At 74.4% G+C, this 56,104-nt stretch carries 54 protein-coding genes (1 of these 54 running past the window's edge); 31 read left to right on the top strand and 23 right to left on the bottom strand.

What is annotated here, in order from left to right; genetic code table 11:
• Together BLU55_RS09750 and BLU55_RS09745 are read left to right on the top strand one after the other, a co-directional pair.
• Positions 1 to 401, top strand: partial view of an esterase/lipase family protein gene (locus BLU55_RS09750; protein WP_231916813.1) — the end only. Its footprint begins 415 nt before the window's first position; 401 of the gene's 816 nt are visible here — the last part of the coding sequence; its start codon lies off the left edge, out of view; the stop codon is at positions 399 to 401.
• A 121-nt stretch (positions 402 to 522) separates the two neighbouring features.
• Entirely contained in the window at positions 523 to 2,139 is a 1,617-nt protein-coding gene (locus BLU55_RS09745) for a prealbumin-like fold domain-containing protein (RefSeq protein ID WP_091728983.1), read from the top strand.
• On the opposite strand, the gene BLU55_RS09740 is transcribed toward BLU55_RS09745, so the two are convergent.
• Positions 2,136 to 3,158: a GNAT family N-acetyltransferase gene (locus BLU55_RS09740; protein ID WP_157682814.1), complete on the bottom strand. Its 1,023-nt coding sequence runs from the start codon at positions 3,156 to 3,158 to the stop codon at positions 2,136 to 2,138. The two genes, BLU55_RS09745 and BLU55_RS09740, sit on opposite strands and share 4 nt — an antisense overlap.
• 61 nt (positions 3,159 to 3,219) lie before the next feature.
• On the opposite strand from BLU55_RS09740, the gene fdxA reads away from it, so the two are divergent.
• The 5 genes from fdxA to BLU55_RS09715 are packed head-to-tail and all read left to right on the top strand — an operon-like array spanning position 3,220 to position 6,297.
• Positions 3,220 to 3,543: a ferredoxin gene (fdxA, locus tag BLU55_RS09735; protein ID WP_091728978.1), complete on the top strand. Its 324-nt coding sequence runs from the start codon at positions 3,220 to 3,222 to the stop codon at positions 3,541 to 3,543.
• Positions 3,540 to 4,640, top strand: a complete 1,101-nt coding sequence (gene dapC / locus BLU55_RS09730) for a succinyldiaminopimelate transaminase (protein ID WP_091728975.1) — start codon at positions 3,540 to 3,542, stop codon at positions 4,638 to 4,640. Before fdxA ends, dapC begins: the two co-directional genes overlap by 4 nt.
• A gap of 10 nt (positions 4,641 to 4,650) precedes the next feature.
• Entirely contained in the window at positions 4,651 to 5,400 is a 750-nt protein-coding gene (locus tag BLU55_RS09725; RefSeq protein WP_091728972.1) for a GNAT family N-acetyltransferase, read from the top strand.
• A gap of 49 nt (positions 5,401 to 5,449) precedes the next feature.
• Positions 5,450 to 5,791 carry a PadR family transcriptional regulator gene (locus BLU55_RS09720; RefSeq protein ID WP_197680949.1) on the top strand — a complete coding sequence of 114 codons (342 nt, stop codon included), beginning with the start codon at positions 5,450 to 5,452 and terminating at the stop codon, positions 5,789 to 5,791.
• On the top strand, positions 5,788 to 6,297 hold the full coding sequence (locus BLU55_RS09715) for an HAAS signaling domain-containing protein (protein ID WP_091728965.1): 510 nt from the start codon (positions 5,788 to 5,790) through the stop codon (positions 6,295 to 6,297). Before BLU55_RS09720 ends, BLU55_RS09715 begins: the two co-directional genes overlap by 4 nt.
• 45 nt (positions 6,298 to 6,342) lie before the next feature.
• Here BLU55_RS09715 and BLU55_RS09710 read toward each other — a convergent pair whose 3' ends face one another.
• Positions 6,343 to 7,185, bottom strand: coding sequence for a hypothetical protein (locus BLU55_RS09710; RefSeq protein ID WP_091728962.1), 843 nt, complete (start codon positions 7,183 to 7,185; stop codon positions 6,343 to 6,345).
• Positions 7,186 to 7,200: 15 nt separating this feature from the next.
• Positions 7,201 to 8,199: a 2,3,4,5-tetrahydropyridine-2,6-dicarboxylate N-succinyltransferase gene (gene dapD / locus BLU55_RS09705; protein WP_091728960.1), complete on the bottom strand. Its 999-nt coding sequence runs from the start codon at positions 8,197 to 8,199 to the stop codon at positions 7,201 to 7,203.
• 104 nt (positions 8,200 to 8,303) lie between these two features.
• Between dapD and BLU55_RS09700 the strand changes: the two genes are divergently transcribed.
• The 8 genes from BLU55_RS09700 to BLU55_RS09665 are packed head-to-tail and all read left to right on the top strand — an operon-like array spanning position 8,304 to position 15,932.
• Positions 8,304 to 8,774, top strand: coding sequence for a (2Fe-2S)-binding protein (locus BLU55_RS09700; RefSeq protein ID WP_091728956.1), 471 nt, complete (start codon positions 8,304 to 8,306; stop codon positions 8,772 to 8,774).
• Position 8,775: 1 nt separating this feature from the next.
• On the top strand, positions 8,776 to 11,280 hold the full coding sequence (locus BLU55_RS09695; protein ID WP_091728953.1) for a xanthine dehydrogenase family protein molybdopterin-binding subunit: 2,505 nt from the start codon (positions 8,776 to 8,778) through the stop codon (positions 11,278 to 11,280).
• Positions 11,277 to 12,131: an FAD binding domain-containing protein gene (locus BLU55_RS09690; RefSeq protein WP_091728950.1), complete on the top strand. Its 855-nt coding sequence runs from the start codon at positions 11,277 to 11,279 to the stop codon at positions 12,129 to 12,131. Before BLU55_RS09695 ends, BLU55_RS09690 begins: the two co-directional genes overlap by 4 nt.
• A complete protein-coding gene (locus BLU55_RS09685; protein ID WP_091728948.1) occupies positions 12,131 to 12,868 on the top strand; it encodes an SRPBCC family protein in 738 nt (245 codons plus the stop codon). Before BLU55_RS09690 ends, BLU55_RS09685 begins: the two co-directional genes overlap by 1 nt.
• A 58-nt stretch (positions 12,869 to 12,926) precedes the next feature.
• Positions 12,927 to 13,283: a lycopene cyclase domain-containing protein gene (locus BLU55_RS09680; protein ID WP_091728945.1), complete on the top strand. Its 357-nt coding sequence runs from the start codon at positions 12,927 to 12,929 to the stop codon at positions 13,281 to 13,283.
• Positions 13,283 to 13,633 (top strand): lycopene cyclase domain-containing protein, encoded by a 351-nt coding sequence (locus tag BLU55_RS09675; protein ID WP_091728944.1) that lies wholly within the window; start codon positions 13,283 to 13,285, stop codon positions 13,631 to 13,633. The genes BLU55_RS09680 and BLU55_RS09675 overlap by 1 nt, the downstream gene beginning before the upstream one ends.
• On the top strand, positions 13,630 to 14,394 hold the full coding sequence (locus BLU55_RS09670) for a class I SAM-dependent methyltransferase (RefSeq protein ID WP_091728941.1): 765 nt from the start codon (positions 13,630 to 13,632) through the stop codon (positions 14,392 to 14,394). The genes BLU55_RS09675 and BLU55_RS09670 overlap by 4 nt, the downstream gene beginning before the upstream one ends.
• Entirely contained in the window at positions 14,391 to 15,932 is a 1,542-nt protein-coding gene (locus BLU55_RS09665; protein ID WP_091728938.1) for an FAD-dependent oxidoreductase, read from the top strand. Before BLU55_RS09670 ends, BLU55_RS09665 begins: the two co-directional genes overlap by 4 nt.
• 330 nt (positions 15,933 to 16,262) lie before the next feature.
• Here the strand turns inward: BLU55_RS09665 and BLU55_RS19745 are convergent, their stop codons facing one another.
• From BLU55_RS19745 to idi, 4 genes are read right to left on the bottom strand one after another with little or no spacing between them, the layout of a single operon-like run.
• Entirely contained in the window at positions 16,263 to 18,134 is a 1,872-nt protein-coding gene (locus tag BLU55_RS19745) for a DUF5914 domain-containing protein (protein ID WP_197681150.1), read from the bottom strand.
• A complete protein-coding gene (locus tag BLU55_RS09655) occupies positions 18,131 to 19,627 on the bottom strand; it encodes a phytoene desaturase family protein (protein ID WP_091728936.1) in 1,497 nt (498 codons plus the stop codon). Before BLU55_RS09655 ends, BLU55_RS19745 begins: the two co-directional genes overlap by 4 nt.
• Before the next feature lie 52 nt (positions 19,628 to 19,679).
• Complete coding sequence (locus BLU55_RS09650; protein ID WP_091728933.1) at positions 19,680 to 20,798, bottom strand: polyprenyl synthetase family protein; 1,119 nt, start codon at positions 20,796 to 20,798, stop codon at positions 19,680 to 19,682.
• The gene (gene idi / locus BLU55_RS09645) at positions 20,795 to 21,394 is read right to left on the bottom strand and encodes an isopentenyl-diphosphate Delta-isomerase (RefSeq protein ID WP_091728931.1); all 600 of its coding nucleotides are present in this window, start codon (positions 21,392 to 21,394) and stop codon (positions 20,795 to 20,797) included. Before idi ends, BLU55_RS09650 begins: the two co-directional genes overlap by 4 nt.
• A 117-nt stretch (positions 21,395 to 21,511) precedes the next feature.
• Between idi and BLU55_RS09640 the strand changes: the two genes are divergently transcribed.
• The 3 genes from BLU55_RS09640 to BLU55_RS20035 all read left to right on the top strand — a co-directional run bounded on the left by BLU55_RS09640 (position 21,512) and on the right by BLU55_RS20035 (position 25,658).
• Complete coding sequence (locus BLU55_RS09640; RefSeq protein WP_091728928.1) at positions 21,512 to 22,264, top strand: ABC transporter ATP-binding protein; 753 nt, start codon at positions 21,512 to 21,514, stop codon at positions 22,262 to 22,264.
• 1 nt (position 22,265) lies between these two features.
• Positions 22,266 to 24,803, top strand: coding sequence for an ABC transporter permease (locus BLU55_RS09635; RefSeq protein WP_091728925.1), 2,538 nt, complete (start codon positions 22,266 to 22,268; stop codon positions 24,801 to 24,803).
• A gap of 114 nt (positions 24,804 to 24,917) precedes the next feature.
• Entirely contained in the window at positions 24,918 to 25,658 is a 741-nt protein-coding gene (locus BLU55_RS20035) for a GntR family transcriptional regulator (RefSeq protein WP_269457947.1), read from the top strand.
• Positions 25,659 to 25,683: 25 nt separating this feature from the next.
• Here BLU55_RS20035 and BLU55_RS09625 read toward each other — a convergent pair whose 3' ends face one another.
• Positions 25,684 to 26,058, bottom strand: coding sequence for a hypothetical protein (locus BLU55_RS09625; RefSeq protein ID WP_231917134.1), 375 nt, complete (start codon positions 26,056 to 26,058; stop codon positions 25,684 to 25,686).
• Between the two features lie 9 nt (positions 26,059 to 26,067).
• Here BLU55_RS09625 and BLU55_RS09620 point away from each other — a divergent pair, with 9 nt between their 5' ends.
• A complete protein-coding gene (locus tag BLU55_RS09620; protein ID WP_091728920.1) occupies positions 26,068 to 26,778 on the top strand; it encodes a copper homeostasis protein CutC in 711 nt (236 codons plus the stop codon).
• A 131-nt stretch (positions 26,779 to 26,909) separates the two neighbouring features.
• Here the strand turns inward: BLU55_RS09620 and BLU55_RS09615 are convergent, their stop codons facing one another.
• The 5 genes from BLU55_RS09615 to BLU55_RS09595 all read right to left on the bottom strand — a co-directional run bounded on the left by BLU55_RS09615 (position 26,910) and on the right by BLU55_RS09595 (position 33,563).
• A complete protein-coding gene (locus tag BLU55_RS09615; protein WP_091728918.1) occupies positions 26,910 to 27,434 on the bottom strand; it encodes a hypothetical protein in 525 nt (174 codons plus the stop codon).
• Between the two features lie 186 nt (positions 27,435 to 27,620).
• On the bottom strand, positions 27,621 to 28,829 hold the full coding sequence (serA, locus tag BLU55_RS09610) for a phosphoglycerate dehydrogenase (protein ID WP_091728916.1): 1,209 nt from the start codon (positions 28,827 to 28,829) through the stop codon (positions 27,621 to 27,623).
• 220 nt (positions 28,830 to 29,049) lie between these two features.
• A complete protein-coding gene (locus tag BLU55_RS09605) occupies positions 29,050 to 30,684 on the bottom strand; it encodes a DNA repair helicase XPB (RefSeq protein ID WP_091728913.1) in 1,635 nt (544 codons plus the stop codon).
• Positions 30,681 to 31,268 carry a TIGR03086 family metal-binding protein gene (locus BLU55_RS09600; protein ID WP_091728911.1) on the bottom strand — a complete coding sequence of 196 codons (588 nt, stop codon included), beginning with the start codon at positions 31,266 to 31,268 and terminating at the stop codon, positions 30,681 to 30,683. The genes BLU55_RS09605 and BLU55_RS09600 overlap by 4 nt, the downstream gene beginning before the upstream one ends.
• 129 nt (positions 31,269 to 31,397) lie before the next feature.
• A complete protein-coding gene (locus BLU55_RS09595) occupies positions 31,398 to 33,563 on the bottom strand; it encodes a helicase-associated domain-containing protein (protein ID WP_091733705.1) in 2,166 nt (721 codons plus the stop codon).
• A 39-nt stretch (positions 33,564 to 33,602) separates the two neighbouring features.
• Between BLU55_RS09595 and BLU55_RS19455 the strand changes: the two genes are divergently transcribed.
• The 3 genes from BLU55_RS19455 to BLU55_RS09575 all read left to right on the top strand — a co-directional run bounded on the left by BLU55_RS19455 (position 33,603) and on the right by BLU55_RS09575 (position 37,793).
• On the top strand, positions 33,603 to 35,477 hold the full coding sequence (locus tag BLU55_RS19455) for a helix-turn-helix domain-containing protein (protein ID WP_172833895.1): 1,875 nt from the start codon (positions 33,603 to 33,605) through the stop codon (positions 35,475 to 35,477).
• Between the two features lie 89 nt (positions 35,478 to 35,566).
• Entirely contained in the window at positions 35,567 to 36,361 is a 795-nt protein-coding gene (locus BLU55_RS09580) for a 3-hydroxybutyrate dehydrogenase (protein ID WP_091728908.1), read from the top strand.
• Between the two features lie 64 nt (positions 36,362 to 36,425).
• Positions 36,426 to 37,793: an MFS transporter gene (locus BLU55_RS09575; protein ID WP_091728905.1), complete on the top strand. Its 1,368-nt coding sequence runs from the start codon at positions 36,426 to 36,428 to the stop codon at positions 37,791 to 37,793.
• 131 nt (positions 37,794 to 37,924) lie between these two features.
• Here BLU55_RS09575 and BLU55_RS09570 read toward each other — a convergent pair whose 3' ends face one another.
• Complete coding sequence (locus BLU55_RS09570) at positions 37,925 to 38,497, bottom strand: YdeI/OmpD-associated family protein (RefSeq protein ID WP_091728903.1); 573 nt, start codon at positions 38,495 to 38,497, stop codon at positions 37,925 to 37,927.
• Positions 38,498 to 38,522: 25 nt separating this feature from the next.
• Here BLU55_RS09570 and BLU55_RS09565 point away from each other — a divergent pair, with 25 nt between their 5' ends.
• Entirely contained in the window at positions 38,523 to 39,128 is a 606-nt protein-coding gene (locus BLU55_RS09565) for a histone deacetylase (protein WP_091728900.1), read from the top strand.
• Positions 39,129 to 39,257: 129 nt separating this feature from the next.
• On the opposite strand, the gene BLU55_RS09560 is transcribed toward BLU55_RS09565, so the two are convergent.
• The 5 genes from BLU55_RS09560 to BLU55_RS09540 all read right to left on the bottom strand — a co-directional run bounded on the left by BLU55_RS09560 (position 39,258) and on the right by BLU55_RS09540 (position 42,648).
• On the bottom strand, positions 39,258 to 39,926 hold the full coding sequence (locus BLU55_RS09560) for an anti-sigma factor family protein (RefSeq protein ID WP_091728897.1): 669 nt from the start codon (positions 39,924 to 39,926) through the stop codon (positions 39,258 to 39,260).
• The gene (locus tag BLU55_RS09555) at positions 39,923 to 40,477 is read right to left on the bottom strand and encodes a sigma-70 family RNA polymerase sigma factor (protein WP_091728894.1); all 555 of its coding nucleotides are present in this window, start codon (positions 40,475 to 40,477) and stop codon (positions 39,923 to 39,925) included. The genes BLU55_RS09560 and BLU55_RS09555 overlap by 4 nt, the downstream gene beginning before the upstream one ends.
• A 22-nt stretch (positions 40,478 to 40,499) precedes the next feature.
• A complete protein-coding gene (locus tag BLU55_RS09550; protein WP_091728891.1) occupies positions 40,500 to 41,321 on the bottom strand; it encodes a DUF4394 domain-containing protein in 822 nt (273 codons plus the stop codon).
• A gap of 137 nt (positions 41,322 to 41,458) precedes the next feature.
• Positions 41,459 to 42,139: a hypothetical protein gene (locus BLU55_RS09545; protein ID WP_091728888.1), complete on the bottom strand. Its 681-nt coding sequence runs from the start codon at positions 42,137 to 42,139 to the stop codon at positions 41,459 to 41,461.
• Positions 42,136 to 42,648 carry a SigE family RNA polymerase sigma factor gene (locus tag BLU55_RS09540; RefSeq protein ID WP_231917133.1) on the bottom strand — a complete coding sequence of 171 codons (513 nt, stop codon included), beginning with the start codon at positions 42,646 to 42,648 and terminating at the stop codon, positions 42,136 to 42,138. The genes BLU55_RS09545 and BLU55_RS09540 overlap by 4 nt, the downstream gene beginning before the upstream one ends.
• 116 nt (positions 42,649 to 42,764) lie before the next feature.
• On the opposite strand from BLU55_RS09540, the gene BLU55_RS09535 reads away from it, so the two are divergent.
• From BLU55_RS09535 to BLU55_RS09520, 4 genes are read left to right on the top strand one after another with little or no spacing between them, the layout of a single operon-like run.
• Positions 42,765 to 44,042, top strand: coding sequence for a NupC/NupG family nucleoside CNT transporter (locus BLU55_RS09535; protein ID WP_091728882.1), 1,278 nt, complete (start codon positions 42,765 to 42,767; stop codon positions 44,040 to 44,042).
• Positions 44,043 to 44,091: 49 nt separating this feature from the next.
• Positions 44,092 to 45,747, top strand: a complete 1,656-nt coding sequence (locus BLU55_RS09530) for an AMP-binding protein (RefSeq protein WP_091728880.1) — start codon at positions 44,092 to 44,094, stop codon at positions 45,745 to 45,747.
• Positions 45,748 to 45,763: 16 nt separating this feature from the next.
• The gene (locus tag BLU55_RS09525; RefSeq protein WP_091728877.1) at positions 45,764 to 47,416 is read left to right on the top strand and encodes a DUF885 domain-containing protein; all 1,653 of its coding nucleotides are present in this window, start codon (positions 45,764 to 45,766) and stop codon (positions 47,414 to 47,416) included.
• 42 nt (positions 47,417 to 47,458) lie between these two features.
• Positions 47,459 to 48,694, top strand: coding sequence for an AGE family epimerase/isomerase (locus BLU55_RS09520; protein WP_091733700.1), 1,236 nt, complete (start codon positions 47,459 to 47,461; stop codon positions 48,692 to 48,694).
• Here the strand turns inward: BLU55_RS09520 and BLU55_RS09515 are convergent.
• Positions 48,645 to 49,103: a hypothetical protein gene (locus tag BLU55_RS09515; protein ID WP_091728874.1), complete on the bottom strand. Its 459-nt coding sequence runs from the start codon at positions 49,101 to 49,103 to the stop codon at positions 48,645 to 48,647. The genes BLU55_RS09520 and BLU55_RS09515 overlap by 50 nt on opposite strands.
• Positions 49,104 to 49,268: 165 nt before the next feature.
• Here BLU55_RS09515 and larE point away from each other — a divergent pair, with 165 nt between their 5' ends.
• The gene (larE, locus tag BLU55_RS09510; RefSeq protein WP_197681149.1) at positions 49,269 to 50,699 is read left to right on the top strand and encodes an ATP-dependent sacrificial sulfur transferase LarE; all 1,431 of its coding nucleotides are present in this window, start codon (positions 49,269 to 49,271) and stop codon (positions 50,697 to 50,699) included.
• A 94-nt stretch (positions 50,700 to 50,793) separates the two neighbouring features.
• Entirely contained in the window at positions 50,794 to 51,189 is a 396-nt protein-coding gene (locus BLU55_RS09505; RefSeq protein ID WP_091728871.1) for a cold-shock protein, read from the top strand.
• Here the strand turns inward: BLU55_RS09505 and BLU55_RS09500 are convergent.
• A complete protein-coding gene (locus BLU55_RS09500) occupies positions 51,186 to 52,526 on the bottom strand; it encodes an MFS transporter (RefSeq protein WP_231917132.1) in 1,341 nt (446 codons plus the stop codon). The two genes, BLU55_RS09505 and BLU55_RS09500, sit on opposite strands and share 4 nt — an antisense overlap.
• Positions 52,527 to 52,616: 90 nt before the next feature.
• On the opposite strand from BLU55_RS09500, the gene BLU55_RS09495 reads away from it, so the two are divergent.
• Entirely contained in the window at positions 52,617 to 53,366 is a 750-nt protein-coding gene (locus BLU55_RS09495; RefSeq protein WP_231917131.1) for a DUF3027 domain-containing protein, read from the top strand.
• A 15-nt stretch (positions 53,367 to 53,381) separates the two neighbouring features.
• On the opposite strand, the gene BLU55_RS09490 is transcribed toward BLU55_RS09495, so the two are convergent.
• Positions 53,382 to 53,927, bottom strand: coding sequence for a dihydrofolate reductase family protein (locus BLU55_RS09490; RefSeq protein WP_091728866.1), 546 nt, complete (start codon positions 53,925 to 53,927; stop codon positions 53,382 to 53,384).
• A 7-nt stretch (positions 53,928 to 53,934) separates the two neighbouring features.
• Positions 53,935 to 54,228: a DUF2530 domain-containing protein gene (locus tag BLU55_RS09485; RefSeq protein WP_091728863.1), complete on the bottom strand. Its 294-nt coding sequence runs from the start codon at positions 54,226 to 54,228 to the stop codon at positions 53,935 to 53,937.
• 75 nt (positions 54,229 to 54,303) lie between these two features.
• On the opposite strand from BLU55_RS09485, the gene BLU55_RS09480 reads away from it, so the two are divergent.
• Complete coding sequence (locus BLU55_RS09480) at positions 54,304 to 55,734, top strand: NCS2 family permease (RefSeq protein ID WP_331713809.1); 1,431 nt, start codon at positions 54,304 to 54,306, stop codon at positions 55,732 to 55,734.
• Positions 55,735 to 56,104 lie beyond the last annotated feature (370 nt).

Raw genomic sequence — 56,104 nt, 5'->3', positions numbered from 1 at the left:
TTGGTGGTGCCGCCCGGGTGGACGACCTCGTGGGGCTGGCGCCGTCGAACCACGGCACCGCCAACCCGCTGCTGCTGACCCCGGGCCTGAGCGTGCTGTGCCCCGCCTGCCTGCAGCAGGCCCGCGGGTCGGCCTTCCTGTCCGTCCTCAACGCCGGCGACGAGACCTCGGGGGCGGTCAGCCACACCACGGTCGTGACCCGGCTCGACGAGGTCGTGCTGCCCGCGAGCTCGGGCTTCCTCGACGGCGCCACCAACCTGGTGCTGCAGCGGCTGTGCCCGCTGCACCTGCCGGGCCACCTGCTGCTGCCGAGCGACGGCGCCGCGATCCGGGTGGTGCTGCACGCGCTGGGTCGCCCGGGGCCGGCCGACCCGGCGTACCGCCCGTCGTGCGCGCCCTGAGGCCGTGGGCGTCTCCCTGGACTAGACCAAAGGCCGTTAAACGGACAAGTCGCACCTTTGGCCGTATTTTGTGTCCTGACAGTCGTGCGTGCGGCTGCGAAAGGACGCAGGGGAGGGGCCGATGCGCCGTCGCGCCGTCCGCGGCCTGCTCGCTGCGACCCTCCTGGCCGCCGTGCCCGTGACCGTCGGGTCGGGACCGGCGAGCGCCACCGCGCCCCCGCCCGCCCCCCGGGGAGCCCCCTCGGCCGCCCGCACCGTGGCCCCCGGTGACGTCGCCGACGCTGGACCCCTCACCGGCGCACCCGGCGGACCTGGTGGCCTCGTGGCCCGCACCGTGCTGCCGGGCCTCGGCGGGGGTGGCGTGATGCTCGGCAGCGACGCCGCGACCGCGGCGGTCGTGCCCTCCGTGGCGCCACCCGGCACGCAGGCACCCACCGGCTGGTCGGCCGGCAGCCCGCCCGGCCTGCTCTTCGGGTCGAGCCGGGGCCACACGACCCTGCGCCTGGGGGCGGGGGCCGATGGCGAGCCGTCGACCACCTCCTGGCACCCCGACCGGGCGGCGCCCGGCTGGTCGCTCGTCCTCGGCAGCGTCGGCGAGGGCACGCTGCGGCTCACCGCCCTGGACGAGGACCTCGACGAGCTGCCCGTGCGTGCCCTGGGCTTCGCCGGCACCTTCGCCCCGGACCTCGCGCCGGGCGCGCTCCTGCCCGTGTGGGACCCGAGCACGGGCACGCTGGCCCCGGCCCCGGCCGGCGCGACCGCCGCGGACGCCTCGGGTGCGAGCGCGTGGCTGCGGCCGCGCGCCGACGTCCGCGCGGTCGTGGCGACCTTCGACCCGGCCTCCGCCGACGACACGTACGACGCCTGGGTGGCCGCGCCCCTGCGCCCGGTCACGGGCCGCCTCACCACGCTCGCCGGCGACTGCGACCCGACGACAGCCGTGCTCGCCCTGGCTGACGGCCCGGGGCCGTCGGCCGACGTGCTCGCCACGACCGTGCCCGGGCCGCGCGGTGCCTTCGCCTTCGCCCGCGTCTCGCCCCGGCCGGGCCTGTCGGTGCGGCTCGCGCGGGCCCCTCGGGGCTGCCGCGGCGCGACCTCCTCGGTCCCGCTGACCTTCACCTCGACCGGGGCCGTCGCCACCCTCGGGGTGCGGCAGGTGCGCGGCTCCCTCGGCATCGACGTGACCGAGCGGCGGAGCGGCAAGGCCCTCCGGGGCGTCACCCTCACCCTCAGCGGTCCCGCGTCGTACGCCGCCCGACGGACCTCGGACGAGCAGGGACGGATCCGGTTCGCCGGGCTGGTGCCGGGGCGCTACTCCCTCCGGCTGCTGCCCCTGGCCGGCTACGCCGTGGTCGGCGAGGACACCTTCCCGGTCGTCGTGCCCGGCTCCGGCGAGGGGGTGTCCATGCGCCTGCTCCTGGCGGTCCGGGGCACCCCGGGCGGCGCCGGCGGCCCGGCGGTCCCGCTCGTGCCGGGCGCCGTGGCCACGACCACCACCGGCGCGGCGGCCGCGCCGTCCGTCGCCGGTGCCGTCACCACGACCACGACCGCCACCTCCACGACCGGCACGTCCACCTCGGCGACGACCGGCCGGGTCGCGACCACGACCGGGTCGGGCTCGGGGCTGCCGGACACCGGCGGCCCCGCGGGGTCGCTGCCCTGGCTGGGCGGTGGCCTGCTGCTGCTCGGTGCGGCGCTGCTGCGCGGGTCGCGGTCGCCCGCGACGCCGACCCGCTAGTCGCTCGCCCGCCGCCGGGGGGCCTCGAGGTAGTCGTAGCGGTGGTGCTCGCTCCAGCCGAGCCGCTCGTAGAGCCGCTGCGCCCCGGTGTTGGCCGCCACGACCTGCAGGTAGGTCGTGGTCGCCCCGCGCTCGGCCCCGCGCTCCAGCAGGGCGCCGACCACCGCCCGTGACAGGCCGCGCCCGCGGTGGTCCTCGCGGGTCCACAGCCCCGAGACGCCGCACCAGTCGCCGTGGACCGTGCCGCGACCCCGGGCGACCACCGCGCCCGTCCCGTCGCGCACCGTCGCGAAGGTGACCTCGCCGGCCTCGAGCACCGCCCGGGCGGCCTCCCCGAAGCTCCGGGAGCGCTCGTCGGTGGCCAGCCAGGCGGCGTCGACCACGTCGGTCTCCACGACCTCGACCCGGGGGGCGTCGAGGCGGCGCACGACGCGGGCCAGCGAGGCCAGCATCAGCAGTGTCGTCTCGTACGCCGACCAGCCGGCCGCCTCGAGGGCGCCCGCGGCCGGGCTGCCGGGCAGCACGTGGGCGCGCGCCGGCAGCGAGCGGGCGGCGTACCACTGCTCGACGCGGGTGACCGCCTCGTCGAGCGGCACCCCGGGGTCGCCCAGGGCCAGCACCGAGCAGCCCCGGGAGGAGAAGCCGGCCGAGGCCCGCAGCAGCCACCCGCCGAGGCGTTCCTGCTCCAGCGGCGACCACCCGGGGGCCGCGAGCCGGTCGGCCTCCTCGGCGGGCAGGCGGTGGTGCACCGAGGGGCGCGGGGGCACGGGCTTGCCGGCCACGACGTCGGCGAGCGCGATCTCGACCAGCTCGCCGTCCTCGCGGCGCACGGCCAGCGAGGTGTCCGTCCACGACTCGCAGGTGCCCAGGACATCGGTCTGGGCCGGCCCACCGCTGGGTCCGGTCTCGCCGGCCACGACGCGGCGCACGACGACGCGCTGGCCCACCACGTGGGGTCCGAGGTGGGGCGCGCCGGAGGGCGGGCGTCCGTCGTGCGTGGGTCGATCGGCGGGCGGCACCAGGGGATACTAGGCTGAGCGTCGTCCGCTCCCGGACCACATCTTCTGTAGGAGGAGCCAGGTGACCTACGTCATCGCCCAGCCCTGTGTCGACCTCAAGGACCGTGCGTGCGTCGACGAGTGTCCTGTCGACTGCATCTACGAGGGCAAGCGGATGCTCTACATCCACCCCGACGAGTGCGTCGACTGCGGTGCGTGCGAGCCGGTCTGCCCGGTCGAGGCCATCTACTACGAGGACGACACGCCGGAGGAGTGGAAGGAGTACTACGACGCCAACGTCCACTTCTTCGACGACCTCGGCTCGCCCGGTGGCGCGGCCAAGATGGGTGAGATCGACAAGGACCACCCGACCATCGCCGCGCTTCCTCCCCAGAACCAGGAGTGACCCGCACCCCGGTCTCCCGCCGGCTCCCGGACTTCCCGTGGGACCGGCTCGTGCCGTACGCCGAGCAGGCGCGCGCGCACCGCGACGGGGTCGTGGACCTCTCGATCGGCACGCCGGTCGACCCCACGCCCGAGGTGGTGCAGCGCGCCCTGGCGGCGGCCACGGACTCCCCGGGGTACCCCCAGACGATCGGCCTCCCGCAGACGCGGCAGGCGGTCGTCGACTGGCTCGCCCGACGCCACGGCGTGACGGGCCTGGGCCTGGACGGCGTGCTGCCGGTGATCGGCTCCAAGGAGCTGATCGCCTCCCTGCCGCAGCAGCTCGGGCTCGGCCCGGGCGACCTCGTGGTGTTCCCGGAGGTGGCCTACCCGACGTACGAGGTGGGGGCCCGGCTCGTGGGCGCCGACGTCATGGCGACCGACTCGCTGACCGCCGTCGGCCCGCGCACGCCCGCGCTGCTGTGGCTCAACTCGCCCTCGAACCCCACCGGCCGCGTGCTGCCGCCCGACCACCTGCGCAAGGTCGTCGACTGGTGCCGTGAGCGCGGCGTGCTGCTGGTCAGCGACGAGTGCTACGTCGAGTGCACCTGGGAGGGCGAGGCGCTCTCGGTGCTGCACCCCGACGTCTGCGGTGGCTCCCACGAGGGCCTGCTCGCCGTGCACTCGCTGTCCAAGCGCTCCAACCTCGCGGGCTACCGCTGCGCCTTCGTCGCGGGCGACCCCGCGGTGGTGGCCGAGCTGCTGGCCGTGCGCAAGAACCTCGGCCTCATCATGCCGGGCCCCCAGCAGCGCGCGATGGCCGCGGCGCTCGACGACGACGCCCACGCCGACGAGCAGCACGCCCGCTACGCCGCCCGCCGGGCCCGGCTGCGCGCCGCCCTCGAGGGGGCGGGCTTCGGCGTCACCCACTCCGAGGCCTCGCTCTACCTGTGGGCCACCCGTGGCGAGCCCTGCTGGGACACCGTCGCGTGGCTGGCCGAGCGGGGCGTCCTGGTGGCCCCCGGCGAGTTCTACGGCCGCGCCGGCGCCCAGCACGTCCGGGTGGCCTTCACGGCCATCGACGAGCGCGTCGCCGCCGCCGTCGAGCGGCTCGCCTGAGGCCGCCGTCGTGGACGTCGCCGTCGTCGCCGAGCGCACCGCGCTGGGCCGGCTGCTGTGCCAGGCGGACCTGCCCGGCACCGAGGTCCGCGGGGGCGAGGGCTGGGTCGCGGTCCGCACCGGCCTCGGCTCCAACGACCTCAACGGGGTGGTCAGCCAGGGTGCCGAGGGCGTGAGCGCCGCCGACGTCGCCGACCTCGTCGCCTGGTTCGACGGCGTCCCGGCGTCCTGGCTCACCTCGCGCGCCGACCCGCTGCTCACCGAGCTGCTGGTGGCCGCCGGTGCCCGCCCCGAGCGCACCGGCCACTGGGTCGGGCGCGACCTCGTCGTCGCCGAGCCCTCGCTGCCCGGGGTCGTGCTGCCCCTGGGCGACCCGTCCGACCACCTCGACGTCGCCCAGGCCTGCGGCTGGTTCGGTCCCGACGAGCGCGCGGCCCGCCGCGAGCAGCTGCTGCCCCACCCGCTCCTCGTGCACCGCGTGGTGCGGCGCGACGGCGCTCCGGTCGCGATGGCGACCGGCTTCGTCGGCACCGCCCTCGAGGTGGTGGCGGTCGCCGTGCGGCCCGAGCACCGCCGCCAGGGCCTCGCCCGGGCGCTGGTGGAGGACCTGGTCGCGGTGGGCCACGACCGCGGGCTCGGCCAGGTGGTCGCCGCCCCCACCCCGGACGGCGCCCGGCTGTTCGCCGCCCTCGGGTTCACCAGCGCTCCCGTGACCCCGGACGTCTGCTTCTACCTGCCGACACGGGGCGCGCCGGACTGACGAAGCCGAGTACTTGACGATGTCAGGTACTCGGCATCATGATCATGCGGTGGACCTCGACCCGCAGATGCTCAAGGGCGTGCTCGGCATGCTGCTGCTGCGGCTGCTCGACGCCGAGGAGGGCTACGGGTACGCCGTGGTGGTCCGCCTGCGCGAGGCCGGGGTCGTGGGCCTCGCCGAGGGCACGGTCTACCCGGCGCTGACCCGCCTCGAGGCCGCCGGGCACCTCAGCTCTCGGCTGGTCCGCTCGTCGTCGGGCCCGGCCCGCAAGTACTACCGCACCACCCCGGCCGGCCGGGAGGCCCTCGCGACCCGCGAGGCGTCCTGGCAGCTGCTCCGCGACGCCGTCGAGCGCGTCGGCACCCGTCCCGACCAGGAGGTCCCCGCATGAACACCCTCGACCGGGCCCGGCTGGGCCTCTACGTGCTGCGCCACGACTTCTGGCTCGACCTCCACGACGTGCCGCGACGACGTCGCCGCGAGCTGCGCGAGGAGCTGCGCGCCAACGTCGCCGACGCGTCGCACGACGTGGGGACCGAGGCCGCGCTCGCCGGGCTCGGCTCACCGCGGACGCTGGCCCGGGAGAACGCCGCGGGCACCGTCGGCACCCGCGGGGCGCGGGCGCGGTGGACGGCCGGCCTGCAGTGGGGCGTGGCGGCCTTCGTGGTGATGATGCTGCTCTGGACGCTGTCGGTGCTCGCGTTCGTCGATGGCGTCACCGCCGCCGGCGCGACCGGTCGGGTGACCGGCTCGGTGTTCCCATGGGGCGGCTCGGTCACCGCCGAGGTCGGCTCCGGGCTCCAGGTCTGGGGCACGGTCCCGCCGTCGATCTGGGTGCTCACGCTCGTCGCTGCCGTCCTCGGCGCCCGGCCCTGGTTGCTCGCCCGGCGAGGGTGAGACCTGCGCGGGGAGACCGCCGGGAAGTGGTCCGGGGGAGGGGCCTCAGCCGAGGCGGACGACCACCGTGGTGGGGTCGGAGGAGCGGGCCTCGGTCCAGCCGTCCTCGGAGTCGGAGCCGGGGCGCCAGCGCTTGCCGGCGTAGGTCACCTCGGAGACCGCGAGCCGGCCCGCGTGGGCGGTCGTGAACTGCGCGACGGCCCAGCCGAGGCGGCGGCCGGCCTCGTCGTCGCCGACGCGGACGTCGAGGGCGCGACGCGAGCCGATGGGGGCGGCGTCGAGCGGGCCGAAGCCGCGCTGCAGGGCGCGGGCCGTGCGGGTGACCGAGCCGGGCTCCTCGGGCTCGCGCACCACGCAGCTGAACAGGCCGCCGGGGCTGTAGCCGGTGAGCACCGAGGCGAGGGCGCGTGCGTCGGCGGCGTGGTCCTCGTAGGCCTCGGGGAAGCCGGAGCGCTGCACGAGCTGGGCGGCCTCGGTGATGCGCATCGTCTGGTAGCCGTCGATCTTCTCCAGCGCGTCGTAGAACCGGTCGATCGCGTAGTACTCGTCGAGGATCTGCTCCCGCGTGCCCCACCCCTGCGACGGCCGCTGCTGGAACAGGCCGAGGGAGTCGCGGTCGCCGTAGTCGATGTTGACGATCTTGCTCTCCTGGTACGCCGTGGCCAGGGCGATCGAGACGGCCCGGGCCGGGAGCCCCCGGCGCACGCCGAGAGCGGCGATCAGCGTCGCGTTGCGGGCCTGCTCGGGGGAGAGGTCGACGGTGCGCCCCGCCAGGGTCGCCGAGCAGCCCTCGGGGTCCGGGAGCGGACCCGAGCCGCGCCACGTGGCCACGCCGACGCCCGCCACGACGGCGAGCACGACGAGGACGGCGAGCGTGGGCCAGCGCACGGGAGCAGGGGTGGGTCAGTTGCTGTGCAGCGCGGCGTTGAGCGTGATCCCGTGGCCCTGGCGTGGGACGGCCTCGACGGCGCCGGACACGGAGTTGCGGCGGAACAGCACGCCGTCGGTGCCGGAGAGCTCCAGCGCCTTCACGACGGTGGTCTCCTCGCCGGGGCGCACGACGCTCACCTTGGTGCCGGCGGTGACGTAGCAGCCGGCCTCGACCACGCAGTCGTCGCCGAGCGAGATGCCGATGCCGGAGTTGGCGCCGAGCAGGCAGCGCTCGCCGAGCGAGATCACCTGGGTGCCGCCGCCCGAGAGGGTTCCCATGATCGAGGCGCCGCCGCCCACGTCGGAGCCGTCGCCGACCACGACGCCGGCCGAGATCCGGCCCTCGACCATCGAGGAGCCGAGGGTGCCGGCGTTGTAGTTGACGAAGCCCTCGTGCATGACGGTGGTGCCGCTGGCCAGGTGGGCGCCGAGGCGGACCCGGTCGGCGTCGGCGACGCGGACGCCCGAGGGCACGACGTAGTCGGTCATCCGGGGGAACTTGTCGACGCCGAAGACCTGGACGGCGCCGAGCGCGCGCAGCGCGAGGCGGACCTCCTCGAAGTCGGCGACGGCGCAGGGGCCGGCCGAGGTCCACACCACGTTGGCGAGCAGCCCGAACACGCCGTCCATCGACTGGCCGTGGGGCCGCACGAGCCGGTGGCTGAGCAGGTGCAGCCGGAGGTAGACGTCGGCGGCGTCGGCCGGGGCGGCGGCGAGCTCGACCGAGGTGGTGACGACCTCGGTGCGGACCCGTCGCTCGGGGTGCTCCGCGGCCAGGGCGGCGAGCCGGGCGGGCACCGTCGAGGCGGCATCGGCCGGGGCCTCGCCGAGCGCGGGGGAGGGGTACCAGGTGTCGAGCACCGTGCCGTCGGCGGCGACGGTCGCGAGGCCGTGGCCCCAGGCGTGGGTGGGGCCCTCACCGGTCGAGGAGGCGGTCGTGTCGGCCGTGTCGTCGGCAGGCGCAGCAGGCATGCGGCGAGGGTACCGGCCACCAACCTTTGTCCAACCACGCAGACCTAGCGTGGCGAGCGTCACACGACGACTGTGCTCACCTGTCCCGAGGAGTAGTTGCGAACATGACCAGGATCGAACTCACCGTCGACGGCTCGCCCGTCTCCGACGACGTCGAGCCCCGGATGCTGCTGGTGCAGTACCTCCGCGAGAAGCTCGGCAAGACCGGCACCGTGATCGGCTGCGACACCAGCAACTGCGGCGCCTGCACCGTCCACCTCGACGGGCGCAGCGTGAAGTCCTGCAACGTCCTCGCCGTGCAGGCCGACGGCCGTGAGGTGACCACCATCGAGGGCCTGGCCAAGGACGGCGAGCTGCACCCCGTGCAGGCCGCCTTCCACGAGTGCCACGCGCTCCAGTGCGGCTTCTGCACCCCCGGGATGATCATGCAGTCCGTCGACCTGCTCAACGACAACCCGAACCCCTCCGAGGAGGAGATCCGGGTCGGGATCGAGGGCAACCTGTGCCGCTGCACCGGCTACCACAACATCGTCCGGGCCGTGCAGACCGCCGCGGGCGCGAAGACGGAGGCCTGAGATGACCGCGACCCAGGACGCGCCCGCCGCGGCGCCGCAGCTCGAGATCGGCCGCGACCGCCGGCGCAAGGAGGACCAGCGCCTCATCACCGGTCGCACCAAGTGGACCGACAACATCCAGATCACCGGGATGCTGCACCTCGCCATGGTGCGCAGCCCCTTCGCCCACGCCAAGATCACCAACATCGAGGTCTCCGAGGCCAAGGCCTCGCGCAACGTCGTCGACGTCCTCACCGGGGCGGACCTCGCCGACACCCAGGGCGTGCTCATCAACGCCTGGCCGATCACCCCCGACCAGGTCACCCCGGTCCACCTGCCCGTCCCGGCCGACCGCGTCACGTTCGCCGGCGAGATCGTGGCGGTCGTGGTGGCCCGCTCGGCCGCCGAGGCCCGCGACGCCGCCGAGCTGGTCGACGTCGACTACGAGGAGCTGCCCGCGGCCCTCGACCTCAAGGAGGCCGCCGAGGACAAGGTGCTGGCGCACCCCGACCTGGGCACCAACAAGAGCGCGTTCTGGAAGTTCGACTCGGCCGAGGCCGGCACCGGCGGCAACGTCGAGGAGGCCATCGCCAAGGCCCGCGAGGACGGCATCGTCGTCGAGCGCGAGTTCCGCCAGCAGCGCCTCATCCCCGCCTTCATGGAGCCCCGCTCGACGGTGGTCGACCCGACCGGCGAGCAGCTGACGATGTGGTCGGCGACCCAGATCCCGCACATCCTGCGGTTCGCGCTGGCCGCGACCACCGGCATCCCCGAGTCGAAGATCCGCGTGATCGCCCCCGACGTCGGCGGCGGCTTCGGCGGCAAGCTGCAGACCACCCCCGAGGAGTGGATCACCGTCGCGGTGGCCCGCCGCACCGGCAAGCCGGTGAAGTACACCGAGACCCGCTCGGAGTCCCTCATGGCCGCCCACCACGGCCGCGACCAGTGGCAGAAGATCACCCTGGCCGCCGAGAAGGACGGCACCGTGACCGGCCTCAAGGTCGACCTGCTGGCCGACCTCGGCTCCTACGTCAGCCTCGTCGGCGGCGGTGTCCCGGTGCTGGGCGCGTTCATGTTCAACGCGATCTACAAGTTCCCGGCCTACCAGTTCAACTGCCAGACGGTGCTGACCAACAAGACCTGGACCGACGCCTACCGCGGCGCCGGCCGCCCCGAGGCCACCTTCGGCATCGAGCGGATCATGGACGAGCTCGCCCTCGAGCTCGGCGTCGACCCGCTCGTGGTGCGCGAGCAGAACTGGATCAAGGCCGAGGAGTTCCCCTTCACCACGGTCGCCGGCCTGGAGTACGACTCCGGCAACTACGAGGCCGCGACCGAGAAGGCCAAGGCCAGCTTCGGCTACGACGAGCTGCGGGCCGAGCAGCAGCGCCGCCGCGACAGCGGCGACAAGGTGCAGCTCGGCATCGGCGTCTCGACCTTCACCGAGATGTGCGGCCTCGCACCCAGCCGGGTGCTCGGCTCGCTCGACTACGGCGCCGGCGGCTGGGAGCACGCCAGCGTGCGGATGCTCGCGACCGGCAAGGTCGAGATCGTCACCGGTGCCAGCGCCCACGGCCAGGGCCACGAGACGGCGTTCAGCCAGATCGTCGCCGACCGGCTCGGGGTGCCCTTCGAGGACGTCGAGGTGCTGCACGGCGACACCCAGGTGGCGCCCAAGGGCCTCGACACCTACGGCTCGCGCTCGCTGGTCGTCGGCGGCGAGGCGCTGGTCAAGGCCGTCGACAAGGTCGTCGAGAAGGCCAAGCCGGTCGCGGCCCACCTGCTCGAGGCCAACATCGACGACATCGAGTTCAAGGCCGGCACCTTCGGCGTCCGCGGCACCGACCAGGGCATCTCCATCCAGGACATCGCCGGGGCGACCTTCGTGGCGCACAACCTGCCCGACGGGATGGAGCCCTCGCTGGACTCCGACGCGACCTACGACCCCATCAACTTCAACTACCCGCACGGCACCCACCTGTGCGCGATGGAGGTCGACACCGAGACCGGTCAGGTCAAGATGCGCAAGTACACCTGCGTCGACGACATCGGCAACATCATCAACCCGCTGATCGTCTCCGGCCAGGTCCACGGTGGCCTGGTGCAGGGCATCGCGCAGGCCCTGTGGGAGGAGGCGGTGTACGACGACGCCGGCACGCTGGTCAGCGCCAGCTTCGTCGACTACCTCGTGCCCACCGCGGCCGACACGATCAGCTACGACGTGGGCCACAACTCCACGCCGTCGCTGACCAACACGCTGGGGACCAAGGGCGTCGGCGAGGCCGGCACCATCGCCTCGACCCCCGCCGTGGTCAACGCCGTGCTCGACGCCATCCGCCAGTTCGGGGTCAAGGACATCCAGATGCCCTGCACCCCCGAGCGCGTGTGGAAGGCGATCCAGCAGGGCACCGCCGGTGCCACCGAGGACACCACGGGCGCGGCCGCCGCCCACTTCGACCCCGCCACCGACGGCGAGGGCCAGACCGACCGCACCGCCGGTGCCAGCAGTGAAGGAGCAGGCCAGTGATCCCGGCCCAGTTCGACTACCTCGCCCCGACCTCCGTCGAGGAGGCGCTCGCCGCGCTGACCCAGCACGGCGACGACGCCAAGATCCTGGCCGGCGGCCAGTCGCTGCTCCCGGTGCTCCGGATGCGGCTCAACGCGCCGGAGGTGATCATCGACCTCGGCAAGATCGACCGGCTCCGCGAGATCCGCGACGAGGGCGACACGATCGTCATCGGGGCGATGGCGCCGTACTACGAGATCCTGGGCAACGCCTCGGTCAAGCAGAGCCTCACCCTGCTGCACCAGGCCATCACCGAGGTCGCCGACGCCCAGATCCGCCACCGCGGCACCCTGGGCGGCGCGCTCGTGCACGCCGACCCGGCGGGCGACTGCGGGGCCCCGACCATCGCGCTCGAGGCCGACCTGGTCATCGCCGGGCCCGGCGGCGAGCGCACCGTCAGGGCCACGGAGTTCTTCGAGGACCTGTTCACCACGGCGGTGGGCGAGGACGAGCTGCTGACCGAGATCCGCTTCGCCAAGCACGACGGCTGGGGCACCCACTACGAGAAGTTCGTGCGGGTGGCCCACCAGTGGCCGATCGTCTCGATCGCCGCCGCCGTCAGGACCGACGGCGGCACCATCAGCGAGGCCCGCATCGGCCTGGTCAACATGGGCAACACCCCGCTGCGGGCGACCGCCGCGGAGCAGGCCCTGGTCGGCCAGCCGGCGACCGAGGAGGGCGTGCGCGCGGCGTGCGACCTCGTCGCGGAGGGCACCAACCCGCCCTCGGACCTCAACGGCGACTCGGCGTACCGCAAGCACCTCGCGACGGTGCTGACCCGTCGCGCCGTGCTCAAGGCGGCGGCCGGCTGATGGAGCTCAAGCACGAGTTCACGGTCCCGGCGACCCTGGACGAGACCTGGGCCGCCTTCAACGACATCGCCTCGGTCGGGGAGTGCTTCCCCGGCGCGCAGGTGACCTCGGTGGAGGGCGACACCTTCCAGGGCACCGTCAAGGTCAAGCTCGGACCGATCGCCCTCGTCTACTCCGGCACCGGCACCTTCAAGGAGAAGGACGAGCAGGCCCACCGGATGGTGATCGAGGCCAAGGGCAAGGACAAGCGCGGCAACGGCACCGCCGGCGCCGACGTGGTCGCCCAGCTCACCGACGAGGGGAGCGGCAACACCAAGGTGACGGTGGAGACCGACCTGGCCATCACCGGCAAGCCGGCGCAGTTCGGCCGCGGCGTCATCCAGGACGTGAGCGACAAGCTGCTCGGCCAGTTCACCGCCTGCCTCGAGCAGAAGGTGGGCGCCCCCGAGGCGCCTGTCGACGAGCCCGAGGCGGCCGCCGGCGCGGCTGCCGCGTCCGAGCCGGCACCGGCGACACCCGCCGGGGCCTCGGGGGCGGCCGGCACCACGACGCCGCTGCGGTCGGCACCGACCGGCGCCTCGGCGGGTGCCTCGCGGCCCTCGTCGGCCGGCAACGACGACGCGCTCGACCTGGGCGCGACGGTGCTGCCGGTGCTGATCAAGGGCTACTGGAAGCAGGGCCTCGGCGCGCTGCTCGTGGTGGTCGTGCTGCTCCGACTGCTGGGCCGGCGCTCCTAGCGGAGCCCGGACACGGGGGCGGGTGGTCGCTGACCACCCGCCTCCTAGTCTGTGCGTGGTGGACCAGTACCAGTACCTCCTGCTGATGGCCGGGTGCCTTCTGCTCACGCTGCCCCTCGAGCTCGTCCTCGGGGCACGGGTGTGGCGGGCACCCCGCCGTCTGCTGCTCGCGCTGCTGCCGGTGGTCGTCGTCTACAGCGTCTGGGACGTCGTGGCGATCGCCCGCGGCACCTGGGACTACAGCGAGCGCTGGACGACCGGGATCCTGCTGCCGTTCGCGATGCCGCTGGAGGAGCTCGTCTTCTTCGTGGTCATCCCGATCTGCGGCCTGCTGACCTACGAGGCCGTCGGCAACGTCCTGGCCCACCTGCGCGCGCGCACCAGCGACCGCGCCACCCGGCAGCAGGACGCCTGATGCCGGAGTACACCGTGTTCGCCGTCGCGTCCGTGGTGGTCGTGGTCGCCCTCGAGCTGCTGTGGCTGCGCACCGGGATCTTCCGCCAGCTGCAGTACTGGCTGGCGATGGCGATCGTGCTCGGCTTCCAGGTCCCCGTCGACGGCTGGCTGACCAAGCTGCGCGACCCGATCGTGCTCTACGCCGAGTCGGAGATGACCGGAGTCCGGGTCCCGTGGGACATCCCCGTCGAGGACTTCGCCTTCGGCTTCTCGATGGTGACGCTGACGATGCTGCTCTGGCTGCGCGCCGGACCCACCCGCACCCCCCGCACGCCCGCCCCCGACGCGTCCGCCGAGAGGACCCGATGACCACCGCCACCACCCCGCACGCCGCGAGCGTGCCCGCCGCCTTCGACGAGGTCGCGCCGACGTACGACCTGATGGTGGCTCTCAACCCCGGCTACCACTCCCAGCTGCGCGCCTCGGCCGACGTGCTGGTCTCCCAGCTGCCCCGCCCCGCCGGCCGTCCCGTGCGGGTGGCCGACCTGGGCTGCGGCTCCGGCGCCTCGACCCGGGCCCTGGAGCGGGCGCTCGTCGCCGCCGGGCTGGACTACGAGATCATCGGCGTGGACGGCTCGGCCGGCATGCTGGAGCAGGCCCGCCGCAAGTCCTGGCAGGGCCAGGTGCACTTCGCGCAGGACGACGCCGAGCAGCTCGACCCCAGCACCTGGGACCGCGCCCACCTGGCCGGCGACGGCGTGCTGGACGGCGTGTTCGCGGCGTACCTCGTGCGCAACGTGGACCGGCGCGACGAGCTGCTGGCCGGCATCGTGCGGCTGCTGGTGCCCGGCGGGGCCGTGGTCATCCACGAGTACAGCGTCAAGGAGAGCCGCGTCGGTCGCCGGGTGTGGGACGCCGTGTCGTGGGGCGTCGTGGTGCCGCTGGGCCTGCTGACCGCCCCCCGCAGCCCGATCTACCGCTACCTGTGGCGCAGCGTCGTGGACATGGACGGCACCCGCGAGCTGCGCAGCCGGATGGTGGCCGCCGGCCTGGTCGACGTGCGCAGCCGCAGCTTCGGCGGCTGGCAGCGCGGCGTGCTCCACACCTTCCTGGGCCGTACGCCGCGATGAGCGGCTCCCGCGACGGCTGGAGGCCCGGGCGCGACCGGCAGGCGGTGTGGCACCCGCCGCAGCCCGGTCGGTCCGACGACGGGGGCGCCCACCACGTCGCGGTGGTCGGCGGCGGCATCGCGGGCCTGACCGCGGCGACGGCGCTGGCCGAGCGCGGCGTGCGGGTGACCCTGCTGGAGCGCGAGACGCGCCTGGGAGGCCGGGTGTCGTCGTGGCCGGTGGGGGTCGACGGCGAGACGACCACGATGAGCCGCGGGTTCCACGCCTTCTTCCGGCAGTACTACAACCTGCGCTCGCTGCTGCGCCGCACCGACCCGGCGCTGGAGCGGCTCCGGGCGGTCGAGGACTACCCGCTCAGCCTCAAGGGCGGCCCGACCGACTCCTTCACCGGCATCGCCCGCACGCCGCCGCTCAACATCATCTCGTTCGTGCTGCGCTCGCCGACCTTCCGGCTGCGCGACCTCGCCTCCGTCGACGTGGGCGCGGCGATGGGGCTGCTCGACGTCGACTTCCCGCGGACCTTCACCGACCACGACGGCGTCAGCGCGGCCGACTTCCTCGACCGGCTGCGCTTCCCCGACCAGGCGCGCCACCTGGCGCTGGAGGTCTTCGCGCGCAGCTTCTTCGCCGACGCCCGGGAGTTCTCGGCCGGCGAGCTGGTCGCGATGTTCCACTCCTACTTCCTGGGCTCGGCCGAGGGCCTGCTGTTCGACGTGCCGGTCGACGACTACGAGACCTCGCTGTGGGGCCCGCTCGCGCGGCGGCTCGCCGAGCAGGGGGTCGACGTGCGCACCGGGACCACCGCGGAGTCGGTCGAGTCCGGCGAGGACGACCGGCTGACGGTGCTGACCGACGAGGGCCCGACCGTGGTGGACGGCGTGGTGCTCGCCACCGACCGCGGTCCGCTGCAGCGGCTGGTGGCCTCCTCGCCGTCGCTGGGCGACCACCCGTGGCGGCGCTCGGTGGCCGCCGGCCGCTCCGCCCCGCCGTTCGCGGTGTGGCGGCTGTGGCTGGACCGCGAGGTCGCCCCCGGCGCCGCCCCGTTCCGCGCCACCAGCGGCTTCGGCCCGCTCGACAACGTCTCGGTCCTCGAGGGCCTCGAGCACGGTGCCGCCGCGTGGTCGGCCCGCCACCGGGGCTCGGTCGTGGAGCTGCACGCGTACGCCGTCGACGCGGCCTCCGACCAGGCCGCCCTGCGCCGCACGCTGTGGCGCGAGCTGCTGGTCCTCCACCCCGAGCTCGCGGGGGCGCAGGTCGTGCACGACGAGTGGCTGTGGCGCGACGACTGCCCGCTCGTCGGGACCGAGCCGTGGGCCGGTCGCCCCGGCGTGGTCACCCCCGACCCGCGGGTGGTGCTCGCCGGCGACGGCGTCCGCTGCGAGCTGCCCGTCGCCCTCATGGAGCGCGCCGCGACGACCGGCTTCCAGGCCGCCGACCAGCTGCTCGCCCGGTGGGACCTCGCCGGCCACGGCGTCTGGACGGTCCCGATGCGCCACCGGCACCGGGTGGTCCCGCTGCTCCGGCGGCTCGTGGGCTGAGGAGGTCGCCCCGCCGCCGCTTCGGTCCCTGAGGAGGTCGCTCTGGCGACCGTCTCGAAGGGCTGCTCGTGCTCGGGCCCTTCGAGACAGGACTCCGTCCTTCCTCAGGGACCGACGCCGCGCTCCTCGGTCCCTGAGGAGGTCGCTCTGGCGACCGTCTCGAAGGGTTGCTCGTGCTCGGGCCCTTCGAGACAGGACTCCGTCCTTCCTCAGGGACCGACGCCGCGCTCCTCGGTCCCTGAGGAGGTCGCTCTGGCGACCGTCTCGAAGGGCTGCTCGTGCCTGGGGCCCGTCGAGACAGGACGTCGTCCTGCCTCAGGGACCGAAGCGTCAGACGCCGTAGTGCTCGCCGCGGGAGCGCAGCAGCCAGGAGCGCTCGGCGTAGGTGAGGTCGTCGACCCACAGGCGGCGGGCGACCTTGCGCATGGCCGGGCGGAGCAGCGGTGCGGCGTGGCGAGCCACGGCGAAGCCGGTGCGGTCGGAGGTGGCGATGGTGGCCTCGGTCATCAGCGTGCGGGGGCGGCCGGCGGCGTCGGGGCCGAGCGGCGTGGCGTGGGTCTCGACCACGCTGCCGGCGCCCTCGCCCTCGGTGATGGTCATGACGATGGTGCGGGCGTCGGGGCAGGCGAACTCCGCGCGCACCGGGACGCCCCAGGTGCGGCTGACGCGGAAGGTGACGTCGACGGTCAGCACGTGCTCGTCGCTGAGGTCCTCGACCACGGTGAGGTGGCTGAAGGAGTAGGGGTGGAACCACGAGCCGTGCCACGGGTCGAGCCGGTTGGCGATGATGTCGCGCGGCTCGCAGGTGCCGGGCACCTCGATCACCGCCGCGACGGAGGCCTGCGGGTCGGGGCGGCGGGTGATCCGGGGGAGCGGGGTGGACTGCTCGCCCTGGGTGGCCAGCCGGACCCAGAGCAGGACGCCGTCGTCGTGGGCGGCGTACGGCGTCCAGCCGTGGGCGCCCCCGGCGGGCAGCGCCAGGCCGTGCCACCGGCAGTGCAGCTGGTCGTGGAGGACCTCGCAGTCGTCGAGCAGCGCGCCGAGGTGGGGGCAGCTGCCGGGACCGGCGACCACGCCGGTGCTGGAGCGCCACAGGGTGACCTCCTGGCCGCCGACGGTGCGCACGATGGAGCGCTCGCCAAGGTCGCTGCTGGCGCCCACGACGTACCAGCCGCCGGGGTCCTGGGCCAGGGCGGCGTCGAGGGCCGTGCGGATCCGCCTCGGCGAGGCGGCGCGCCAGCTCGGCTCGAGCTGGTCGCGGGGCGGCATCCGGCGCAGCTGCAGCGGGATCCGGTCCGACAGCGTCACCGGGGTGCGGTCGGTGCCGGGTTCGGCCGGGCGGCGCGCGACGACCGTGCGGGCGGCCGTGCCGGCCTTGCGCCAGGTGGGGATGCGGGCGCGGCTGGAGAACACGTCGTAGTCGGCCTGCTCGATCTTGTCGAGGATGCCGGAGTAGAGCACCCGCGCGGTCCGCACGCAGCGCTCGGCGGCGCCCTGCAGGTGGGCCAGGCCGGCGTCGGCCTCGCGGTAGAGCTCGCGGTTGCGCTCGATCTCGAAGCGCATCAGCGCGCGCCAGTCGTCGGTGACCGTGCGCGCCGCGGGGTCGGCACCGAAGCGCTCGAGGTCCTCCTGGGGCAGGTAGACCCGACCGCGGTCGAGGTCCTCGGCGACGTCGCGCAGGAAGTTGGTGAGCTGGAAGGCCAGGCCGAGGGCGCGGGCGGGCGCGAACGCCTCGTGGCTCGCGGGTCGCAGCACCGGCAGCATCATCTCGCCGATGACGGCGGCCGAGCCGTCCATGTAGCCGAGCAGGTCCTCCCAGCTGCGGTAGGACACCGTGTCGAGGTCCTGGGCCATCGCGTCGAAGAACCGGTCGAAGCACGCCGGGTCGATCGCGCACTCCTCGACGGTGCGGGCCACGGCCGCGAGCACCGGGTCGACGCTGCGCCCGGTCGCGAGCGCCTGCTCGAAGTCGCTGCGGAAGGTCGAGAGCTCGGCCCGGGTCTGGGCCACGGTGGCCCGGCGCGCGGAGCTGTCGTCGACGATGTCGTCGGCCAGCCGGCACAGCGCGTAGACCGCGTGCACGTGGCGGCGCTGCGCGGCGGGCAGCAGCGCGGCACCCCAGAAGTACGTCGTGCCGTGGCGCCGCGTCAGGTCGGCGGCGCGGCGGTAGCCCTGCTCCAGGATCGGCTCGGTCAGCGTCACGACGCCACGGTCTCACGACGGGGCGAGGGCAGGAACTCCGTGACCCTCCGGGCGGCCAGCTTGCCGGAGATCAGCACCATCGGCACCCCGACGCCGGGCGTGGTGCCGGAGCCGGCGAAGAACAGGCCCGGCACCCGCTTCTCGACGTTGGCCGGGCGGAAGGGGCCGGTCTGCCGGAAGGTGTGGGCCAGCGCGAACGGCGTGCCCTGCTCCATGCCCATCCGCTCCCAGTCGAGCGGGTCGACCAGCTCCTCGGCGACGATGTCGGTCGGGTAGCCCTCACGGTCGAGGAAGGCCAGCAGCGAGTCGCGCATCGGGCCGCGCTGCTGCTTCCAGTCGATCGTGCCCGACAGGTTGGGCACCGGCTCCAGGACGTACATCGTGGTGCCGCCGGGGGCGGCCAGGGACGGGTCGGTCAGCGAGGGCACCGTCACCAGGCGCGACGGGTCGGGCATCAGCTCGTGCTTGTTGATGAGCGAGTCGAAGGCGCTGTCCCACGCGTCGGCGAAGTGGATGTTGTGGTGCTTCGTGGCCTCGCTGACGCCCCCACGGGCCCCGACGTGCCACACGACGGCCGAGGGGGAGTAGGTGCCCCGGCGCACGACGCGGCGCGGCTTGAGGTCGGGCAGCAGCCAGCGGTAGGCGACGGGCAGGTCGAGCGTGCACACGACCGCGTCGGCCGCGACCTGCTCGCCGCCGTCGATCTCGACCCCGGCGACGCCGCCGTCGAGCCGGCGCAGCAGCCGGGTCACGGTCTGGCCGTAGCGCACGTCGACGCCCGCGCGGGTGGCGGCCCGCTCGAGGGAGCGCGGCACCTCGCTCATGCCGCCCTCGGGGAAGTAGACGCCCTCGATGCAGTCCATGTAGGTGATGACGGCGTACAGGCTGAGCGCGCTGCTGGGCGGGAGGCCGGCGTACATCGCCTGGAAGGTGAACAGCCGGCGCAGCCGGTCGTCGTCGAAGCGGCGCCCGATCGCGGGGCCGAGCTTGCCGAAGCCCCCGAGCCGCACCAGCTTGGCGGCGGCGGCGGGGGAGGCGAGCAGGTCGAGCGGCGAGTCGAAGTTGTGGTCGATGAAGTGGGGCAGCTCGACGTCGTACAGCTTCTCCAGCCACGCGACGAAGCGGTCGAACGCGGCGGCGTCCTTGCTCCCGCTCGTGCGGGCGATCTCCTCGCGCATCGCCTCGTGACCGGCGCGCACCATGATCTCGCTGCCGTCGGCGAACTTCGCGCGGTACGCCGGGTCGAGCTGCTGCAGGGTGATGACGTCGGACAGGTCGCTGCCAGCAGCCCGGGTGGCGTCGCCGAGCAGGCCCGGCATCGTCATCACGGTGGGCCCGGTGTCGAAGGTGTAGCCGTCGCGCTCGACCCGACCGGCGCGGCCGCCGGGGATGGTCTCGCGCTCGACGACGACGACCTCGTGGCCGCTCCCGACCAGGTGGCAGGCGGTGGCGAGCCCGGCGAGACCGGCTCCGATGACGACGACGGTGCTCATGGGGATCTCCTGGGGACGGGCGTGGGGTGGGGCAGGGGGGTGGGCGTCGCGCTCACCAGGTCCGCCAGGCGACCTGGTCGGCCACCTCGGTCAGACCGGCGACGCCCTCGTCTGTGAGGCGGTCGTCGTCGAGCGCGGCCACGGCGGCGCGGGTGCGGGCCTCGACCATCGACTCGACCTCGTCGCGCACGCCCTCGCGCACCATGGCGTCGGCGACGCCGCCGACGTCGGACTCGTCGTGCTGCTGGCGGCGGATCCGGGCCACGGCCCGGGCGTCGGGGCCGCCCAGGCGCTGCTCGGCGAGCGCGAGGACCACGGTGGACTTGCCGAGCCGCAGGTCGTCGCCGACCGGCTTGCCGGTCTGCTCCGGGTGGCCCCACACGCCGAGCAGGTCGTCGCGCAGGGCGAAGGCCTCGCCCAGCAGGCGGCCGTAGAGCGACAGCGGTGCCAGCGCCTCGCCCGACGCGCCACCGACGGTGGCGCCGAGCTCGAGGGGTCGCTGGATCGTGTAGGCGCCGGACTTGGCACGGGCGACCTCGAGGGCGCGTCGCAGCGCCTGCTCACCGCCTCCACGGGCGGCCTCGCCGAGGTCGCGGGCCTGGCCGCGGACGAGCTCCACGCAGGTGCGGCGCCACAGCGTGCGGACCGCGCGCGGCAGGTCGGCCACCATCGCGTCGGCCTCGGCGTGGCCCAGGTCGCCCGCCAGCACGGCGATGCTGTCGCCGTAGCGGTCGGCGTCGTCGCGCCCGGCCACCTCGCGGTGCCGGGTGGCGGCCACGACGTGCAGGGCGCTCTGGCCGCGCCGGGTGCGGGAGCGGTCCATGACGTCGTCCTGGGCGAGCGCGAAGGCGTGCAGCAGCTCCAGCGCCGCCCCGAGGGTGACGAGGTCGGCGTGGCTGTCGCCGGTCGGTCCGGGGCGGCGGGCCCCGCCGACCGCGACCCAGCCCCAGTGGCACAGCAGCGGGCGGAACCGCTTCCCACCCGACTGCACGAGGCGGGTCAGCAGCTCGGGCACGTCGGTCGCGCCAAGGACGGCGTCCTCGGTCTCGCAGTCCCGCCGCCACTCCACGCCGAGCGCCTCCAGCCGGTCGGCGAGGCAGCGCTCGACGTCGTCCAGGGTCTGGGTCCGGTCGGGGACCGCGGGCGGCACCGGCATGGCGAGGGCGTTCACGATCCGGAGCCCCCGGCGGGGGGCAGCCAGTCGGGGGAGGCGCCGATCTGGAGGACCTGGAGCACCATCCACGGGCTGAAGACGACCGGGGTGCGGCGCACCGACTCGTGGAGGTCGGCCCAGGCGACCCACGCGTGCTCGCCGACCTCGTCGGGGTCGGGTCGCACGGGGACGTCGGCCTCGACGTGCGCCACGTGGACGGGGCAGACCTCGTGCTCGACGACGCCGCCGGCGTCCACGGCGCGGTAGCGGAAGTCGGGCAGCACCAGCGTGGGTGGGCCGACCTCGACGCCCAGCTCCTCGGCGACGCGGCGGCGGGCGGCCTGGGCGGGGGCCTCCCCGGGACGCGGGTGGCCGCAGCAGGAGTTGGTCCACACGCCGGGCCAGGTGCGCTTGCCCAGCGCGCGCCGGGTCAGCAGCGTGCGACCGGCCGGGTCGACGAGGTGGAGCGAGAACGCGAGGTGGAGCGGGGTGGCGTGGTCGTGGACCGACAGGCGGGGGGCGGTGCCGCGGGGGGTGCCGTCGTCGTCCAGCAGCACCACGTCGTCCGGGCTCGCCCGGACGGTCGCCGCCGGGCTCGGGCTGTGCTTGGTCACGGGCTGGGACTCCTGTGTTCGCTCGTGTCCTCCGACCCTAGCCAGCGTCGCGAAACCCCGCCCGCCCGCGACCTGCCCGGTCCGGCCACGCGAGGGACCCGGGGGCAGACTGGTCGCATGGCGGCGGTGGTGGGCGTGCGGGACCTGACCAAGGTCTACGGGACCGGGGGCGGCGAGGTCCGCGCGCTCGACGGCGTCACCCTCGACCTGGGGGAGGGCGAGTTCACGGCCGTCATGGGGCCCTCGGGCTCGGGCAAGTCGACCCTCATGCACTGCTGCGCCGCGCTGGACACCCCCACGTCGGGCCAGGTCCTGATGGGCGACGTCGACCTCGCCGCGCTCAGCGACAAGCGGCTGACCACGCTGCGCCGCGAGCAGCTCGGCTTCGTGTTCCAGTCCTTCAACCTGGTGCCGACCCTCAGCGCCGAGGAGAACATCGCGCTGCCCCTCGCCCTGGCCGGCCGCAAGCCCGACCCCGCCTGGTGGGACCTCGTCGTCGGCGCGGTGGGTCTCGGCGACCGCCTCGACCACCGGCCCCAGCAGCTCTCGGGCGGGCAGCAGCAGCGCGTCGCGGTCGCGCGGGCCCTGATGAGCCGGCCCACCGTGGTGTTCGCCGACGAGCCGACCGGCAACCTCGACTCCCGCTCGGGGGCCGAGGTGCTCGGGCTGCTGCGGCGGGCCGTCGACGAGTTCGGCCAGTCGATCGTGATGGTCACCCACGACCCGGTCGCCGCGGCGTACACCGACCGCGTGGTGTTCCTGGCCGACGGGCGCCTGGCCGGGGAGCTGCGGCACCCCACCCGCGAGGGCGTGCTGGAGCAGATGACGCTCCACGAGCCGCACCCGCCGGCCGCCGCCGCAGGGGCCTGAGGTGCTCCACGCCGCCTGGCGGAGCCTGCTGGGTCGCAAGCTGCGGCTGCTGACCAGCACCTTCGCGATCGTGCTGGGCGTCGCCTTCGTGGCCGGCACCCTGATCTTCACCGACACCCTGGACCGCAGCTTCACCTCGATCTTCGACAGCTCGGTCGGCGACGTCGTGGTGCAGCCCACCGGAGCCCAGCAGAGCGGCGCCGAGCGCACGACGCTGACGGTGCCCGCCGCGCTCGTCGACCGGCTGGCCGAGGTGCCGGGCGCCGCCCGCGCCGACGGCCAGGCGTCGGGCTCGGGCGTGTTCGTCATCGGCAAGAACGGCCGCGTCGTCGGCGGCCAGGGCTCCCCGGGCCTGTGGCGCAACGCGACCGGCGCGCTGGCGGCCGGTGGCGTGCAGCCGCTGCAGGTGGTGCGGGGGGAAGACCCGCAGGGGCAGGACGAGGTGGCGCTGGACGCGGGCACGGCCCGCCGGGCGGGCTACGGCCTGGGCGAGAAGATCCGGCTGGTGAACGTCGGGCGACGAGCGGTGCTGACGCCCCGGCTGGTGGGGATCGCCGACTTCCCCGACGGCGGCTCGCTCAACGGCGCCAGCGTCGCGATCTTCTCGACCCCCGCCGCCCAGGAGCTGTTCCTCCAGGGCCGCGACGTCTACAACTCCGTGTGGGTCACCGCCGCCGACGGCGTCTCCCAGGAGGAGCTGCGCGACCGGGTCGCCCGGGTCCTGCCACGCGGCTTCGAGGCCACCACCGGCACGAAGGCGGCGGCCGAGTCGGCCAGCGACCTGCTGCAGGCGATCTCGTTCCTCACCGTCTTCCTGCTCGTCTTCGCCGGCATCTCGCTGGTCGTGGGCAGCTTCCTCATCGTCAACACCTTCTCGATGCTGGTGGCCCAGCGCAGCCGCGAGCTGGCGCTGCTGCGCGCCCTCGGCGCCTCCCGGGGGCAGGTGACCCGCTCGGTGCTCTTCGAGGCGCTGGTCGTGGGGCTCGCCGGCAGCGCCGTGGGCCTGGGGGTCGGGGTGCTGCTCGCCCTCGGGATCCGGGCGCTGTTCGGACGCTTCGGGCTCGACCTGAGCGCCCAGTCGCTGGTCATCGCCTGGCGCACGCCGGTCGCCGCCGTCGCCGTGGGCGTCCTGGTCACGGTCGTCGCGGCGTACCTCCCGGCCCGCCGGTCGGCCCGGATCCCGCCGGTCGCCGCCCTCCGCGACGACGTGGCCATGCCCGAGTCGGCGCTGCGGCGGCGCTTCGTGGTCGGCACGCTGATGGTGCTGGCCGGGGTCGCCGCCGGGGCGACGGGGCTGTTCGCCGACGTGCCGCGGCCCGGCTACTGGGTCGGCTTCGGCGCGCTGCTGGCCATGCTGGGGGTCGCGACGGCCAGCCCGGTGATCGCGCTGCCGTTCCTCGGCGCGGTCGCCGCGGCGTACCGCCGGGTGTTCGGGACGACGGGCCGGCTGGCCGGCCAGAACGCGCTGCGCAACCCGCGTCGCACGGCGGCCACCGCCTCGGCGCTGATGATCGGCCTCACCCTGGTCACCACGATGTCGATCGCCGGCACCTCGGCCAAGGCGAGCGTCGACCAGACGGTGGCGCGCACCTTCGTGGGCGACATCGTGGTGAGCAACGCCATCGGGCAGGCCTTCAGCCCCGAGATCGCCCAGCGCGTGGAGCGCCAGCCGGGCGTCGGCTCGGTGACCCGGCTGCGCTCGGCGGAGACCCGCGTCGACGGCGAGCGTGCCTTCCTCACCGCCGCCGACCCCGCGACCCTGCCCGACGTGCTGCGCCTGGACCTCGTGGCCGGGTCGCTCGCGGACCTGCGGGGCGAGTCGGTCGTGCTGAGCCAGGACAAGGCCCAGGAGCTCGGCGTCGGGGTGGGCGACAGCATCGTGCTGCGCTTCCCCGAGGGCCGCACCCGGCTGCGGGTGGTCGGCATCCACGACGCGGCGTTCGCGAGCTACCTGACCACGCTGGGCGTCCTGGAGCGGGGCGGCTACCCCGTCGAGGACTCGGCGCTGCTGGTCTCGCTGGCCCCCGGCGCCGACGGCGGCCGGGTCAGCGACGAGATCGAGAAGGCCACCGCCGACCTGCCGATCCTCACGGTCAAGGACCAGACGGAGTACGCCGCGGAGCAGCGCGCGCCCATCGACCGGCTGGTGCTGATGATCTACGCCCTGCTCGGCCTCGCCCTGGTGATCGCGGTCCTGGGCGTGGTCAACACCCTCGGCCTGTCGGTCATCGAGCGCACCCGCGAGATCGGCCTGCTGCGGGCGATCGGCATGGACCGGCGCCGGCTGCGCCGCATGATCGGCCTGGAGTCGGTGGCGATCGCGGTGCTGGGCGCGGTCCTCGGCCTCGCGATGGGGCTGGTGTTCGGGATCGCGCTGATGGCCTCGCTGCGCGACGAGGGCCTCGAGGTGACCCGGGTGCCGTGGGGCAGCCTGGGGCTCTACCTGGTCGCCGCGGTCGTCATCGGGCTGGTGGCCGCCGTGCTCCCCGCGCGCCGGGCGGCGAGGCTGGACGTCCTGCGTGCGATCGAGCACGAGTGAGACCGGCCTCTCTGCCCTAGGATGTCGCGCAGTCGAGGCCCCCCAGCGTTGCGGGGTTGGCTACGGTGCACTGGCGGGTCGGGGCGCGGCCAGCGGACAGAGGAGCGCACAGAGGTGACTGAGGAGCGATCGTCGCGAGGCGGCGGGCGTCGGGGCCGCAAGCACGTGCTCGTCCGCGAGTACGTCCGTTCGGTCATCGTGAGCGCCGAGCCGGGCACGCCCGCGCCGTCCGAGCGTGACCTGGCCGAGCAGTTCGGCGTGGCCCGGATGACGGTGCGCCACGCCATCGACGCGCTCGTGGCCCAGGGGCTGCTGGAGCGCGTGGCCGGTCGCGGCACCTTCGTCACCAAGCCGCTCATCGACATGCAGATGCGGCTCTCGGCGTACACCGAGGAGATGGAGCGGCGCGGCAAGAAGCCCGAGTCGCGCACCCTGCTCGCCCGCCGCGAGAGCGCCGGTCCCGGCGTCGCCCGCGCGCTGGAGATCGAGGAGGGCTCCGCGATCGTGCACTGGCAGCGGCTGCGGCTGGCCGACAGCGTGCCGATGGCGATCCAGCACGTCTACCTCTCGCTCGACCTGTTCCCCAGCTTCCTCGACGAGGCGCTGCCGAGCAGCCTCTACTTCTGGCTCGCCATGCGCGACCTGATGCCGACGTGGGGCGAGGACTCCGTGCTGGCCGGCATCGCCACCGAGGAGGAGGCCGAGCACCTCGAGCTCGACCCCGGCGCCCCGGTGCTGCACATCTCGCGCCGGGCGTTCTGCCGCGAGAACGTCGTCGAGGTGACGCGCAGCGTCTACCGCGCCGACCGCTACACTCTGTGGGTGCCGGTGCTGCGCCCCGAGCACCTGCGCTAGCGGGCAGCGCCCCGCCGACGTCCCGCTAGGGGCCGGTGAGCGGGGGAGGGGTGCGGGGGAGGTCGCCCACCGCGCCGACGGCGATCTGCGACCGCTCGCAGACCCACGTCGGATCGGGGCCGCCCAGGTCGGGGTGCACGTGCACCGGGTGGGGGTCGAGGTCGTCGCACCACCGGCACAGCGGCCAGCGGCCGCGCGAGTCGAGCAGCGCGTCCTGCACGTCCTGGGCCACCAGCCCGACGACGAAGTCGCGGCCCTCCGCCCACTGCTCGAGCCACCAGCCCCGGTCGGCCAGGGCCGTCTCGAGGATGGAGACGGTCTCGGCGTCGGCGACGCCCGTGGTCTCGAGGTCGCGCAACACCAGGGCGCGTGCCGTCACGACGGGGTCGGGGGATGTCACGATGACAGTGTGACAAGCGACCCCGCACATCTCGACGTCGTCGTCACCCGGGCGCGCGACGCCGCGGGGGCGCAGGCCGGCGGCGCCGACCGGCTGCTGCTCAGCGCCGACCCCGGGGCCGGCCACGTCTCGCCCGAGCCGGCGCTGGTCTCGGCCGTCGTGCGCGAGACCGACCTGCCCGTATGGGTCGTCCTGCGACGCGACGAGCTGCCCTTCCACCGGCTGGTGCTGCTCGGCACCGACTACCTCGAGCTGGGCGCCACGGGGCTCGCGTTCGGCTTCCTCGACCGCGACCTCGAGATCGACGGGCCGGCCTGCGCCGAGGTCACCCGCGAGCTCGGCGACGTCCCCTGGCTCTACCACGGCTTCGACACCGCGCTGGAGGTCCCGCGGGCCTGGCGCGACGTGCGCCGGCTGCCGAACCTCGACGGCGTCCTGTCCGCCGGCTCCACCCGTGGCCTCGAGCACGGCGTCGAGGAGCTCATCGCCCGCCTCCGCGAGGACCCCTCGCTCGCCGACCTGCTCGTCGCCGGTGGCGGCCTCACGCCCGAGCTGGTCCCGTGGCTGGTCCGCGCCGGCGTGCGCCGCTTCGCGATCGGGTCCTCGGCCCGCGAGAGCGGCTCCTGGACCCGCGCCTCCGTCGACGCCCACCGGGTGCGCACCTGGCGGATGCTGATCGACGACGCCGTCAGCCGGGCGCTCGGGATCCCGGCGGGCTGAGGGGTCGGGGCAGTTTCCCCGGTCGACCGGTGAAACTGCCCGCCGGTGGGCGAGATGTCCGGTTCAGCGGGCAGTATTGCCTGACCTGGACGCCCGTTCCGTCCGAGTCGTACGCCGCATGGCAGCGCGTGTCAGCTCCGTGCCGCCCGGTCGCGGGACCACGCCACGTGGTTGCGCCAGTGGTGCAGCCGGATGAGGTGGGCGGTCGGGTCGGCGCCCAGCACGTGGCGGTCGATCACGACGGGGGAGCCGTGGTCGCGCTCGAGGCGGAGCAGGTGGCGTCGGCGCCACCGCGGGGCGCGGCGTACGACGTCGGCGGGGTGGTGGACGGCCACGACGACCACCCGGCCGTCGCGCCGGATCCGCGTGACCTCGTCCCAGCCGACCAGCCCGGCGGCGCCGCGGGTCCACGAGGTGCGGATGCCGCTCTCGTCGACACGGACCGCCGGAAGCCGCAGCAGCGAGCGGAGCAGGTGCGCGAGAGCAAGTCCGGCGAGGCCGGCGGCGAGCACGAGCCCGGGGGCGGTGGGCGCGAGCCAGGCGACCGCGGCGGCCGCCGCGAGCAGGACGCCGCCGCGCAGGAGGCCGACACGGACCGGGCGGGACCACCGCACCGGACCGGGCCGCTCGGAGGCACGGAAGTGGGGGCCGCTCACCGACCCCATCCTCCCGGGACCGGCGCCGGACGGTGCCGCGATCGCCCGGTCGGAGTTCTGGCGCGTGCCGCGATCGCCCGGTCGGCGCTCCGGCGCGTGCCGCAATTGCCCGGTCGGCGCTCTGGCGCGTGCCGTGATCGCCCGGTCGGCGCTCCGGCGCGTGCTGCGATCGCCCGCTCGGCGGGGTCAGGCGTGGTGGGTGCGCAGCCAGATCGTCGAGTCGGCGGAGCGGAGGCCGGTGAGGGCGTCGTCGGTGAGGGCGGTGGCGACGTCGGTGACGACGTACCCCTGCTCGCCGCGGGTGGAGAGGTACTGCGCCGTCACGTTGGCGTCCTGCTCGGCGAGCATCTGGTTGACCGAGGCGAGGACACCGGGGATGTTGTGGTGGAGCAGCGAGATCCGCGAGCCGGCGGCCAGGGCAGGGGCGGCGACCTCGGGCAGGTTGACCGAGAGCTCGGTGCTGCCGCCGCGGAGGTAGCGCGAGAGCTTGCCGGAGACGAAGTAGCCGATCTCCTCCTGCGCCTCCTGGGTCGAGCCGCCGACGTGGGGCGTGAGGATGACGTTGGGCAGGCCGCGCAGGGCCGACTCGAACTCGTCGCCCTGGGCCTTGGGCTCGACCGGGAAGACGTCGAGCGCGGCGCCCGCGATGTGCCCCGAGAGGATGTGCTCGCGCAGCGCGACGTCGTCGACGACCATGCCGCGCGAGGCGTTGATGAACAGCGAGCGCGGCTTCATCGCGGCGAACTGCGCCGCGCCGAAGAGGCCGGCGTTGCCGGGGCGGCCGTCGACGTGCAGCGAGACCACGTCGGCCTCCGCGAGCAGCTCCTCGAGGGTGCCGACGCGGCGGGCGTTGCCGTGGGCGAGGCGGTCAGCGGTGTCGAAGAAGATCACGCGCAGGCCCATCGACTCGGCCAGGTTGGACAGCTGCGTCCCGATGTTGCCGTACCCGACGATGCCGAGCGTGCGGCCGCGCACCTCGTGGCTGCCCATGGCCGACTTGTCCCAGACGCCGTCGTGCATCTTGCCGGTCTTCTCGGTGAGCCGGCGGGCGAGCGCGATGATCTCGCCGATGACGAGCTCGACCACGCTGCGGGTGTTGGAGTACGGCGCGTTGAAGGCCGCGACGCCCCGCGCGGCAGCCGCGGCGAGGTCGATCTGGTTGGTGCCGATGCAGAACGCCCCGATGGCGGTCAGGTCGGGGCAGGCGTCGAGGACGCGCTCGGTCACCTTGGTGTTGGAGCGGATCCCGACCATCGTCTTGCCCTGGAGCGCCTCGATGAGGTCGTCCTCGCCGAGCGAGCCGGGCCGGGTGTGGACCAGGACGCCGTTGCGCTCGAAGACGTCGGTCGCGACGGGGTGGATGTTCTCCAGCAGCAGGACTTCGGGCTTGGTCACCGGACGAGTTTACGAGGGCGCCCGACCACGACCACCACGCCCCGCGTGGGGCGAGACGCCCCGGGCCGTGCGCCGCCCGTGGGACCCCCGACCCGCCCCCGGACCTCGCAGACGCGCGGACACAAGTCTCGGCGTACGCCCGTCGTGCCCGAGTTCGTCCCGGTGACGGGAGAACTTGTGTCCGCGCGTCTGCGGGACGGCGGCCGGCTGAGCGGCGCCGTCAGAGGTCGGTGGCGTCCATGATCCGGTAGGCGTACCCCTGCTCGGCCAGGAACCGCTGGCGGTTCTGGGCGAAGTCGGCGTCGACGGTGTCGCGGCTGACGATGGTGTAGAACCGCGCGGTCTTGCCGTCGCTCTTGGGTCGCAGCAGCCGGCCGAGTCGCTGGGCCTCCTCCTGCCGGGAGCCGAAGGAGCCGCTGACCTGGATCGCCACCTGGGCGCCGGGCAGGTCGACGGAGAAGTTGGCGACCTTGGAGACCACGAGGAGCGGGATCTCGCCGGTCCGGAAGCCCTCGAAGAGCCGCTCGCGCTCCTTGACGCTGGTCTCGCCCTTGATGACGGGGGCGTCGAGGTGGGCGGCGAGCTCGTCGAGCTGGTCGAGGTACTGGCCGATCACCAGGGTCGGCTCGCCGGGGTGCTGGGCGACCAGCTGGGCGGCGACCTTGACCTTCTCGTGGGTCGAGCTGGCCAGGCGGTAGCGCTCCTCGGGCTCGGAGGTGGCGTACGCCAGCCGCTCGCCCTCGGGCAGGCTCACCCGCACCTCCACGCAGTCGGCCGGCGCGATCCAGCCCTGCGACTCGATGTCCTTCCAGGGCGCGTCGTAGCGCTTGGGCCCGATGAGGCTGAACACGTCGCCCTCGCGGCCGTCCTCGCGCACCAGCGTGGCTGTGAGACCGACCCGCCGGCGGGCCTGCAGGTCGGCGGTCATCCGGAAGATCGGCGCGGGCAGCAGGTGGACCTCGTCGTACACGATCAGGCCCCAGTCCTTGGCGTCGAGCAGGTCGAGGTGGGGGTAGGCGCCCTTGCGACGCATCGTGAGCACCTGGTACGTCGCGATGGTGACCGGCTTGATCTCCTTCTTGGCGCCGCTGTACTCGCCGATCTCGTCCTCGGTGAGCGACGTGCGCCGGACCAGCTCGCTCTTCCACTGCCGCGCGCTGACGGTGTTGGTGACCAGGATGAGCGTGGTCGCCTGCGCGTGGGCCATCGCGGCCGCGCCGACCAGCGTCTTGCCGGCCCCGCAGGGGAGGACCACGACGCCGGAGCCGCCGTGCCAGAACGACTCGGCGGCCTCGCGCTGGTAGGGCCGCAGGCTCCACTCGGTCTCGTCGAGGGAGATGGCGTGGGCCTCGCCGTCGACGTACCCCGCGAAGTCCTCGGCCGGCCAGCCCAGCTTGAGCAGCGCCTGCTTGAGGTTGCCGCGCTGGGAGGGGTGGACCACGGCGGTGTCGGTCTCGATGCGCTCGCCGAGCATGCCGGCGACCTTCTTGGACCGCACCACCTCCTCGAAGACCGCGTGGTCGGTCGAGGAGAGCACCAGGCCGTGGACGGGGTGCTTGTCGAGTCGCAGCCGGCCGTAGCGGTCCATGGTCTCGGCGATGTCGATGAGCAGGGCGTGCGGGACGGCGTAGCGGCTGAAGGTGAGCAGGGTGTTGACCACCTGCTCGGCGTCGTGTCCGGCGGCGCGGGCGTTCCACAGGCCGAGCGGGGTGAGGCGGTAGGTGTGGATGTGCTCGGGACTGCGCTCGAGCTCGGCGAACGGCGCGATCGCCTTGCGGCACGCGCTCGCCTGCTCGTGGTCGATCTCGAGCAGGAGGGTCTTGTCCGACTGGACGATGAGGGGGCCGTCGTTCACCGGGCAAGGGTACGGACCCAGTGGGGGTCCCTCCCCGCCAGACCGAGCACCCGGTCGAAGGGCCCGGCCCCGTCCGGCACCGCGACGACCGGCCCGAACAGCCCGCCCCGGTCGGAGCCGTCGGGCGTCTCGGGGGAGGGCGAGACGATCGGGAGCACGGCGTCGCACTCCACCCGGCTGGGCGCGTAGTCCTGGCCGGACGCGACCGCGAGGTCCCACCCGTGCAGCAGCACCTCGTCGAGGGCGACCAGCCCGGCCACCTCGCCCGGCAGGTCGACGCCCCCGGCCCTGGTCATCCCGGTCCATGCGTCGGGGGCGCGCCACGCCTCGGCCAGCTCGACCAGCCGCGCGGAGGCGAGCTCGCGCCAGCCCTCGGGCAGCGGGTCGTCGACCGGCCCGGGCGGGGTGCTGGTGGTGGGACCGTCGAGCTTGGCGGCCGCGTCGCGGAAGGCCACGGCCAGGCCCAGCACGTGCTGGACCACCTGGCGGACGCTCCCGGCGGGCGTCGGCCGGTCGAGGTCGTCGTCGCGGAGGGCGGCGACCACAGCGGCGGTGCGGTCGGTGGTGGGGGTCAGGTCGGTCATGGGGAGGCAGACCCGCGGCGTACGACGTGCTCATCGGTCCCACTGGACGTCCTTCTCGGTGACTGGACGTCTGTTGCAACAGCCGTCCAGTGACTGATCACCCGGACGTCCGGGTGATCAGCGCGCCCCTCAGCCGCTCGGCTGCCGGCTCACCGCGGTGATCCGGTGGACCGCGAAGGTGCGGTCGGCGTCGCTGCGCTCGTCGTACGCCGTGAGCTGGCCGCCCTCGACGCGCGAGGGCGTGACCACGCGCTCGGCCACGGTGCCGTCGTTGCCGACGTAGCCGATGACCAGCTCGCTGCCGGACTCCGCCGCGTCGCGCAGCAGGGCGATCACCTCGGAGGGGGTGGTCGCGCTGGCGCCGCGCTCGGCGCGCGGGCGGGTGGAGCGGTCGCCCGAGCGGATGGCCGTGACCACGGCGCTGGTGCGCACGGCGGTCCGCACCGAGACGGGGGAGCGGCGGCGGGGCACCCGGGCGCGGAAGACGTCGGGGCGGGCCACCTGCACGGTGCCGTCGACCGACTCGACCACGGGCGACTGGCCGAGCTCGCGCAGCCGGGGCAGCAGCGTCGCGAGCGGGAGGTCGGAGACCACGACGGTGGGGGCGATCCGGCGCAGCCGCAGCGACTCGGCGCCGGCGGCGTGGACCAGCTCGGTCAGCGCGGTCTCGTCGTCGCTGCGCAGGAACGACTCGGCGTGCCCGGCGCGGACCGTGCCGAAGCGGCGCGAGACGTCGTCGATGAGGTAGGTCAGCGACTGCGGGACGGGCGTGCGCGAGGTCTGGGTGACGAAGTCGTGCACCTCGGCCGAGGACCAGCCGGCGTCGAAGGCCCGGCGCACCGAGGTCGCGGCGAAGCGGTAGACGGTGGCGCCGCCGCGGCTCTCGACGTCGGCCAGCATCGCCAGCCGGCGCGCGACCTCCTGCTCGAGCGGGCCGGGCGCGACGGCGGTCAGGTCGGCCTGGATCAGGACGTGGTCGACCGGGCGGGGGAGCAGCTCCTCCAGCTCGCCGACGACGCGCGGGTCCTCGGGGTCGGCGAGCAGCCGCCGCCCGACGCCGCTGAGGCCGTCGAGCCCGGTGACGCCGAGCAGCGCGGCCTCGGAGAGCACGGAGGGCACCTGGGCCAGGCGGGACGCAGGACGCCGGGGCCGCCGCCACCGCAGCCGCTCGACCAGGGAGGCGACGCCGGTGCCGGCGGCCAGGGTGTGACCGGCGGGCAGCGCGGCCAGCTCGGCGAGCACGTCGTGGCGCAGCTCGCGCAGCCAGCTGCGGGTGAGGTCGGGGGACAGGGCGTTGACCGGCTTGTCGGCCACGCGCCCGCCGATCGAGGAGACCAGGCGCGGGTTGTCGACCCAGGCGCGGGCCAGGGCCCGCCAGCGCGAGGCGGGCGTGCCGGCGTTCCACACGTCGTAGCCGTCGGTCGGCAGCCAGGCCCCGTCGAGGTCGTCGGTCATGCCCTGCGCCAGCAGCCCGGCGGCCGACGCGGTCTCGACGACCAGCGCGGTCACGTCGTTCTCGACGTGGAGCAGCGTGGAGGTGGCCCGCAGGTCGCGCACGCCGAGACCGCCGGCCTTGAGCGCCGGCGGCGGGTGGGTGCCCCAGCGGTCGAGCAGCAGCTCGGTGCGGCGCACCGCCTCGAACGCCGCGCCCGCGGCGGCCCGGTCGACCAGGGCGGTGCCGCGCTCGGCGGTGGCCAGCACCGGGGCCTCGTCGAGCGGGCCCAGGGTATGCGACCAGAGGCAGAGCCGCACCGTCCAGGGCAGCGTGACGTGGCGCTCGTCGAGGCGCACCAGCAGGCCCGAGGACACCAGCGCCGCGGTGGGCCCGGGGCCGCCGCCCCAGCGGCCGTCGGCGCCGGTCTGGGCGAGGTGGTCGAGGATCGCCCGGGCGCGCGGCTCCAGGCCCTCGAGCAGGGAGGGGACCTCCTCGACCGGGGGGCCGTCGGGCAGGCGCAGCAGCTCGCTCACCGCCAGCACGGGGCGCGGCGGGTCACCCCACGCCAGCGCCAGCGACAGCAGCCGGTCGAGCGCCCGGTCGGCCGCCTCGCCGGACGCCGGCAGGGAGGTGGGGTCGACGTCCTGGACCAGCGCCTGGAGCACGGTCAGCTCCAGGAAGTCGAGACCGTCGAGGGCCCGCAGCACCGAGGTGCGGACCACGACGCGGGCGGCCAGCTGGGAGGAGTCGTGGGGCGCCGGGGTGGCGAGGTCGGGGCGGGCCTCCAGCAGCCGCGCCAGCCGCTCGTCGGGCCAGCCGCGCAGCTGGTCGGCGAGGGAGCGGGGGGCGGAGGAGGACATCCGTCGAATCCTACGGGCGGGCTGCGAGAGGATCAGCCCGTGGACGTGGGAGCGGAGGTGCTGGAGCTGCTGCTGGCCGGTGGGTCGCGCGAGGAGCTCGACGCCGTGCTCGCCCGCGCCCACCCCGCAGCCGGGACCGACGGCGGCCCCGGGGCGGCCGGCCCCAGCGCCACCGACCTGGCCTGGCTGCGCGAGCTGGCCCACCGGCTCCAGGCCCAGGCCGAGCGGCAGCGCTCCCGGGAGGCCGAGCTGTCGGCCCTCTACGAGACCGCGCGCGACCTGACCGCGATCCGCGACCTCGACGCCATCCTGGCCGCGATCGTGCGCCGCGCCCGGCAGCTGCTCGGCGCCGACATGACCTACCTGTCGCTCAACGACGCGCCCGACGGCGCGTCGTACATGAAGGTGACCGACGGGGCGCTGACCCCGGAGTTCCGCCGGCTGCGGCTGCCGCTCGGCACCGGCCTGCTGGGGCTGGTGGCGCAGTCGGGAGCGCCGTACTTCACCGAGGACTACCAGGCCGACGAGCGGTTCCTGCACCGCGAGTACATCGACACCGCGGTGGAGGGCGAGCAGATCCGCGCCATCCTCGGCGTCCCCCTGATGGTCGAGGGCGTGGTGATCGGCGCCCTGCTCGCGGTGCACCGGCGGGTGCGGCCGTTCCCGGCCAACGAGGTCACGCTGCTGACGTCGTTCGCCGCCCACGCGGCCGTGGCGCTGGAGAACGCCCGGCTCTTCGAGCGCGCCCGCGCCGCGGTCGCCGACGCCGACGCCGCGACCGAGGCGCTGGTCGCCCGCAACCAGGCCTCCGAGCGGGCCGCGCACGCCCACGACCTGCTCACCGACACGCTGCTGCACCAGGGCGGGGTCGGCGAGGTGGCCGAGGTGCTGGCGGAGGTGCTCGGCGGCGCCGTGGAGGTGTACGACGACGCGGGCCGCGTCCTCGCCGGTCCCGGGTCCGCACGTCCGGTCGACGTGGACGACGCCGTCGGCGAGGCCCTCGCCTCGGGTCGCTGCGTGCGCACCGAGGACGGCTCGTGGATCGCCGTGGCCGCCGCGGGCGAGGAGCACCTCGGCACCCTCGTGCTGCGCACCGACGGCCCCATGGGCCTGCCCGAGCGCCGCACCCTGGAGCGGGCGGCGCTGGTGACGGCGATGGTGCTGCTCTTCGGGCGCAGCGAGGCCGAGGCCGAGAGCCGGGTGCGCGGCGAGCTGCTCGTCGACCTGCTCGGCACCCGTCGCCTCGACCCGGTGCGGGTGCGCGAGCGGGCCCGCCAGCAGGGTGCCGACCTCGACGGCGCGCTGGCGCTCGCGGTCGCCCGGCACGCCTCGGAGCGGGCCGGCCAGCGGGTGGTCGCCGGCCTGGCCAGGGAGCGGCGCGGGCTCGGTGCGGTCCACGAGGGCCAGCTGGTGCTGCTGGCGGCGGGGGACCCCCGCGAGCTCGGCCGCGAGCTCCAGGACCGGCTCGACGGCGCGACCGTGGGCGTCGCCCGGGTCGAGGACGCCGTGGGCGGGGTGGCCTCGGCGTGGCACGAGGCCAGGCGCACGCTGACCGTGCTGTTCCGGCTGGGCCGCACCGGCGAGGTCGCCGACGCGGCGACCCTGGGCCTGGCCCGGCTGCTGCTGGGCGACAACGGCCCCGAGCAGGTCGACGAGTTCATCGAGCAGGCGCTGGGCCCGCTGCTGCGCTACGACGCCGAGCGCGAGACCCGGCTGGTCGAGACGGTGTCGGTCTGGTTCGCGGCCAGCGGCAGCCTGCGCGACGCGGCCGAGCAGCTCCACGTGCACCCCAACACGGTCACGCAGCGGCTCGACCGGGTGGGCCGGCTTCTCGGCGACGGGTGGCGCGAGGGCAGCCGCCGGCTCGAGGTGCAGCTCGCGCTCCAGACCCACCAGCTGCGCGACCTGATGTGAGACCGGTGTGGTGGCACCACATCTCGAGGGCTTGATCGTGGTGCCGCACACATGGCAGTGGCGGGGGTCACACCCGTAGCGTCCCAAGCATGACCTCGACCAGCCCCGCGGCGGACCCGTCCGCCACCGCCGGACCCCTCGCCGGCCGCACCGCCCTCGTCACCGGCGCCGCCAGCGGCATCGGCCGCGCGGTCGCCACCCGGCTCGCCGAGCAGGGCGCGTCGCTGCTGCTGCTCGACGTCAACGAGGCCGGGGCCCGCGAGGCCGCCGAGCAGGTCGGGGGCGAGGCACTGACCGCCGACCTCTCGGACCGCACCGCCATCGAGGCCCTCGGCCTCGGCGAGCGCGGCATCGACGTCCTGGTCAACAATGCGGGCATCCAGCACGTCGCCCCGATCGAGGACTTCGACCCCGAGCGCTTCGAGCTGATCCACCGGATCATGCTCCAGGCGCCGTTCCACCTGACCCGCGCGGTCCTGCCCGGCATGTACGCCGCCGGCTGGGGCCGGATCGTCCACCTGTCCTCGGTGCACGGCCACCGCGCCTCGGCGTACAAGTCGGCCTACGTCAGCGCCAAGCACGGGCTCGAGGGCCTGTCCAAGGTGATCGCCCTCGAGGGTGCGGCCAAGGGGGTCACCAGCAACACGGTCTGCCCGGGCTACGTCCGCACCCCGCTCGTGGAGGGCCAGGTCGCCGACCAGGCCCGCAGCCACGGCATCGCCGAGGACGAGGTCCTCGAGCAGGTGCTGCTCGCCCGCACGCCGGTCAAGCGGCTCGTCGAGCCCGAGGAGGTCGCGCACCTCGTCGGCTTCCTGTGCGGCCCGGGCACCGACTCGATCAACGGCCAGTCCTACCTCATGGACGGCGGCTGGACCGCGCAGTAGCGCCGTCGCCGCACCCCACCCACCCGCTTCCTCCACGACCGACCCACACCCAGGAGATCTGAGCATGTCATCGACCACCCACGGGGCCACGAGCCCCGAGACCGAGACGTCCGGACCGGGCATCGTCAAGGTCGTCTTCGCCAGCCTGATCGGCACCGCCGTCGAGTGGTACGACTTCTTCCTCTACGGCTCCGCCGCCGCGCTGGTCTTCGGCGTGCTGTTCTTCCCCGAGGGCGACGCCGTCACCGGCACCCTGCTGGCCTTCGGCACCTACGCGCTGGGCTTCCTGGCCCGCCCGCTCGGCGGCGTCGTCTTCGGGCACTTCGGTGACCGGGTCGGCCGCAAGAAGATGCTGGTCACCTCGCTGCTCATGATGGGCATCGCGACCTTCGCGATCGGCCTGCTGCCGACGTACGCCACCATCGGCATCGCCGCGCCGATCCTGCTGCTCGTGTGCCGCCTGGTGCAGGGCTTCGCGGTCGGCGGCGAGTGGGGCGGCGCGGTCCTCATGGCCGCCGAGCACGGCTCCGACGAGCGTCGCGGCTTCTGGTCGTCGTGGCCGCAGGCCGGCGTGGCGCTGGGCAACCTGATCGCCACCGGCGTGCTGTTCGTGCTGGCCGCCTTCCAGAGCGAGGCCGCGTTCGAGGCCTGGGGCTGGCGGATCCCGTTCCTGCTGTCGGCGGTGCTGGTCGTCATCGGCCTGTGGGTCCGGCTCTCGATCGAGGAGTCCCCGGTCTTCAAGGAGGCCCACGCCGAGATCGTGGAGAAGAAGCAGGAGGACAACCACATCCCGATCCTCGAGGTGTTCAAGAACTACCCCCGCGAGGTCTTCTCCGCGATGGGCATGCGGCTGGCCGAGAACACCAGCTACTACATCTTCACGATCATCGTCATCACCTTCGTCACGACGTACGACGGCCAGGAGCGCGGCCCGATCCTGCAGGCGCTGCTCGTCGGCTCGGTCGTGCACTTCGTCTGGATCCCGATCGTGGGCGCCATCTCCGACAAGGTCGGCCGCAAGCCGCTCTACCTCGCCGGCGCCGTCGGGGTGGCCGTGTGGACGCTGTTCTTCTTCTTCCCCCTCGTCGAGAGCGGCACCCAGGGCAACCTGATCCTCGCCGTCGTGGTCGGCCTCATGCTCCACGCGCTGATGTACTCCCCGCAGGCCGCCTTCTTCTCCGAGCTGTTCGGCACCTCGGTGCGCTACACCGGTGCGTCGGTCGGCTACCAGCTCGCCTCCATCGGCGCCGGCGCGATCGCGCCGATCATCGCCCTCGAGCTGCTCGGCTCGGTCGAGGAGTCCAACACCTTCGCGGTCGGCATCTACGTCTCCGTCACCTCGGTGCTGACGATCATCGCCGTGCTCGCCGCCAAGGAGACCCGCAACACCTCGCTGCGCCACGACCGCGTGGTGCGGGGCGCGCACGACTGACCCGCCCGGGCCGCTCGGCCCACCCCGAACCGCCAGGACCGGCCCGCAGACCCCCCGCTGCGGTGCCGGTCCTGTGCGTCCTGGGGGGCTGGTGAGCCTGGGTGCCCCCACCCGGTCGGACCGCGCGCCGCTCAGTCCCGGGGCCGCAGGCCGGCGGCGGTGCGCTCGGCCACCTCGGCCACGCGGCGCTCGCGGGTGGCGGGCCGCCTGGCCTCGACCAGCCACACCAGCGCCGCGCGGCGGGCCGAGCGGCCCAGCGCGTCCCACCGCTCGCGGGCGCCCCGGTCGGCCAGGGCGGCGGCGAGGTCCTCGGGCACGACCAGGGCCTCGACGTCGTCCAGGAGGGTCCAGGACCCGTCGGCCCGGGCGGCGTCGACGACGGCCTCGCCGGGGGGCCGCATCCGGTCGGCGGCGTACAGCTCCTCCAGGCGCAGCTTGTTGGGCCGCGACCACCCACTGCCCGGCGCGCGTCGGGTGAACCACATCATCGTGCGCTCGGCGTCGAGGCCCTTCGAGGTGCTGTCGATCCAGCCCCAGCACAGCGCCTCGCGCACCAGCTCCTCGTACGACGGGGCCGGCCGCCCGGTGGCGCGCTTCCACCACACCACCCACACGCCACCCGGGTCGGCGTGGTGCTCGGCCAGCCACGCGCCCCACGCCGCCACGTCCTCGACGTGGAGCCGCTCCGCGTCCGCCTGGCCCATGGGCTCGACGCTAGTCTCGCGGGCGATGTCCGAGCCAGCCGATGCCGCGACCCTGGTCTGGTACGTCAGCTACGGCTCCAACATGAGCAGCGCCCGGCTCGCCGCCTACCTCGCCGGCGGCGCGCCCGCGGGCGGGCGTCGCGCCAACCCCGGGGCGCGCGACCCGAGCCCGCCGCGGCGCAGCGAGCCGGTCGACCTGCCCGGGGCGCTCTACTTCGCCGGGGAGTCGCCGCAGTGGGGCGGCGGGGTGGCGTTCTACGACCACGACGCGACCGACCGCGGGCCGACCCGTGCCCGCGCGTACCTCCTGACGGCGGCGCAGCTCGCCGACGTGGCGGCCCAGGAGATGTACCGCGTGCCCGGCGCCGGCCACCCCGTCGAGGCGGTGCTGCTCGCCGGCGTCGACGGACGCCACCAGGTCGGGCCCGGCCGCTACGAGACGCTCCTCGACGTCGGCCGCCTCGACGGCCACCCGCTGCTGGTCCTCACCTCGCCCCACGGCCTCGGTGCCGTCGAGCACACCCGGCCGTCCCCGGCGTACGTCGAGGTGCTCGCCACCGGTCTCCGCGAGTCGCGCGGCTGGGGCGCGGCCGAGGTCGCGGCGTACGTCGCGCGGGTGGTGGGGGACTGACGGGTGCGTGGCGGGGGGTGACGGGCTGCGGTTTCCCAAGGCCCCTTGGGAAACCGGGCTGTCCGAACGGCGCGCACGCGACACGCCGCACCCCCGGGTGCCGTGCGGTCGGACGACCCCGGCCCACCCTCAGAACGTCGAGGTCACCACGACCCGGCCGGTGTCGTCGCGGACCTCGAAGCCGGCGGCGCGGTCGCGCAGGACCGAGCTGTTGAGGTTGCAGTCCATCTCGCGGGCGCCGGTGCCGACGAACTCGCCGGCGGGGTACCGCTCGCCGTCGGTGCCGAGGACGGCGACCCGGTAGCGATCGCCGGGGGCGAAGCCGGACGCGTGCAGCTTCACCTCGACGCCCCAGGTGTGGGCGACCAGGGCGGCGGTGGCGTCCACGCCGGGCGCGCGGTCCACGACGCCCACGGCCTCGGTCGGCACGGCCGGGGCGTCCTCGGCCACGAGCCGCTGCACGCCGAGGGCGGCTACCACGGCCACCGCGGCCGCCACGGTCGCGACGCCTGCGGCGCGGGCCCAGCCGCGGCGGCGCTCGTCGCGGGCGGCGTGGCCCACCGCGCCGGCGACGCGGTCGCCGAGGTCGGCGGGCGGCTCGTCCGGTGCCGTGCGGTCGGGGGAGCCGCGCAGCGCTGCGAGCGCACCGGCGACCGGGGTCAGCTCGGCGAGCTCGGCGGTGCAGGAGGCGCAGTCGTCGAGGTGCTCCTCCAGGCGCTCGGTCTCGGCGGCGGGCAGCTGCCCCAGGACGTAGGCCCCGAGGTCCACCCGGAGCTGCTCGTGCTCGCGCTCGGTCACAGCGACACCTCCATCTCCTCCATCACGACCCGCAGTGCCTTGAGGCCGTAGAACACCCGGCTCCGCAGCGTGCTGACGGGGATCCCGAGCTCGGCGGCCACCTCGTCGTAGGGCCGGTCGGCCAGGTAGGTCTCCTCCAGCGCCCGTCGGTGGTCCTCGCCCAGCCGGCGCAGGCCCTCCTCGACCAGCCACCGGTGCACCAGACCCTCCCACGCGTCGGGGGAGGTGGCCGGCGCCTGCGCCAGCGTGGCGGGGTCGGCGAGCGAGCGCAGCCAGGGCCGTGCGCCGCGGGCACGGTGGAGGTCGATGACCACGTTGCGGGCGATCCCGAACAGCCAGGTCCGCAGCGCGGCGACCTGGGGGTCGTAGCGCTCGCGGGCCCGCCACGCCCGCAGGAAGGTCTCCTGCACGGCGTCCTGCGCCAGGCCCGCGTCGCCGAGCCCGCGCAGGGCGAAGCGGTAGAGCTCGCCGCCGTGCGCGGCGTACGCCTCGCGCACCCCCTCCTCCCGGGACAGGGAGGGGGTGCGCGAGGTGCGGCGGGTCAGCGCCATGGGTCCGAGCAGCTCCCGGGGGTCAGCGTCCGATCGGGACGGCGATGTCGCTGACCTGCAGCGAGCGGGGGAAGCGGCCGCGGTCGTCGAGGTCACCGCTGAGCAGCGAGACCTGGTAGAGACGGTAGGCCCCCTTGACCTGCAGCGTCGCGAACCCCGTGCTCCGCGTGCCGATGACGTCGAAGCCCGCGTCGCTGCCGGCGTCGACCCCGAGCTTGCCGGTGGGTGCGAGCGTCCCGGCGTTGGCCGGCACCTGCGTGGCGACCTGGTCGAGCGCGGTGTCGAGGTCGAACAGGGTGGTCGCGGTGTCCGGGTCGAGGTCGTTGTTGGTGTACGCCGCCGCGGCGATGCCGGTGGCCGGCGTGGTGGCCGGCGGGTAGGTCAGTCCGCCGTCGGCGATCGTCGCGCCGCCCGGGTTGACGTCGTGGCGCAGGTTCTGGCCGGTGTTGCTGACCACCCGCAGCCGGTCGGCGGCGGGGTTGAAGTCGACGCCGAAGCTGCTGCCCGAGAGCGCCACCGTCAGCTGGCTGACCTTGGTGGCGCGGGCCTTGCTGCCGATCGTGTAGACGCCGCCCTGGTCGCCCACGGCGTACAGCTTGCGGTCCTGCACGCGGTGGTCGATCCCGACCACCGAGGTGTCGCCGACGAGCCCGGTGATCGTGCCGACCCGCTTCGTCCGCTCCGGCCGGGTGAGGGGGAACGACACCAGGGTGCTGCCGTCGACGAGCCCGACGGCCGTGCGGGCCGGGGCCTTGCGGGTGGCCTCGGCGCTGGTGGCGGCGAGCGGGACGGCGAGGGCGGCGGCGAGGCCACCGGCGACGAGGGCGGTGCGGGTGCGGTTCATGCGAGAGGCTCCTTGGGAGGGGTACGTCGGTCGCGTGCACCGGTGACTACGGCCCCCGCGCCTCCTGCGTTGACGCCGCGTCGGAGAAAGTTCGCGGCGCCCCTCCGGACCCCGGTCCGGCTGCCCCCCTCGACCCCTCAGCCGTCGATGTAGAACGCGGTGACCAGCGTCTCGTCCGGCAGCGGCCGGCCCGTCTCGCGCAGCCGCAGCACCACCGTGCGGCCGATCTCGTCGGGCACCGACACCAGGCTGGGACGCCCGCGGGGCACGGCCACCCACGGGCCGTCGTTGACGCGGTAGCTCAGCCGGGAGCGGCTCGTCGCGCCGACCGCCCCGACCATGGCGTGCAGCCCGGGGTGCGGCCCGATGATCGTCGAGGAGTACCACCGCTGGGTGCGCCCCTGGTCGCGGGTGCGGACGCTGCTCAGGCTGGTGCGGAACAGGCCCAGGTCGTCGAGGCGCACGTGGTCGGCGGCGACGCACTCGGGGGTCTCGGCCAGGCACGCGCCGCCGAGGACCTCCCAGTCCTGGCGGGGCTCCCCGACGACGGCAGGCGCCGCCGAGGGCGACCCGGTCGGGGAGGGCGAGGCGACGGTCGCGGGCGGCACGTCGGTGTCGTCGCCGACCAGCCGCGGCACCACGGCGACGGCGACAACCGCGGCGGCGGCGGCCAGCACCAGCCCGGCGTGGCGCAGGCCGTGGGGCGGGGGCGTGTGCCGGCCCGGTCGGTCGGGCAGGGCCGGAGCCGGCAGGGCCCAGTCCTCGGTGGCGCGGGCGCGCTCGCGCAGCTCCCGGCGCAGGTCGTCGGTGGTCCTCATCGCAGTGCCTGCCTCTCGTCGCTGCGGCCCTGGCGGTCGGCGGTCAGCGCCGGGTCGACACCCAGCGTCCGCAGCGCCTTGTGGGTCTGGCTCTTCACGGTGCCGACGGTGGTGCCCATCAGCTCGGCGACCTGCGCCTCGGTCAGGTCCTCGTAGAACCGCAGCACCACCACCGCGCGCTGGCGGCGGGGGAGCCGGTCGAGGGCGTCGCGCAGGTCCAGCGACCCGGAGCGGTCGTCCTCCCGGGCGGGGTCGGCGCCCTCCGGCAGGTCCCCGGTCGGCTGCTCGCCGTGCCAGCGGCGCCGCCACCACGAGGCGTACGTCGTGACCATCGTCCGGCGCGCGAACGCCTCGGGGCTGGTGTGGATCGTGGCCCACGCGCGCCACGTGGCCAGCAGGGTGGCCTGGTAGAGGTCCTCGGCGGCGTGCCGCTGGCCCGCGAGCAGCCCGGCGGTGGTGAGCAGTCGTCGCCCGCTGCGGTCCACGAAGGCCTCGAACTCGACGTCCACCGCGGCTCCTCCCCGGTCGTGCCACCGCCCCGGTGCGGTGGGTCCAGTGTCATGGACGCGGTGGGGGTCGCCGATGGTTGCCCGCACCCGCCCGCGGACTGGCAGCATGCGGGGGCATGGGTGAGCTCAGGGGCCTCCTCGGTCTGGCACTGCTGCTGGCGGTCGCCGTCGCGTGCTCGCGCCACCGGCGCGGCATCAGCCTGCGCACGGTCGGCGCGGCCCTGGCGCTGCAGGTCGCCTTCGCCGTGCTGGTGCTGCGGTGGGGCCCGGGGGAGGCGGCGCTGCGCTGGGTCTCGGGACGGGTGGAGGCGCTGGTCGGCTTCACCGAGGAGGGCACCCGCTTCGTGTTCGGCTCGCTGCTCGACGTCGGCCCCGAGGACAGCCCGGTGTTCGCGCTCCAGGTGCTGCCGGTCATCGTCTTCCTCGGCGCCCTGGTCTACCTGCTGTTCTACCTGCGGGTGGTCCAGTGGGTCACCTTCGTGCTGGGGGGTGCGATCGCGTGGCTGCTGGGGGTCTCGCGCGTGGAGTCGATGTACGCCGCCACGGTGATCTTCCTGGGCCAGAGCGAGGCGCCGCTGGTGGTCGCGCCGTACCTGCGCCGGCTCCGGACGCCGCAGCTGTTCGCCCTCATGACCGGGGGCTTCGCGGCGGCCGCGGGCTCGACGCTGGTGGGCTACTCCCTGCTCGGCGCGCCCCTGGAGTACCTCCTGGCCGCCACCGTGATGAACGCCCCCGCGGGCCTGCTCATGGCCAAGATCATCTGGCCCGACAGCACCCCCGAGCCCGCCTGGGCCGAGCGTCCCGACGAGCCCCACGACCCGGGGGAGCCCGAGGAGCCGGAGGAGTTCGACGTGCGCGCGGTGCGCGACGAGGAGTCGGCCAACGTCATCGACGCCATCGGCCGCGGCGCGCTCGCGGGCGGGCGCATCGCGGTGACCGTCGGCGCCCTTCTGGTCGCGTTCGTGGCCCTGATCGCGATGGCCAACGCCGCGCTGTCGCGGGTCGGCGGCTGGGTCGGCGCCGACGGGCTCACCTTCCAGGGCCTGCTCGGCGGGGCGCTCTCGCCGCTGGCGTGGTTGCTGGGGGTGCCGTGGTCCGAGGCCTCCGAGGCGGGGTCCTTGATCGGCCAGAAGACGATCCTCAACGAGTTCGTGGCGTACGCCGACTTCGGCCCCCAGGTCGACCAGCTCTCCCCGGTCACGGTCGTGATCGTCACCTTCGCGCTCGCCGGCTTCGCCAACCTGGCCTCCATCGCGATCCAGATCGGCACCTACTCCTCGCTGGTGCCCGAGCGCCGCGCCCAGGTGGCGCGCCTCGGGCTGCTGGCGCTGCTGGCGGGGTCGCTGGCCAACCTGGCCAACGCCGCGATCGCGGGGCTGGTGGTCGCGGTCTAGGACCGCGCGGGTGTGGTCCACGTCACGCCGGCGTGACTAGGGTGCGGGCATGGAGTCCTACGCCGCCGGGGAGACCACGCCGGCCCTGATCGACCAGACCATCGGTGCCAGCTTCGAGAGCACCGTCGCGGCGCACGGCGACAACGAGGCGCTGGTGGAGTTCGCCACCGGACGGCGCTGGACCTACGCCGAGCTCGACCGCGACGTCGACGCCCTGGGTCGCGGCCTCATGGGGGCCGGCGTCGAGAAGGGCGACCGGGTCGGCGTCTGGGCGCCCAACTGCGCGGAGTGGACGATCGCGCAGTTCGCCACGGCCAAGATCGGCGCCGTGCTGGTCAACGTCAACCCGAGCTACCGCACCCACGAGTTCTCCTACGCCCTGCAGCAGTCGGGGATGAAGTTGCTCATCAGCGCCGAGAGCTTCAAGGCCAGCGACTACCGCGCCATGATCCAGGAGGTCACCGCGGCGCAGGGGGCCGAGCACCAGCTTGAGCGGGTCGTCCACATCGGCACGCCCGACTGGGACGCGCTGCTCGCCGAGGGGGAGGGCCTGCCCGACGACGCGGTCGCGCAGCGGATGGCCACCCTGGCGCCGAGCGACCCGATCAACATCCAGTACACCTCGGGCACCACGGGCTACCCCAAGGGCGCGACCCTGAGCCACACCAACATCCTCAACAACGGCTTCTTCGTCACCGAGCTGATCAACTTCACCCACGAGGACCGGCTCTGCATCCCGGTGCCCTTCTACCACTGCTTCGGCATGGTGATGGGCAACCTCGGGTGCACCACCCACGGCGCCACGATGGTGATCCCGGCCCCCGGCTTCGACCCCGAGACGACGCTGCGCTGCGTCGAGGCCGAGCGCTGCACGGGGCTGTACGGCGTGCCGACGATGTTCATCGCGATGCAGAACCACCCGACCTTCGCCGAGCACGACCTCTCCAGCCTGCGCACCGGCTGCATGGCCGGGTCCATCTGCCCGGTCGAGGTGATGAAGCGCTGCATCGAGGACATGCACATGGAGCAGGTCTCGATCGCCTACGGCATGACCGAGACGTCCCCGGTCTCCGCGCAGACCCGCGACGACGACGACCTGGAGCGGCGTACCTCCACGATCGGGCGGGTGCACCCGCACGTCGAGCTCCGGGTGGTCGACCCGGCGACGGGGGAGACCGTCGAGCGGGGAACGCCCGGCGAGCTGTGCACCCGGGGCTACTCGGTGATGCTCGGCTACTGGGAGGACGAGGAGAAGACCCGCGAGGCCGTCGACGCCGACGGGTGGATGCACACCGGCGACCTGGCCGAGATGCGCGAGGACGGCTACCTCAACATCGTGGGCCGCATCAAGGACATGGTGATCCGCGGCGGGGAGAACATCTACCCGCGCGAGATCGAGGAGTTCCTCTACACCCATCCCGACGTCCAGGACGTGCAGGTCATCGGGGTGCCCGACGAGCGCTACGGCGAGGAGCTGTGCGCCTGGATCAAGCTGCGCGACGGGGCGCAGCCGCTCGACACCGAGGGGGTGCGCGCGTTCGCGACCGGGAAGCTCGCGCACTACAAGATCCCGCGCTACGTGATGCTCGTCGAGGAGTTCCCGATGACCGTGACGGGCAAGATCCGCAAGGTCCAGATGCGCGAGGAGACCACCGAGAAGCTCGGGCTCGTCGGGGCCGGGCACGGTGCCGACCAGCGCCGCTGACCCGTAGGTTGGCCGCATGAGCGACAGCATCACCTCCCTGGCCGAGGACTACTGGCAGCACCACCTCTCCACCCACCCGACCGAGGCGCACCTCGTCGGCCGCACCGAGTGGGCCGGCGAGTTCGAGGGCGCGACCCGCGCCGACGAGGACGCCCAGGTCGAGGCGCTGCGCGGCTTCGCGGCCCGTGCCGAGGCGCTGGACCCCGCGGGGCTGGACCCGCAGGAGGTGCTCACCCGCGAGGTGCTGCTGGCCCACACCCGGGCCAGCGCCGACGTGCTGGAGACCCGCCTCGGCGAGATGGCCGCCGACCCGATCTTCGGCCTGCAGGTCTCGATGGGGATCATCGCGCCGATGCTGGCGCTGCCGACGCCCGAGGTCGCCGAGGCGCTGGTGGGCAAGTACGCCGCCATCGGCCGCCACCTCCACGAGCTCGCCGAGCGCCAGCGCGAGGGCATCGCCTCGGGCCGGCTCCCGGCCGCCTTCGCGGTGGCCGACACCGTGGCCCAGCTCGACGCCCGCCTCGCCGGCCCGGTCGCCGACGACCCGCTGCTGCTCACCTCGACGCCGCCGTCCGGCATCGACGTCGACGGCTGGAAGGCGCGGCTGCGCGAGGTCGTCGAGACCGAGGTGCGGCCCGGCCTCGCGGCGTACCGCGCGGTGCTGCGCAACGAGGTGCTGCCCCTGGCGCGCCCCGACGAGCAGGTCGGCCTGACCCACCTGCCCGGTGGTGACGAGGCGTACGCCGCGCTGCTGCGCTACTTCACCACCACCGACAAGAGCGCCCAGGAGATCCACGACATCGGCTTGGCGCAGGTCGCCCAGCTCGCCGAGGAGTACCGCGCGCTCGGCCCCGAGGTGGTCGGCACCGCCGACCTCGCCGCCATCTTCGAGGCGATGCGGACGGACCCGGCGCTGCACTTCGAGCACGGCGAGCAGCTCGTCGAGGCCTCCGAGGTCGCGATGCAGCGGGCGTGGGACGCGATGCCGCAGTGGTTCGAGACGCTGCCGCAGGCCCGCTGCGTCGTGCAGGCCACGACGTCGGGCGCCAAGGCGTTCTACTTCCCGCCCTCGGCCGACGGCAGCCGCGGCGGCACCTTCTTCATCAACGTCGACGACCCCTCGGCGTGGGGCACCTTCGAGCTCGAGGCGATGGCCTTCCACGAGGGCATCCCCGGCCACCACCTGCAGCTCGCGATCGCCGGCGAGCTCACCACCGTGCCCGAGTTCCGCAAGCACCTGCACAACGCGGCGTACGCCGAGGGCTGGGGTCTCTACACCGAGCGGCTGGCCGACGAGATGGGCCTCTACTCAGGCCCCGTCGACCGGATGGGGATGTACGCCGCCGACTCGATGCGCGCGTGCCGCCTCGTCGTCGACACCGGGATGCACGCCCTCGGCTGGAGCCGCGAGCAGGCGGTGCAGTACATGGTCGACAACTCGCCCCTCGCCGAGGGCGTCGTGCGCCCCGAGATCGACCGCTACGCCGTCACCCCGGGCCAGGCCTGCAGCTACATGATCGGCCGCCTGGAGATCCAGCGGATGCGCCGCGAGGCCGAGGAGCGGCAGGGGAGCGACTTCTCGCTGCCGGCCTTCCACTCCGCCGTCCTCGACTCCGGCTCGCTGCCCCTCGGGGTGCTCGACGACGTGGTGGTGGCCCGGCTGGGCTGAGCGGCTCGGGCCGTCACGCCACGACGGCCTAGGGTGCAGACCATGACCTGGCTCGGCAACCCCCGGCACCACCGCGTGCTGCAGCAGGAGACGGAGTCCCTGCTCGACTTCGGGCGGGCGTCGGTGCACCCCGACGGCGGCTTCGCCTGGCTCGACGAGGACGGACGGCCCGAGCTCGACCGGCCGGCGGCGCTGTGGATCACCTGTCGGATGACCCACGCCTACAGCCTCGGGCTGATGCTCGACCTGCCCGGCTGCGCCGAGCTCGTCGACCACGGCCTCGCCGCACTCACGGGGCGGCTGCGCGACGCCGACCACGGGGGCTGGTGGCCGGCGGTGGGCCCCGACGGGCCCGAGGCACGGGTCAAGGAGGCCTACGGGCACGCCTTCGTGGTGCTCGCCGGCGCCAGCGCGACGGCCGCCGGACGCCCTGGCGCCCGCGCGCTGCTCGACGAGGCGGTCGCGGTGCTGCTCGAGCACTTCTGGGACGACGAGGCCGGGATGGTCGTCGAGGAGTGGGACGCCGCGTGGACCACGTGCGACGACTACCGCGGCGTCAACGCCAACATGCACGCGGTCGAGGCGCTGCTCGCGGCCGCCGACGTGCTCGAGGACGACGGCCTGCGCGACCGCGCGCTGCGGATCACCGAGCGGGTCGTGCGCGACCTCGCCCCGGCCCACCACTGGCGGATCCCGGAGCACTTCGACGCCTCGTGGACCCCGCAGCTGGACTACCACGTCGACGAGCCGGCCCACCCGTTCCGCCCCTACGGCGCCACCATCGGCCACTGGCTGGAGTGGTCCCGGCTGACGCTGCACCTGCGGGCCTCGCTGCGCGCGCTGGGGGAGCCGGTCCCCGACTGGATGCTCGACCACGCCCGGTCGCTCTTCGACGCCTCCGTGGCCGAGGGCTGGGCGGTCGACGGCGCCGAGGGCTTCGTCTACACCGTCGACTGGGACGGCCGGCCGGTGGTGCGCGAGCGGATGCACTGGGTGGTCGCCGAGGCGATCGCGACGGCCGCGGCGCTGCACACGACGACCGGCGACCCGGCGTACGACCGGTGGTACCGCACCTGGTTCGAGTACGTCGCCAGCACCGTCCGCGACCACGAGCGCGGGAGCTGGCACCACGAGCTGTCGCCCACCAACGGGCCGAGCGGCATCACCTGGCCGGGCAAGCCCGACATCTACCACGCGGTGGGCGCGACGCTCGTGCCGCGGCTGCCGCTCAGCCCCGCGATGGCCGTCGCGCTGCGCGACGGGATGCTGCGCGACTGAGGCCTCGCACGGCGAGCACGCCGGCGGCCGCCACGAGGAACTCCTGGGGCAGCCGACGCGGCGACTCGTGCTGGATCCGCACGTGGAAGGCGTCCACCGCGGCCGGGAACGGCGAGGCCCCGAAGAACAGCCGGCCGGGCTTGTCGAGGTCGGGCAGGCACGCGCCGACCACCCCGGCCAGGACCCGCACCCGGGCGTCCGCCTCGGTGGTGCGCCACACCCACGCGATCGCGCCCAGGCCCACCAGGCCGTCGGGCACCGCCACCTGCAGGAAGATCGAGTCGTCGCCCCAGTGGGGCACCACGTCGAGCGCAAAGTGCGAGCCCACGCCCGCGAGGAGCGCCGTGGCCGGACCGGGCGCCGCGCGCCCCACCAGGGCGCCGGACAGGACGTGGTTGGTGATCAGCACGTGACGAACCTAGGCCGCCTGCCTGCCAGGAACCTGAGAACCCCGTGTCGCGCGGGTGAACCCCGCCCGTCGCCCCGCCCGTCGCCCCGCCTCGCCCGCCGGTCGCCCCGCACCTCCGGCGACCTCGTCGGGAGCCGCCGGCGGGACCCGCCGTAGCCTGGAGCCATGGGTGAGCAGCTGGTGGTCGGGTTCGACCTCGACATGACGCTCATCGACACCACCGCGGGGTTCGCCTCGACGCTGACGCTGCTGTGCGACGAGCTCGGGGTGCAGCTCCCGGTCGAGGAGCTGTCGACCCGGCTGGGGCCGCCGCTCGACCTGCTGCTCGAGCCGCACCTGCCCGCCGAGGACATCGGCCCCGCGGTCGACCGGTTCCGCGAGATCTACCCCGACGTCGCCGTGACCGGCACCCCCGCGCTGCCGGGCGTGGCCGAGGCCCTGGCGGCCGTGCGTCGCCACGACGGCCGGCTGCTGCTGGTGACGGGCAAGCACGCCCCCAACGCCCGGCTGCACGTCGAGCACCTCGGCCTCGACGTCGACCTGGTCGAGGGCGGGGTCTGGGGCGGCGGCAAGGGCGAGGTGCTGCGGCGCCACGGCGCCCACCTCTACGTCGGCGACCACGTCCACGACGTCGAGGGCGCCCGGGCGGCCGGCGTGCCGAGCGTGTCGGTGCTGACCGGGGGCTGCGACGCGGCCGAGCTGCGTGCCGCCGGCACCGACGTCGTGCTCGACGACCTGACCGGCTTCCCCGCCTGGCTCGACGGCTGGGTCCTCGACCGTCGCCTGGCCGCGCTCGAGGAGCAGCTGCGAGGCCACGACCGGCTGCTGGTGGCCTTCAGCGGGGGAGCCGACAGCGCCTTCCTGCTGGCCGCGGCCGTGCGCGCGCTCGGGGCCGACCGGGTGGGCGCCGCGACGGCGTACAGCGACTCGCTGCCGATGGCCGAGCGCGGCCCCGCGCAGGAGTTCGCCGAGCAGCTGGGGGTGGCGGTGCTGACGCCGCGCACCCACGAGATGGAGCGCGAGGGCTACCGCGCCAACGCCGGCGACCGGTGCGCGTTCTGCAAGGCCGAGCTGCTGGAGACGCTGGGCCCGCTGGCGCGCGAGCAGGGGTACGACGCCGTCGCGACCGGCACCAACGCCGACGACGTCCGCGCCGGGTTCCGTCCGGGCATCGCGGCGGCCGCCGACCGGGGCGCCGTGACCCCGCTGCGCGACGCCGGCCTGACCAAGGAGCAGGTGCGGCTGGCCTCCCGCCGCTGGGGCCTGCCGACCTGGGACAAGCCGGCGGCGGCGTGCCTGAGCTCGCGGGTCGCCTACGGCATCGAGATCACCCCGGCCCGGCTGGCCCGGGTCGAGCGCGCCGAGGCCGACCTGCGCCGGGCGCTGACCGAGGCCGGCCACGTGGTGCGCGACCTCCGGGTCCGCGACCTGGGCCAGCAGGCCCGGGTGGAGGTCGACCGGGTGCTGGTCGAGGCGGCGGGGGAGCACCTCGGCGTCGTCCGCGAGGCCGGCTTCGCCGAGGCGGAGGTCGACCCGCTGGGCTTCCGGTCGGGCTCGATGAACGAGCTGCTGCCCGACCCCGAGCGCTTCCGCTGATCTCGCTGGCGGGGCCTTCGTGCCTGCGTCTACGCTGGCCCGGCGCCGCCCTCCGCGGCGTTTCCCACGTCTGATGAGTGAAAGGTCGAAGGCCGTGCCCACCGGAAAGGTCAAGTGGTACGACGCCGAGAAGGGCTTCGGGTTCCTCTCGCGCGAGGACGGCGACGACGTCTACGTCCGCGCCTCCTCCCTGCCCGAGGGGATCGCCACGCTCAAGGCCGGCACCAAGGTCGAGTTCGGCGTCCTGTCCGGCCGCAAGGGCGAGCAGGCCCACCAGGTGAAGGTGCTCGACGCCCCGCCGTCGGTGAGCCAGAACCGCCGCGCTGCGTCGCGTCGCAGCCCCGAGGACATGGCCACGATCACCGAGGACCTGATCCGGCTGCTCGAGGGCGTCGGCACGGCGTACCGCCACGGCCGCCACCCCGACGCCAAGACCGCCAAGCCCACGGCCAAGCTGCTCCGCGCCCTGGCCGACGAGCTCGACCTCTAGCGCACCGGGGCGATCGGCCCGGTCGACTCGGGGTCGACGACCGTCCACTCCGAGCGCGGCGGCTGCGGTCGGCGCACGAGCACGAAGACCGTCCAGGCCACCATCAGCCCGGCCAGCACGCCCAGGCCCAGGCGCGGCACGAGCGGCAGCCCGATGCCGAGGAAGCCGCCCAGCACCCACGAGAGCTGCAGCATCGTCTCGGAGCGCGCGAAGGCGGAGGTGCGGTGGCGCTCCGGCACGGAGTGCTGGATGGTCGAGTCGAGCGAGACCTTGCCCAGCGCCTGGGCGACGCCGACGGTGACGCCGAGCGCGACCGCGACCACGAGGCCGTAGAAGATCGCCGCCAGCACCACCACGACCGCGTCGGCGACCAGCGCCACCACCACCGTCACCGACGGCGTGACGCGCCGCAGCACCGAGCCGAGCCCGATGCCGATCGTGTTGCCGAGTCCCGCCGCGCCGATGACCAGGCCGAGCAGCAGCGTGCTGCGGTCCTCCCAGCCGGGGAAGGGCTGGTCGCGGAGCAGGAAGGCCATGTACATCGTCAAGAACCCCGAGAGCATCCGCAGCCCCGCGTTGCACCGCAGCGCGAAGGCGACGTCGACCGGGATCCGGAACTTGCGGCTCTCCCCGCCGAGGCTGACCGGCAGCTCGCCCGCCGTGGCGTCGGCGCGGGCGGGCAGCAGGATGGCCAGGATCGTGGCCCCGGCGAAGACCACGAAGGCGTAGCGCAGCGACCACTGCGGCCCGAAGTACGACGCGGCGCCGGCCAGCGGCGCCGAGACGGCCGCCCCGACCACGCCGGCCAGCGAGATCCGGCTGTTGGCCTTGACCAGGCTCAGCGCCTCGGGCTGCAGGCGAGGCACGGTGGCGGCGCGCGCGACGCCGTACGCCTTGGAGGAGACCAGGACACCCAGGGCGGTGGGGTACATCAGCAGCGACTGCGACGCGACGGCGTCGGCCATCAGCCAGCACAGGAACGCCCGCAGCGCCATCGTGGCGCCGATCGCCCAGCGCCGGCCGTGGCTGAAGCGGTCGAGGAAGGGCCCCAGCAGCGGCGCCACCACCGCGAACGGCAGCATCGTCAGGCCCAGGAACAGCGCGATCGGACCGCGCGCCTCGCCCGGGGCGGCGAAGAACAGCGTCCCGGCCAGCGAGATGGCCACGGCGGCGTCGCCGGCGGCGTTGAAGGCGTGCAGCTCGATCAGCCGGTAGAGCCCGGAGTCGCCCGCGCCCTCGGCGTGCGAGGCCCGCCGCGCCTGGCGCAGGGTGTACGACGCCCCGCGCCCGGTCGCCGAGCCCGCCCGGCGGAACCCTCGTCCGGTCGCGTCGGTCATGCGTCGAGCGCGGCCTCCCATGACCACATCCTGCCAACTCCGGCGGGCCCGGGGAGACACGACCCGGTGCGACCGGGCACAATCGCCCCCGTGATCGACACAGCCGACCCGGTGCCCTTCGAGGCGACCGACCTCGCGCGCGCCGCTCTCGTCGAGCAGGTGGGCCAGGACGTCGTGGGGGAGCACCTCGGTGCCACCCCGGAGGACCAGGGCGTCGTCACCCACCGCTTCGGGTGCCTGCAGCGCGGCTACCGCGGCTGGATCTGGGCCGTCACCGTCGCGCACGCCGCCGGCCAGGAGCAGGCGACCGTCGACGAGGTGGTGATGCTGCCCGGCGACGAGGCCATCGTGGCCCCGACCTGGGTGCCCTACCGCGACCGCATCAAGCCCGGCGACCTCTCGCCCGGCGACCTGCTGCCCGCCGACGAGGACGACCCCCGGCTGGTCCCGACCTGGCTCGACGGCGAGCGCCCCGACCCGGTCGCGCAGGCCGTCCTCGACGAGGTCGGTCTCGGCCGCTCCCGGGTGCTCTCGCTGGAGGGCCGCGACCTCGCCGCCAACCGGTGGTACGCCGGCGAGCAGGGCCCCGACGTCCCGCTGGCCCAGTCGGCCCCCGGTCGCTGCGGTGGCTGCGGCTTCCTGGTCCGCCTCGCGGGGCCGATGGCCACGATGTTCGGCGTCTGCGCCAACGAGTACGCCAACGACGACGCCCGCGTGGTCGCCCTCGACCACGGCTGCGGCGCCCACTCCGAGGCCCAGCTGCGCAAGAAGCAGCTGCCCCCGCCGCTGCCCGACCCGGTGTTCGACACCGTGCGGCGCGACGACCTCGAGCAGTTCTGAGCCTGCCTCCTCGGCTCAGTCGCGGAGCGGGCCGCGGACGTCGTACGTCGCGGTGACGAAGTCGCCGTTGCGCGCGGTCTCGACCAGCGCCAGCTCCTGACGGCGGGGGAACAGCGGCCGGCCCGCGCCCAGAGTGACCGGGGCGATCGCGACCACGACCTGGTCGAGGAGGCCGGCGTCGGCGTGCTGCCCGGCCAGGTCGCCACCCCCGACGACCCACACGTCGCGCTCCCCGGCGGCGGCCCGGATCTCCTCGGCGTGGTCGGTGACGGGCCCGGAGACGAAGCGCACCTCGGGGGCCAGCGGCTCGAGGTCGCGGTGGGTGAAGACCCAGCAGGGCTGCTCGTAGGACCAGGTCTCGCCGTTCTCGCGGAGCTGGTCGCGCACCCAGGCGTACGTCGTCGCGCCCATCACCAGCGCACCCACCCCGGCGATGAACGGCTCGTAGCCGCCCGGTCCCGCCTGGTCGATGTCCTGGGTGAACAGCCAGGCCAGCGAGTCGTGGTCGTCGGCCAGGAACCCGTCGAGGGTGGTGGCGGTGTAGAACACGGTGCGCGTCACGGTGGGGTCACCCCTCGTCGTCGAGCCGCCCGGCGCGGCGGGCGTTGCGGCGGCGCCGGCAGTGGTCCCAGCCCACGAGCCCGAGACCGAAGCCGGCGACGCAGGTCCACAGCCACCACAGGTGGCCGTCCTCGGCGAGCCGCTCGTGGAACGGCAGCAGCACGAGCAGGCCGACCACCCACAGGGCGGTGCCGACCTGCATGGTCCGGACGCCGTCGAGGTCCAGCGGGTCGACGTCGGCGACGATGTAGGTGCGGTTGCCGATCTCGTGGACCACCGGCTGCTCGTCGTCGGGCTGCATGACGCCGGATCCTAGTCGTCCCACGGGAAGCCCTGGGAGCGACCGAGGTCACCGACAGGTGGTTCGATACCGCCCGTGGACACCTTCTTCAAGATCTCCGAGCGCGGCTCGACCGTGGCCCGCGAGGTGCGCGGCGGCATCGTCACCTTCTTCACGATGGCCTACATCATCGTGCTCAACCCGCTCATCCTCGGCTTCGCGCCCGACGTCGACGGCGGCTTCCTCGGCGGGGTGGAGCCGCCCGGCAACCTGCCGATGATCGCCGCCGGCACGGCGCTGGTCGCGGGGGTGATGACGATCCTGATGGGGGTGGTGGCCAACTACCCGCTGGCGCTGGCCACCGGGCTGGGCCTCAACGCCTTCGTCGCCTTCTCGATCGCCTCCCAGATGACCTGGGCCGACGCGATGGGCCTGGTCGTGCTGGAGGGCATCGTCATCCTGGTACTCGTGCTGACCGGGTTCCGCGAGGCCGTCTTCCACGCCGTGCCCGCCCAGCTCAAGATCGCCATCTCGGTCGGCATCGGCCTGTTCATCGCGCTCATCGGCTTCGTCGACGCGGGCTTCGTGCGCCGCATCCCCGACGCCGCCAACACCACCGTGCCCGTGCAGCTCGGCCCCGCCGGGCAGCTCCAGGGCTGGCCCGTGCTGGTCTTCTGCGTCGGCCTGGCGCTGATGGTCGCGCTGTGGGTGCGCCGCGTGAAGGGCGCGATCCTCATCTCGATCATCGCCACCACCGTGCTCGCGGTCGTCGTCGAGGCGATCGGGAAGTTCGGCGCCGGCGGCGCGAAGAACCCCACCGGCTGGGGCCTGACCGTGCCCTCGCCGCCCGGCACCGTCTTCGACGTTCCCGACTTCGGCACACTCGGCCAGTTCGACCTGTTCGACTCCTTCGCCTCGGTCGGGGTGGTCGCCGCCGTGCTGCTGGTCTTCACGCTGCTGCTCGCCGACTTCTTCGACACCATGGGCACGATGACCGCGATCGGCGCCGAGGCCGGCCTGCTCGACGAGGAGGGCGCCCCGCCGAACACCCGTCGCATCCTGGTCGTCGACTCGATCGCCGCGGCCGCCGGTGGTGCGGCGGGCGTCTCGTCCAACACCTCCTACATCGAGTCCGCCTCCGGCGTGGGGGAGGGCGCCCGCACCGGCCTGGCTTCGGTCGTCACCGGCGTGTGCTTCCTGCTCTCGATCTTCCTGGCCCCGCTCGTGGCCGTGATCCCCTCCGAGGCGGCCGTCCCGGCGCTCGTGCTCGTCGGCTTCCTGATGATGCAGCAGGTCAAGGGCATCGCCTGGGACGACGTCGAGATCGCCATCCCGGCGTTCCTCACGATCGTGCTGATGCCGTTCACCTACTCCATCACCGCCGGCATCGGCGCCGGCTTCCTGGCGTACGTCCTCATCAAGGTGGTCAAGGGCAAGACCCGCCAGGTCCACCCGCTCCTGTGGGTGATCGCCGTGCTGTTCGTGGCGTACTTCGCCATCAACCCGCTGACCTCGCTGCTCACCTAGCCCGTCCGGTCTCCGGCCGGGTGATCGGGGAGTCCTGCTGCCACCGGCTGGCAGCAGGGCTCCCCGTTCGTCGTGCCCGGGGCTTCGAGACGGGCCTGGCGGCCCTCCTCGGCCAGCGAGGCGATCCGGACGGTGTCCGACCACCCGGCAGGCGACACGCCGTCGCCGAGGTGCCGGGTGCTCGGAGAGCGGGTCAGGCCAAACCCCGAGGGCCAGGTCGTACGACGTCCCGGTCGGAGCCGGCCTGGGGCGCGGCGCTCCGACCGGCCCGACTCCCGGTCCGCGGATCGCCCGCACCGGGTGCTGAGGATCCGCGGACGAGACGGGCCCGCCACCCCGGGCGATCGGTCGGCCGTCGTTCCCTGAGAAG

It is taken from the genome of Nocardioides scoriae, assembly GCF_900104965.1.
In the GTDB taxonomy this organism is placed as follows: domain Bacteria; phylum Actinomycetota; class Actinomycetes; order Propionibacteriales; family Nocardioidaceae; genus Marmoricola; species Marmoricola scoriae.
This window is presented reverse-complemented; position numbering and strand designations above follow the sequence as displayed.

Excerpts from the sequence above, each read along its gene's own strand:
- BLU55_RS09745 (WP_091728983.1), top strand. The coding sequence starts at position 523 with ATGCGCCGTCGCGCCGTCCGCGGCCTGCTCGCTGCGACCCTCCTGGCC.
- BLU55_RS09715 (WP_091728965.1), top strand. The coding sequence starts at position 5,788 with ATGAACACCCTCGACCGGGCCCGGCTGGGCCTCTACGTGCTGCGCCAC.
- dapD (WP_091728960.1), bottom strand. The coding sequence starts at position 8,199 with ATGCCTGCTGCGCCTGCCGACGACACGGCCGACACGACCGCCTCCTCG.
- BLU55_RS09700 (WP_091728956.1), top strand. The coding sequence starts at position 8,304 with ATGACCAGGATCGAACTCACCGTCGACGGCTCGCCCGTCTCCGACGAC.
- BLU55_RS09695 (WP_091728953.1), top strand. The coding sequence starts at position 8,776 with ATGACCGCGACCCAGGACGCGCCCGCCGCGGCGCCGCAGCTCGAGATC.
- BLU55_RS09685 (WP_091728948.1), top strand. The coding sequence starts at position 12,131 with ATGGAGCTCAAGCACGAGTTCACGGTCCCGGCGACCCTGGACGAGACC.
- BLU55_RS09675 (WP_091728944.1), top strand. The coding sequence starts at position 13,283 with ATGCCGGAGTACACCGTGTTCGCCGTCGCGTCCGTGGTGGTCGTGGTC.
- BLU55_RS09670 (WP_091728941.1), top strand. The coding sequence starts at position 13,630 with ATGACCACCGCCACCACCCCGCACGCCGCGAGCGTGCCCGCCGCCTTC.
- BLU55_RS09665 (WP_091728938.1), top strand. The coding sequence starts at position 14,391 with ATGAGCGGCTCCCGCGACGGCTGGAGGCCCGGGCGCGACCGGCAGGCG.
- BLU55_RS09655 (WP_091728936.1), bottom strand. The coding sequence starts at position 19,627 with ATGAGCACCGTCGTCGTCATCGGAGCCGGTCTCGCCGGGCTCGCCACC.
- BLU55_RS09640 (WP_091728928.1), top strand. The coding sequence starts at position 21,512 with ATGGCGGCGGTGGTGGGCGTGCGGGACCTGACCAAGGTCTACGGGACC.
- BLU55_RS09600 (WP_091728911.1), bottom strand. The coding sequence starts at position 31,268 with ATGACCGACCTGACCCCCACCACCGACCGCACCGCCGCTGTGGTCGCC.
- BLU55_RS09595 (WP_091733705.1), bottom strand. The coding sequence starts at position 33,563 with ATGTCCTCCTCCGCCCCCCGCTCCCTCGCCGACCAGCTGCGCGGCTGG.
- BLU55_RS09580 (WP_091728908.1), top strand. The coding sequence starts at position 35,567 with ATGACCTCGACCAGCCCCGCGGCGGACCCGTCCGCCACCGCCGGACCC.
- BLU55_RS09575 (WP_091728905.1), top strand. The coding sequence starts at position 36,426 with ATGTCATCGACCACCCACGGGGCCACGAGCCCCGAGACCGAGACGTCC.
- BLU55_RS09570 (WP_091728903.1), bottom strand. The coding sequence starts at position 38,497 with ATGGGCCAGGCGGACGCGGAGCGGCTCCACGTCGAGGACGTGGCGGCG.
- BLU55_RS09565 (WP_091728900.1), top strand. The coding sequence starts at position 38,523 with ATGTCCGAGCCAGCCGATGCCGCGACCCTGGTCTGGTACGTCAGCTAC.
- BLU55_RS09555 (WP_091728894.1), bottom strand. The coding sequence starts at position 40,477 with ATGGCGCTGACCCGCCGCACCTCGCGCACCCCCTCCCTGTCCCGGGAG.
- BLU55_RS09550 (WP_091728891.1), bottom strand. The coding sequence starts at position 41,321 with ATGAACCGCACCCGCACCGCCCTCGTCGCCGGTGGCCTCGCCGCCGCC.
- BLU55_RS09545 (WP_091728888.1), bottom strand. The coding sequence starts at position 42,139 with ATGAGGACCACCGACGACCTGCGCCGGGAGCTGCGCGAGCGCGCCCGC.
- BLU55_RS09535 (WP_091728882.1), top strand. The coding sequence starts at position 42,765 with ATGGGTGAGCTCAGGGGCCTCCTCGGTCTGGCACTGCTGCTGGCGGTC.
- BLU55_RS09530 (WP_091728880.1), top strand. The coding sequence starts at position 44,092 with ATGGAGTCCTACGCCGCCGGGGAGACCACGCCGGCCCTGATCGACCAG.
- BLU55_RS09525 (WP_091728877.1), top strand. The coding sequence starts at position 45,764 with ATGAGCGACAGCATCACCTCCCTGGCCGAGGACTACTGGCAGCACCAC.
- BLU55_RS09520 (WP_091733700.1), top strand. The coding sequence starts at position 47,459 with ATGACCTGGCTCGGCAACCCCCGGCACCACCGCGTGCTGCAGCAGGAG.
- larE (WP_197681149.1), top strand. The coding sequence starts at position 49,269 with ATGGGTGAGCAGCTGGTGGTCGGGTTCGACCTCGACATGACGCTCATC.
- BLU55_RS09500 (WP_231917132.1), bottom strand. The coding sequence starts at position 52,526 with ATGACCGACGCGACCGGACGAGGGTTCCGCCGGGCGGGCTCGGCGACC.
- BLU55_RS09485 (WP_091728863.1), bottom strand. The coding sequence starts at position 54,228 with ATGCAGCCCGACGACGAGCAGCCGGTGGTCCACGAGATCGGCAACCGC.